The organism is Nostoc sp. ChiVER01 (assembly GCF_034531155.1).
Taxonomy (GTDB): domain Bacteria; phylum Cyanobacteriota; class Cyanobacteriia; order Cyanobacteriales; family Nostocaceae; genus Nostoc.
On sequence record NZ_JAVRBS010000032.1, the window covers coordinates 1 to 57,671 of the forward strand.

Annotated in this window: 53 protein-coding genes, 1 tRNA gene and 1 pseudogene; 28 read left to right on the top strand and 27 right to left on the bottom strand. The window is 40.7% G+C overall.

Going from position 1 to position 57,671, the window contains the following annotated elements:
• The coding region (gene psbD / locus RMY00_RS29730) for a photosystem II D2 protein (photosystem q(a) protein) (protein WP_322650972.1) at window positions 1-1,028 on the bottom strand (1,028 nt) is incomplete at its 3' end.
• A gap of 464 nt (window positions 1,029-1,492) precedes the next feature.
• Between psbD and RMY00_RS29735 the strand changes: the two genes are divergently transcribed.
• The 8 genes from RMY00_RS29735 to RMY00_RS29770 all read left to right on the top strand — a co-directional run bounded on the left by RMY00_RS29735 (window position 1,493) and on the right by RMY00_RS29770 (window position 6,990).
• Window positions 1,493-1,765, top strand: coding sequence for a hypothetical protein (locus RMY00_RS29735; RefSeq protein WP_012410874.1), 273 nt, complete (start codon window positions 1,493-1,495; stop codon window positions 1,763-1,765).
• Between the two features lie 13 nt (window positions 1,766-1,778).
• The gene (locus tag RMY00_RS29740) at window positions 1,779-2,456 is read left to right on the top strand and encodes an energy-coupling factor ABC transporter ATP-binding protein (protein ID WP_322650973.1); all 678 of its coding nucleotides are present in this window, start codon (window positions 1,779-1,781) and stop codon (window positions 2,454-2,456) included.
• Window positions 2,457-2,779: 323 nt separating this feature from the next.
• Window positions 2,780-3,331 (top strand): NYN domain-containing protein, encoded by a 552-nt coding sequence (locus RMY00_RS29745; protein ID WP_322650974.1) that lies wholly within the window; start codon window positions 2,780-2,782, stop codon window positions 3,329-3,331.
• 156 nt (window positions 3,332-3,487) lie between these two features.
• Window positions 3,488-3,559, top strand: a tRNA-Asn gene (locus RMY00_RS29750).
• A 24-nt stretch (window positions 3,560-3,583) separates the two neighbouring features.
• The gene (locus RMY00_RS29755) at window positions 3,584-4,765 is read left to right on the top strand and encodes an aminotransferase class V-fold PLP-dependent enzyme (RefSeq protein ID WP_322650975.1); all 1,182 of its coding nucleotides are present in this window, start codon (window positions 3,584-3,586) and stop codon (window positions 4,763-4,765) included.
• Between the two features lie 146 nt (window positions 4,766-4,911).
• Window positions 4,912-5,691: a hypothetical protein gene (locus RMY00_RS29760; RefSeq protein ID WP_322650976.1), complete on the top strand. Its 780-nt coding sequence runs from the start codon at window positions 4,912-4,914 to the stop codon at window positions 5,689-5,691.
• A gap of 11 nt (window positions 5,692-5,702) precedes the next feature.
• Window positions 5,703-5,921, top strand: coding sequence for a hypothetical protein (locus tag RMY00_RS29765; protein WP_322650977.1), 219 nt, complete (start codon window positions 5,703-5,705; stop codon window positions 5,919-5,921).
• 313 nt (window positions 5,922-6,234) lie between these two features.
• Complete coding sequence (locus RMY00_RS29770; RefSeq protein WP_322650978.1) at window positions 6,235-6,990, top strand: hypothetical protein; 756 nt, start codon at window positions 6,235-6,237, stop codon at window positions 6,988-6,990.
• A gap of 121 nt (window positions 6,991-7,111) precedes the next feature.
• On the opposite strand, the gene RMY00_RS29775 is transcribed toward RMY00_RS29770, so the two are convergent.
• Together RMY00_RS29775 and RMY00_RS29780 are read right to left on the bottom strand one after the other, a co-directional pair.
• Complete coding sequence (locus tag RMY00_RS29775) at window positions 7,112-7,951, bottom strand: M56 family metallopeptidase (protein ID WP_322651043.1); 840 nt, start codon at window positions 7,949-7,951, stop codon at window positions 7,112-7,114.
• Entirely contained in the window at window positions 7,951-8,370 is a 420-nt protein-coding gene (locus RMY00_RS29780) for a BlaI/MecI/CopY family transcriptional regulator (RefSeq protein WP_322650979.1), read from the bottom strand. The genes RMY00_RS29775 and RMY00_RS29780 overlap by 1 nt, the downstream gene beginning before the upstream one ends.
• A gap of 360 nt (window positions 8,371-8,730) precedes the next feature.
• Between RMY00_RS29780 and RMY00_RS29785 the strand changes: the two genes are divergently transcribed.
• Entirely contained in the window at window positions 8,731-9,471 is a 741-nt protein-coding gene (locus RMY00_RS29785) for a 2-phosphosulfolactate phosphatase family protein (protein ID WP_322650980.1), read from the top strand.
• Between the two features lie 73 nt (window positions 9,472-9,544).
• Here RMY00_RS29785 and rfbD read toward each other — a convergent pair whose 3' ends face one another.
• From rfbD to RMY00_RS29845, 12 genes and pseudogenes are all read right to left on the bottom strand, one after another.
• The gene (rfbD, locus tag RMY00_RS29790) at window positions 9,545-10,435 is read right to left on the bottom strand and encodes a dTDP-4-dehydrorhamnose reductase (RefSeq protein ID WP_322650981.1); all 891 of its coding nucleotides are present in this window, start codon (window positions 10,433-10,435) and stop codon (window positions 9,545-9,547) included.
• Window positions 10,436-10,471: 36 nt separating this feature from the next.
• Entirely contained in the window at window positions 10,472-11,017 is a 546-nt protein-coding gene (rfbC, locus tag RMY00_RS29795; RefSeq protein WP_322650982.1) for a dTDP-4-dehydrorhamnose 3,5-epimerase, read from the bottom strand.
• 116 nt (window positions 11,018-11,133) lie between these two features.
• Window positions 11,134-12,210, bottom strand: coding sequence for a glucose-1-phosphate thymidylyltransferase (locus RMY00_RS29800; protein WP_322650983.1), 1,077 nt, complete (start codon window positions 12,208-12,210; stop codon window positions 11,134-11,136).
• A gap of 80 nt (window positions 12,211-12,290) precedes the next feature.
• Window positions 12,291-13,385, bottom strand: a complete 1,095-nt coding sequence (locus RMY00_RS29805; RefSeq protein ID WP_322650984.1) for a glycosyltransferase family 1 protein — start codon at window positions 13,383-13,385, stop codon at window positions 12,291-12,293.
• On the bottom strand, window positions 13,385-14,545 hold the full coding sequence (locus RMY00_RS29810; protein WP_322650985.1) for a glycosyltransferase family 1 protein: 1,161 nt from the start codon (window positions 14,543-14,545) through the stop codon (window positions 13,385-13,387). Before RMY00_RS29810 ends, RMY00_RS29805 begins: the two co-directional genes overlap by 1 nt.
• An 8-nt stretch (window positions 14,546-14,553) precedes the next feature.
• A complete protein-coding gene (locus tag RMY00_RS29815; RefSeq protein ID WP_322650986.1) occupies window positions 14,554-15,525 on the bottom strand; it encodes a GDP-mannose 4,6-dehydratase in 972 nt (323 codons plus the stop codon).
• A gap of 369 nt (window positions 15,526-15,894) precedes the next feature.
• Window positions 15,895-17,085 carry a glycosyltransferase gene (locus RMY00_RS29820; protein WP_322650987.1) on the bottom strand — a complete coding sequence of 397 codons (1,191 nt, stop codon included), beginning with the start codon at window positions 17,083-17,085 and terminating at the stop codon, window positions 15,895-15,897.
• Between the two features lie 118 nt (window positions 17,086-17,203).
• The gene (locus RMY00_RS29825) at window positions 17,204-17,935 is read right to left on the bottom strand and encodes an ABC transporter ATP-binding protein (RefSeq protein ID WP_322650988.1); all 732 of its coding nucleotides are present in this window, start codon (window positions 17,933-17,935) and stop codon (window positions 17,204-17,206) included.
• Window positions 17,936-18,742, bottom strand: a complete 807-nt coding sequence (locus RMY00_RS29830; protein WP_322651044.1) for an ABC transporter permease — start codon at window positions 18,740-18,742, stop codon at window positions 17,936-17,938. It lies immediately after the preceding gene.
• 365 nt (window positions 18,743-19,107) lie between these two features.
• Window positions 19,108-20,175: an acyltransferase gene (locus tag RMY00_RS29835; protein ID WP_322650989.1), complete on the bottom strand. Its 1,068-nt coding sequence runs from the start codon at window positions 20,173-20,175 to the stop codon at window positions 19,108-19,110.
• A gap of 469 nt (window positions 20,176-20,644) precedes the next feature.
• Window positions 20,645-21,379: pseudogene (locus RMY00_RS29840) on the bottom strand (Uma2 family endonuclease).
• Window positions 21,380-21,444: 65 nt separating this feature from the next.
• Window positions 21,445-21,570, bottom strand: a complete 126-nt coding sequence (locus tag RMY00_RS29845) for a hypothetical protein (RefSeq protein ID WP_322650990.1) — start codon at window positions 21,568-21,570, stop codon at window positions 21,445-21,447.
• Between the two features lie 159 nt (window positions 21,571-21,729).
• On the opposite strand from RMY00_RS29845, the gene RMY00_RS29850 reads away from it, so the two are divergent.
• From RMY00_RS29850 to RMY00_RS29870, 5 genes are all read left to right on the top strand, one after another.
• Window positions 21,730-21,921, top strand: a complete 192-nt coding sequence (locus RMY00_RS29850) for a DUF2862 domain-containing protein (RefSeq protein ID WP_190731483.1) — start codon at window positions 21,730-21,732, stop codon at window positions 21,919-21,921.
• A gap of 122 nt (window positions 21,922-22,043) precedes the next feature.
• On the top strand, window positions 22,044-23,144 hold the full coding sequence (locus RMY00_RS29855) for an ArsA family ATPase (RefSeq protein WP_322650991.1): 1,101 nt from the start codon (window positions 22,044-22,046) through the stop codon (window positions 23,142-23,144).
• Window positions 23,145-23,235: 91 nt separating this feature from the next.
• On the top strand, window positions 23,236-24,282 hold the full coding sequence (chlG, locus tag RMY00_RS29860; protein ID WP_322650992.1) for a chlorophyll synthase ChlG: 1,047 nt from the start codon (window positions 23,236-23,238) through the stop codon (window positions 24,280-24,282).
• 83 nt (window positions 24,283-24,365) lie between these two features.
• On the top strand, window positions 24,366-24,653 hold the full coding sequence (locus RMY00_RS29865) for a hypothetical protein (RefSeq protein WP_100901131.1): 288 nt from the start codon (window positions 24,366-24,368) through the stop codon (window positions 24,651-24,653).
• A 7-nt stretch (window positions 24,654-24,660) separates the two neighbouring features.
• Entirely contained in the window at window positions 24,661-24,822 is a 162-nt protein-coding gene (locus RMY00_RS29870; RefSeq protein WP_322650993.1) for a hypothetical protein, read from the top strand.
• 3 nt (window positions 24,823-24,825) lie between these two features.
• Here RMY00_RS29870 and RMY00_RS29875 read toward each other — a convergent pair whose 3' ends face one another.
• The 4 genes from RMY00_RS29875 to RMY00_RS29890 form a co-directional block, all read right to left on the bottom strand.
• Window positions 24,826-25,782, bottom strand: coding sequence for an MDR/zinc-dependent alcohol dehydrogenase-like family protein (locus RMY00_RS29875; RefSeq protein ID WP_322650994.1), 957 nt, complete (start codon window positions 25,780-25,782; stop codon window positions 24,826-24,828).
• A gap of 102 nt (window positions 25,783-25,884) precedes the next feature.
• On the bottom strand, window positions 25,885-26,463 hold the full coding sequence (locus tag RMY00_RS29880) for a hypothetical protein (protein ID WP_322650995.1): 579 nt from the start codon (window positions 26,461-26,463) through the stop codon (window positions 25,885-25,887).
• 209 nt (window positions 26,464-26,672) lie between these two features.
• The gene (locus RMY00_RS29885; RefSeq protein WP_322650996.1) at window positions 26,673-27,479 is read right to left on the bottom strand and encodes an inositol monophosphatase family protein; all 807 of its coding nucleotides are present in this window, start codon (window positions 27,477-27,479) and stop codon (window positions 26,673-26,675) included.
• 42 nt (window positions 27,480-27,521) lie between these two features.
• Window positions 27,522-28,955, bottom strand: coding sequence for a BCD family MFS transporter (locus RMY00_RS29890; RefSeq protein WP_322650997.1), 1,434 nt, complete (start codon window positions 28,953-28,955; stop codon window positions 27,522-27,524).
• Between the two features lie 1,590 nt (window positions 28,956-30,545).
• On the opposite strand from RMY00_RS29890, the gene RMY00_RS29895 reads away from it, so the two are divergent.
• From RMY00_RS29895 to RMY00_RS29905, 3 genes are all read left to right on the top strand, one after another.
• Window positions 30,546-30,770, top strand: coding sequence for a hypothetical protein (locus tag RMY00_RS29895; RefSeq protein ID WP_292736759.1), 225 nt, complete (start codon window positions 30,546-30,548; stop codon window positions 30,768-30,770).
• A gap of 101 nt (window positions 30,771-30,871) precedes the next feature.
• Window positions 30,872-31,015 carry a hypothetical protein gene (locus RMY00_RS29900; protein ID WP_322650998.1) on the top strand — a complete coding sequence of 48 codons (144 nt, stop codon included), beginning with the start codon at window positions 30,872-30,874 and terminating at the stop codon, window positions 31,013-31,015.
• A gap of 20 nt (window positions 31,016-31,035) precedes the next feature.
• A complete protein-coding gene (locus tag RMY00_RS29905) occupies window positions 31,036-31,983 on the top strand; it encodes an aldo/keto reductase (protein ID WP_322650999.1) in 948 nt (315 codons plus the stop codon).
• Window positions 31,984-32,139: 156 nt separating this feature from the next.
• Here the strand turns inward: RMY00_RS29905 and RMY00_RS29910 are convergent, their stop codons facing one another.
• Entirely contained in the window at window positions 32,140-33,669 is a 1,530-nt protein-coding gene (locus RMY00_RS29910) for a DEAD/DEAH box helicase (protein ID WP_322651000.1), read from the bottom strand.
• Between the two features lie 203 nt (window positions 33,670-33,872).
• Entirely contained in the window at window positions 33,873-35,192 is a 1,320-nt protein-coding gene (rimO, locus tag RMY00_RS29915) for a 30S ribosomal protein S12 methylthiotransferase RimO (protein WP_322651001.1), read from the bottom strand.
• Window positions 35,193-35,864: 672 nt separating this feature from the next.
• On the opposite strand from rimO, the gene btpA reads away from it, so the two are divergent.
• The 4 genes from btpA to RMY00_RS29935 all read left to right on the top strand — a co-directional run bounded on the left by btpA (window position 35,865) and on the right by RMY00_RS29935 (window position 41,492).
• A complete protein-coding gene (gene btpA, locus RMY00_RS29920) occupies window positions 35,865-36,713 on the top strand; it encodes a photosystem I biogenesis protein BtpA (protein WP_322651002.1) in 849 nt (282 codons plus the stop codon).
• Window positions 36,714-36,855: 142 nt separating this feature from the next.
• A complete protein-coding gene (locus tag RMY00_RS29925) occupies window positions 36,856-37,839 on the top strand; it encodes a vitamin K epoxide reductase family protein (RefSeq protein WP_322651003.1) in 984 nt (327 codons plus the stop codon).
• Window positions 37,840-38,338: 499 nt separating this feature from the next.
• Entirely contained in the window at window positions 38,339-40,537 is a 2,199-nt protein-coding gene (locus RMY00_RS29930) for a CHASE2 domain-containing protein (protein ID WP_322651004.1), read from the top strand.
• Between the two features lie 718 nt (window positions 40,538-41,255).
• Window positions 41,256-41,492: a hypothetical protein gene (locus tag RMY00_RS29935; protein WP_322651005.1), complete on the top strand. Its 237-nt coding sequence runs from the start codon at window positions 41,256-41,258 to the stop codon at window positions 41,490-41,492.
• Window positions 41,493-41,858: 366 nt separating this feature from the next.
• Here RMY00_RS29935 and nadB read toward each other — a convergent pair whose 3' ends face one another.
• The 3 genes from nadB to RMY00_RS29950 all read right to left on the bottom strand — a co-directional run bounded on the left by nadB (window position 41,859) and on the right by RMY00_RS29950 (window position 45,471).
• On the bottom strand, window positions 41,859-43,535 hold the full coding sequence (gene nadB, locus RMY00_RS29940; RefSeq protein WP_322651006.1) for an L-aspartate oxidase: 1,677 nt from the start codon (window positions 43,533-43,535) through the stop codon (window positions 41,859-41,861).
• Between the two features lie 216 nt (window positions 43,536-43,751).
• Window positions 43,752-44,180 carry a photosystem II complex extrinsic protein PsbU gene (psbU, locus tag RMY00_RS29945; protein ID WP_100901144.1) on the bottom strand — a complete coding sequence of 143 codons (429 nt, stop codon included), beginning with the start codon at window positions 44,178-44,180 and terminating at the stop codon, window positions 43,752-43,754.
• 511 nt (window positions 44,181-44,691) lie between these two features.
• Entirely contained in the window at window positions 44,692-45,471 is a 780-nt protein-coding gene (locus RMY00_RS29950; protein WP_322651007.1) for a DUF3120 domain-containing protein, read from the bottom strand.
• A 562-nt stretch (window positions 45,472-46,033) separates the two neighbouring features.
• On the opposite strand from RMY00_RS29950, the gene RMY00_RS29955 reads away from it, so the two are divergent.
• The 7 genes from RMY00_RS29955 (at window position 46,034) to RMY00_RS29985 (ending at window position 55,802) form a co-directional block, all read left to right on the top strand.
• A complete protein-coding gene (locus RMY00_RS29955; protein WP_322651008.1) occupies window positions 46,034-46,858 on the top strand; it encodes an undecaprenyl-diphosphate phosphatase in 825 nt (274 codons plus the stop codon).
• Between the two features lie 90 nt (window positions 46,859-46,948).
• Window positions 46,949-48,283 (top strand): TIGR03279 family radical SAM protein, encoded by a 1,335-nt coding sequence (locus RMY00_RS29960; RefSeq protein ID WP_322651045.1) that lies wholly within the window; start codon window positions 46,949-46,951, stop codon window positions 48,281-48,283.
• A 217-nt stretch (window positions 48,284-48,500) separates the two neighbouring features.
• Window positions 48,501-51,188, top strand: a complete 2,688-nt coding sequence (locus RMY00_RS29965) for a family 10 glycosylhydrolase (protein WP_416212116.1) — start codon at window positions 48,501-48,503, stop codon at window positions 51,186-51,188.
• A gap of 589 nt (window positions 51,189-51,777) precedes the next feature.
• Window positions 51,778-52,437: a hypothetical protein gene (locus tag RMY00_RS29970; RefSeq protein ID WP_322651010.1), complete on the top strand. Its 660-nt coding sequence runs from the start codon at window positions 51,778-51,780 to the stop codon at window positions 52,435-52,437.
• Between the two features lie 83 nt (window positions 52,438-52,520).
• On the top strand, window positions 52,521-53,720 hold the full coding sequence (locus RMY00_RS29975) for an EAL domain-containing response regulator (protein ID WP_322651011.1): 1,200 nt from the start codon (window positions 52,521-52,523) through the stop codon (window positions 53,718-53,720).
• A gap of 156 nt (window positions 53,721-53,876) precedes the next feature.
• Entirely contained in the window at window positions 53,877-55,220 is a 1,344-nt protein-coding gene (locus RMY00_RS29980; RefSeq protein ID WP_322651012.1) for a sorbosone dehydrogenase family protein, read from the top strand.
• A gap of 174 nt (window positions 55,221-55,394) precedes the next feature.
• Window positions 55,395-55,802, top strand: coding sequence for a phosphomannose isomerase type II C-terminal cupin domain (locus RMY00_RS29985; RefSeq protein WP_322651013.1), 408 nt, complete (start codon window positions 55,395-55,397; stop codon window positions 55,800-55,802).
• A 78-nt stretch (window positions 55,803-55,880) separates the two neighbouring features.
• On the opposite strand, the gene RMY00_RS29990 is transcribed toward RMY00_RS29985, so the two are convergent.
• The 3 genes from RMY00_RS29990 to RMY00_RS30000 form a co-directional block, all read right to left on the bottom strand.
• Window positions 55,881-56,639, bottom strand: a complete 759-nt coding sequence (locus tag RMY00_RS29990; protein WP_322651014.1) for a HEAT repeat domain-containing protein — start codon at window positions 56,637-56,639, stop codon at window positions 55,881-55,883.
• Window positions 56,640-56,811: 172 nt separating this feature from the next.
• Entirely contained in the window at window positions 56,812-57,399 is a 588-nt protein-coding gene (locus tag RMY00_RS29995; protein ID WP_322651015.1) for a GNAT family N-acetyltransferase, read from the bottom strand.
• Between the two features lie 21 nt (window positions 57,400-57,420).
• A complete protein-coding gene (locus tag RMY00_RS30000) occupies window positions 57,421-57,609 on the bottom strand; it encodes a hypothetical protein (RefSeq protein WP_322651016.1) in 189 nt (62 codons plus the stop codon).
• Between the last annotated feature and the right edge of the window lie 62 nt (window positions 57,610-57,671).

Sequence of the window (57,671 nt, forward strand, 5' to 3'; positions counted from 1 at the left end):
TCCTCAGGGAATACAAATTGTTCGTGGGGTTGATCTTGAGGAGCCATCCAAGCGCGGATACCCTCGTTGAGCAAAATGTTTTTGGTATAGAAGGTTTCAAACTCTGGGTCTTCCGCCGCCCGTAATTCTTGGGAGACGAAATCATAAGCCCGCAGGTTGAGTGCCAAACCGACGATGCCGACGGCGCTCATCCACAAGCCTGTGACTGGCACGAACAACATGAAGAAGTGCAACCAGCGTTTGTTTGAGAAGGCAATACCGAAAATCTGTGACCAGAAACGGTTTGCCGTCACCATTGAGTAGGTTTCTTCTGACTGGGTTGGATTGAAGGCACGGAAGGTGTTGGCACCATCTCCGTCTTCAAACAAGGTGTTTTCGACTGTGGCACCGTGAATGGCGCACAGTAGCGCACCACCCAATACACCCGCAACACCCATCATGTGGAAGGGGTTGAGTGTCCAGTTGTGGAACCCTTGCAGGAATAGTAGGAACCGGAAAATAGCAGCTACGCCAAAGCTGGGTGCAAAGAACCACGAAGATTGTCCCAAGGGGTACATCAGAAATACACTGACGAATACTGCAATGGGAGCAGAGAAGGCGAGGGCGTTATAAGGACGGATACCTACTAGACGGGCAATTTCAAATTGGCGCAACATGAAGCCAATCAAACCAAAGGCTCCGTGCAACGCCACGAATGGCCACAAACCACCCAATTGGAACCAACGGGTGAGGTTGCCTTGAGCTTCTGGGCCCCACAACAGCAGAAGTGAGTGTCCCATGCTGTCGGCGGGGGTGGATACTGCCACTGTTAAGAAGTTACAGCCTTCTAGGTAGGAGGAGGCTAACCCGTGGGTGTACCAAGAGGTGACGAAGGTGGTACCGGTCAGCCAACCGCCTAGTGCTAGGAAGGCGCAAGGAAACAATAGTATCCCTGACCAACCTACGAATACGAAGCGATCGCGCTTGAGCCAGTCGTCTAATACGTCAAACCACCCTCTACTGGGGGCGCGTCCAACTGCGATGGTCATTAGAGCAAATCTCCAAATGTTATAAGTACAGGTTGTATCTGTATTATAGATGGCTAAATAAAAGCCTTCTATAAGCAGAAAGTTAACCGGGTTGTTAACCTAGTTTACAATTTTTTACACACCTTTAATTATATTAGGTGTAAATCGTTAATTTTTCTAGAGGTTTTGTAATAAAAATTTATTTATGATTCAGATGAGGTGTGAGTGGAAAGCAGGAGGCAGGGGAGATAGACAAGAATTGAGATTCGCTCTCACCTGTTGTTGCGTTAGCTTCTCCCTCTTTACGATAAGCACACTTATTGAAGTGGGGGATTCAGATCCATTCCCCCTTCATTTCATGACAGTTTTTGATGGAGTCATTTCTCCCTGCGCCCTGCTCTCTGCCCCTCTGCCTCTTTCCCATTTCCCTAGAATCAGTCAGCTGACGCTAAAATGAGTCCACAGTTAAATTTGATTATTGCTAAATGTTTACCATCGATTTAAGCATCAGAAACACTGCTTTCCCTATCTCTGTACAACGTAAGTCAGCAGAGGATGCTGAGGCTGTTTATCAGTTGATTTTGGCAGCAATCCGCTCTGGGAACCCTGACATTGTGGAACTCAAGTGCGAGGGCAAGACAGAGAAAAAAATTGCTGTCCGTGCTAGTGAAATTTCTGGGGTGCAGATTGTTCAGAAAGATGGTACAACCCCTGGTGGTGGTAGGCCACCTGGCTTTTTCGCTGTAGCTGCTGAGTAAGCAAGGTTGAGAAATGGCTCAAGTGGGCATTGAGGTCAAGGATTTAAATTTCAGTTGGCCTAATGGAGAGAAAGTTATCAAATCTTGCTCTTTAGAAGTACCCAAGGGCGAGTTTTGGATGCTGTTGGGTACAAATGGTAGCGGTAAATCAACGTTACTCAGACTACTGGCGGGGTTATTAGCTCCTGAGTCTGGGGAAATTCGGGTTTTGCACCCTGTTGGTTTTGTCTTCCAAAATCCAGATCATCAACTGGTGATGCCAACGGTTGGTGCTGATGTGGCTTTTGGATTAGTGGAAGAGAAATTACCACCCGCTGCGACTAGGGCTAGGGTTGAAGAGGCGCTAGGAGCAGTGAATTTGCTTTCTCTCCTACGACGCCCTATCTACGCACTCTCTGGGGGACAAAAACAGCGAGTCGCGATCGCTGGTGCGATCGCCCGTCGCTGTGAAGTCTTATTATTAGATGAACCCACTGCTTTACTAGATCCTGATAGCCAGTTGGATTTAGTGGCTGGTGTGCGCCGCCTTGTCAAAAGCCGAGGTATTACAGCTCTGTGGGTGACACATCGATTAGACGAGTTAAATTACTGTGACGGCGCTTTCTTACTAGAAAAAGGCTCTCTGGTAGATAGGGGTGAACCTCAACGCCTTAAACAACGTCTAATGGAGGTACACAGCGAAGCCTCTTAATTGAGTGCTGTTAGCGGTAGCGGGGCATTAAGCCAGTGCTGAGTAAAGTAAAAAGTACTCAGGCTTTCATAGCCAGACATGCTCCACCCTTTATAGGTGGTCTTTTTACTCACTACTCTTAGCTATCATTACTACTGAAAATGAACTGCAACGCGCCTTTGTTTAAAAGGCGCGTTTTAAGTAGGTACGTCTGTCTTAGGTTTTAAGTTTATGAGGCTGCCGTATTTTTTATTCTATGTAGCATAGTGTTACACACTATGCGTCAATTATTATAAAACTTATGAATGAATTTTGTTAACTCTAGAAAATTGTGATTAAAAACCATGCCCCGTTCCTTACTCCAAGCCGTTTTGTTAGTGGACGGCTACAATATAATAGGCGCTTGGCCTTGCCTTAAAAAAACGCGTGATAGCGTTGGACTAGAGGCCGCACGGGGCGAACTTGTGGAAGCCATGACTGGTTATAGTGCGTTTCAAGGTTACACAACTCAGATAGTTTTTGATGCCCAATATCAGAATTGCTCTAGTAATAAAGAAATTATTACTGAGCTTTTATCTGTTTATTACACTGATTTTGGACAGACCGCAGATACTTATATTGAAAAATCTTGTGCATCTATGCGGCAGCAAATAGCCCAATCTTTGATTTCTCGTGTAATTGTTGCTACATCAGATCGGGCACAGCAGTTGATGATACAAGGGTATGGGGCTGAATGGTTATCGGCACAACAACTCTGTGGGGAAGTAGAAGCTACCGTCTGCCGGATGCGACAAAAGTATCATACGCGCAAACAATCTAAGAGCAGGTTTTTAGCTAATGCCATTGATGCTAAGGCGCGGCAGCGTCTAGCTGAATTACGAATGGGATTACAGTAGATATTAGTATTTAAAAGTCTCTGCTTAAGTTCCTGAATGGGTTTTGGCTGCAAAAATTCTATAAATTAAGTATCTAAAAATAAGTATCTAAAAAAATATTGGCGAAAGTACTTGCCAAATACTATTTTTAGCCCTATGATTATAAATCGTGAGTGATCCTCAGTAGCTCAGTGGTAGAGCGATCGACTGTTAATCGATTGGTCGCTGGTTCGAATCCGGCCTGGGGAGTTTATCAATTTTGGATTTTAAATTTTGGATTCTAGATTATCCGTCAGAGGTTTATGGTCGCTTGACTCGACCGTGACGTTTCTGAATCATGGGTCTTTTGGTGCTTGTCCTAAACAAGTGCTGGAGTTTCAACAACGTTTGCAATCGCAACTCGAAGAGGAACCCCTACGCTTTTTTGGTAGGGAGTGGGAACCTTTGCTAGACGATGCCAGAAGTAAGCTGGCGGCGTTTGTGGGTGCTGATGTCCAAGATTTGGTATTTGTCCCCAATGCAACCACTGGTGTTAACTCGGTGTTAAGGTCGCTGACGTTTTCACCAGAGGATGAAATACTTACAACGAACCACGAATATAATGCTTGCCGCAATGCACTTGATTTTATTGCCAGTCGCACTAGTGCGCGGGTGGTAGTGGCAAAAATTCCTTTTCCTATTGACTCACCACAGAAAGTAATCGCAGCAGTAATTGAGCGAGTTTCACCAAAAACACGATTAGCACTTTTGGATCATGTTACCAGCCAGACAGGGTTAATTTTCCCGATTCAAGAATTGGCGAAGGAGTTGCAACAAAGAGGTGTAGATACATTGGTAGATGGTGCCCACGCACCTGGAATGATTCGCCTCGAATTGGAAGAAATTGGCGCAGCTTATTACACTGGGAATTGTCATAAATGGCTGTGTGCCCCAAAAGGAGCAGCATTTTTGTATGTGCGACGAGATAAACAGTCAGAAATTCGTCCCTTAACAATTAGCCACGGTACAAATTCGCCGCGTACTGATAAAAGCCGCTTTCAGTTGGAATTTGACTGGACAGGTACAGACGATCCTACAGCTTATATGTGTGTACCGGAAGCGATCGCTTTTATGGGTTCGTTGCTACCTGGTGGGTGGACACAATTGATGCAGCAAAATCATCAGCTAGTGTTGCAGGGAAGACAGCTACTTTGTGAAGCGCTGGGAGTGGAGCCGCCTTGTCCAGAGGAAATGATTGGTTCAATGGCAGTTGTGCCAATGCCTACGACTTTGGAAAACCGCGATTTTATGTCTATACATGATGAGTTGTTTGATAAGTTTGGTATTCAAGTGCAATTGATACCGTGGCAGGAAAAACCTCGGCTGTTGGTAAGGCTTTCGGCGCAGATTTACAATACTTTAGAGCAGTATGAGTATTTGGCAAAAGCACTTCTGAAGTTGTTGAAAAATAGATGAGCAAGTAGAAGCGATCTCCTCGCACTGATTGTTAGTTCAAAGTAATCCAAAGTTTTATCATTCTGGGGTACAGGGTATAAAAGTAGCAATACAGTTGTGCCAAAATATTCAAGGCACAGAGCAACCTGTATGGAGGCTAATTTGCCGTGAATTTACCAGAGTGGAACGAAGACCTAAATAGTCTAGAAGCTAAAACGGCTGCTAAAAAACTTAGTCCTCAACAGAAATTTATTTTGCTTGTTCTATTGGATGAGGTAAAAATTTGGTATTCAGCAGCAAAAGAATCTCACAGACCAGAATGGTTTAGACAAGCTAGTATATGGGGATTTCCTTGGAAGCCAGGAAACAATAGAGAAATTTTGATACCATTTTTTAAATTTTTTGGGCAAGGATCAGAATGGTCATCATCCAAGCGAGCTTCTTGGTCTAAATCCCTAGCAAAGTTAGAGTATCGTGGTTTGATTATTCGGAATAATTACAATTGTGAGCCTCGGCTATCTACCGATACTCCCCCACCTAAGCGCACCACAGCAATCAAACTTACTTACTTAGGTTACAGAATAGCCAACTTGGTTGATACACAAGGCTCAGTGTTTCCAGTCAAAAAATTGCCAAAAGAAAGCGAAGCTACATTGAGCATTGCTGAGATAAACAAATGCTTGGATAGTCCACAAGTTAGAAAAGGAACTCGAAAACTTAGCCGTTTACAAAAAAGAATTTTGAGCGTTTTAGAGTTTAGGATGCAAGTAGTAGAAGAAGCAGATATTAAGGTTGATAATCCTGACATTGCTCATTACATTGATGATTTGGGATTTCCGTGGTGGCTTCATCCATCAGATTTTTATGAAAAAATATTGAGAATAAAAGCTCAGGTGAATATACATCATCTGACCGTTCTGATCTGTCTCGCTCTCTCAAGAGACTAGAAAATCGGGGCTTGATTATTCGGAATAATTACAAAAATTTACCTCGAAAGTCTAATAAGATAGCGGCTCCTAAGTACAGTATCCATATAAAAATTACTGATTTGGGGCGAGATGTAGCCAAATGGCTGATGAAGGAAGACTACTACGTTGATTCTTATGGCTATACAAAATTATCTTCCAAACAACGTAAACAGCTAGTAGAGCAAATAAAAAAACGGCTAACAAAATAAGCGAAACTAACAAATGGATTTTGTTAGCTTTTTGTCAAAACGGCTAACATTAAAATTTCCAAAAGTTCTTCCAAAATGGCAGCATTGCTTTGTGCTGTCAGGAATCTGGCGTTTACTCACCTAATGTAGTGCAGGTAAACATTTCATACTTCCTCAAGTGCCGGGGTATATTTCTGTTTAACCTAAATGCTGAGTTTCCTAAAAATCTACGCATTGATGGTGAATCTCCAACTAAGAGCATCACTGTCTAAAGAAAGATCCTTTAGCTCTGATGAATCAGGGAAAGTTCATCTTTTAAACATCAAAGTTCAATATGAATTACCAACAGCACAATATATCTGGGCTTTTTCAGCCTTTATCCTCGTTTGGGCAAAAACTGGAAGAATATAAACAACTGGAGTTAAATCTTCAACGTCCCATTTTGCTTAATGGTCTATCCTTCTACCAGGATGAATTTGACGGAAAACTTCGTCCAGCTATAGGTACAGTGTTTAACACCACTTGTTCTAAGAAAATTACTACTGTTACAAAACGGTGGCAAAATCTAGATAAACGAGAATCAGATTGGATTGCCTATAAAAATCGTACTGAGGGAGCATCTTTTCATAAAATGATGGAGCAGCACTTTAATAATCAGCCTTTGGCACACTACTGCGATCGCATTAAGGCTTATCGGCGTAGCATAGAACCAGTTTTAGAAAAAATTAGTGCAGTTCACCTTGTAGAAAAGGTAGTTCCTTGGAAAGGAATTTTACCCTATGCTGCCAAGCTAGATTTTATGGGCAAATACGATGGAATACTTCATGTAATTGAGTGGACATCAAGCACGCAGCCTATTTCTGAGTTAGCATTTCTCGGTAATAAGTTAGAGCAAATAACTGCCCAGGTCAAGGCAGTTCGGAACTTTTACAATCTGGAAATTAGTCATGCACTAATTGTTGTTGCCCACCCTTACACAGATGCAACTGTTTTTACTCTTGAACTAAAAGACTTGGCTAACTGCTGGAAAAATCAGTTATTTCCTCGTCTTAAACGATTTTACGGCGACCAGATGTCACTTGCTTGTTAACTAAAAAAACCAAAAAAAGCGATCGCTTACTTTCTTGCCTAGTACTTGAGGAATAATAAGCGATCGCGTCGATATTTGCATTTTGAACAGACGCGACAGTTTATTTAGGCCAAATTACTTATTAACTATGAAATATCACAGCTACTAGAGGCAATAACGCCAAAAGAAAACCATGCCAGGACTGCAATTGAGGTTCTTGGATTGGTTTTGGTGGCGCTAATAAAGCTTCTATTCTCTGTTCTAAGCGATCTGCACCAGAGGAACCTAATGCAGCACAGCAAATTTCCGATAAAACGGGGCTGCTACTAACTACTAATAAAAGTGATTCTGCTAACACCAGAGGATCTACCTGCAATGCTGCATAACCGTCAGCACGAAGTTCGCGCAAAGCTAACAGTTCTTCCCACAAAGGCTCTGTATTCGGCAACCATGCAGTGCAGGAACGCACCCAACCCAGCCAGAAAAACCAGAATGTATCCCTATAATAGTGATGTCCTTGCTCATGGGCTAAGACGCTTTCTAAATGAGCCGATGAGAGAGTTTGCACTAATCCTTGGCTAACCACTAGTTCTGGTTGCCAAAAACCGATTTGACCTGCAAACAACGCGCCCGTTTGCAGTAACCTAGCTCGTTTATTCCCCAAATTCACCACAGGACAGTTACGAGCAGATTCTACAGATTGCAAACCCTGAAAGGCCAGTTTAATGCATGAAATGGCAAAAAATGCCAAATAAATTAATGCTAGTAAATAGCTGACTGAGCCTGTGTACATCCCACCCATTTGTCCTTGGGGGCCCATGAAGAGGACAGCGATCGCAGTCATAAAAATTAGCAAGGGCGGGAAGAGGAACAAAAATAGCGCTCGCTGCCACCGCACATTCCAATTAGCTTGGCGTTGACTCCAAGCGGATCTTAGCCACCAGGCAACTGCTAAAGCATTCAAAATCATTATTAGATGCATCATTCTTCCTCCCTGGCTTGTCGTGCTGATTGAATGCGTTTAGCGATCGCTGCTATTTGCTCACTAGCTGCTTCATCTAAGCTATCAGCAAAAGCAGCAATAACATCGGGGTTCCCCACTGCCAGAAATCGCTGTAACTGTTCGTGAGCTTTGATGACATCTGATTGCTGTTTACTCAGCATTGGCCGCCAGTAGAACGCTCGCTCTTTTTTGTCGCAGGCTAGCCAACCTTTATCAGTGAGGCGACGTAAGACAGTAGTCACAGAAGTATACGCTAATTCCCGGTTGGGGTCAGCCAGAATGCGATCGTGTACATCTTTGACTGTAACTGAACCAAGTTCCCAGATGATATTTAAGATTTCCGCTTCTAATGGACCTAAAGATAGTTGTTTAGGACGGTAGTCGGGTAAAGGTGCCATAGCAATTTCAATGGGGAGTGGGGAATAAGTGAATATCCGTCTCTTTGCGCTGTAACCTTGAAGCAGTAAGTTTTTCCCCATAAATATAAGTCTGTTCTTGTTTTAGATTATAAGATAGTGCAGCAGTCTGAAGTCTATTCAAATAAAAAATGGGCTTTTTGAGGATTTATCAGGGACTCTTAAAATTTTGTTAAAACCCCAGCAGATTTATTCCTTAGCCCCCTTTATGCATTAAATGACATAGTATTATGCTTTTGAATGGTAAAAAATCCTCTGGAAAAAATTGAGATTATAGTTAGTGACACCAACTAGGTAGAATGTAATTTGCGGTAGTAGTATTAAACTAGGTGTATCCAGCGCGTGAAGCTATTCGTATACCACACTCCTGAATTAACTCCAACGGGTAAAGCGCCAGAATGTGCGATCGCAGTTGATGTTTTGCGAGCCACTAGCACAATTGCGACAGTTTTGGCAGCTGGAGGCGAAGCTGTACAGGTATTCAGCGATTTAGATCAATTAATTGAAGTAAGCGAAAAATGGCCTTCTGAAAAACGTCTGCGAGCTGGAGAACGCGGTGGCGCGAAAGTAGCTGGCTTTGAGTTGGGTAACTCTCCCCTCGACTGCACACCAGAATTAGTCCAAGGGCGTCGCTTGTTTATTAGTACCACCAATGGCACTCGTGCCTTACAAAGGGTACAAGACTCCCCAAATCTATTAGCAGCAGCCTTGATTAACCGGGCGGCGGTGGTGCAATTCCTTTTAGAAAAGCAACCAGAGACAGTATGGATTATTGGTTCTGGTTGGGAAGGCAGTTTTTCTTTAGAAGATACAGTTTGTGCAGGTGCGATCGCTCATAGTCTTTTAGAACAAACACAGTTGTCACCAGAAGAATTAGCTGGTAATGATGAAGTAATAAGTGCGATCGCTCTTTACTCTCAATGGCAAGATAACTTATTAGGATTACTTCACCAAGCTAGTCACGGTCAACGATTGCTGCGTCTTGACTGTCACGAAGATTTAAAATATTGTTCCCAAACTGATATTTTAGATGTTTTGCCAATACAACATGAAACGGGAGTTTTGAAAAGTCAAAATAAATAGGAAATCTGTAGAGACGCGATGAATCGCGTCTATAGGGTATGGGGAAGAAATTTAATAACCAATGCCCAATGCCCTATTGCCTATTTTTAATTTTCAAATCCCTAAGCATTTGCCGGAGTCTTTGCCGCCAATGGGGCGGATATGTTTCTAAAATTGCTGAGATTTTTTCACAAGCAAGGACAGAATAGGCAGGGCGACGGGCTGGTGTGGGATATTCGGCGGTAGTAATGGGGACAATACGTTCAACTTTCAAAGGGAAGCCTAGCTGTTGTGCTTCTTCAAAAATCGCAACGGCAAAATCATACCAGCTAGCAATGCCGCTATTAGTGTAGTGATACTTACCGCTAATTTCTGGGGTTAACTGGGGAATTAGCTGGGCTATAACTGTGGCTATATCTTGCGCCCAAGTCGGGCTACCTATTTGATCGGCGACGACGCGGATTTCTTGGCGTTCTGCACCTAGTCGCAGCATGGTTTTGACAAAATTACTTTTGCCAAAGGTTCCATAAACCCAAGCAGTGCGAAGGATGAGGTGATGGGCGTAAGTTTCCTGAATTGCTTCTTCTCCAGCAAGTTTGGTTTTACCATAAATACTCAAGGGATTAGTCGCATCGGTTTCCTGGTAAGGACGATACTGATTACCATCAAAAACATAATCGGTCGAAATATGAATTAGAAAAGCTCCTAATTTTTGGCTTTCTTGAGCAATAATTAGGGGTGCGATCGCATTAATAGCGCTAGCAATTTCGGGTTCGCTTTCTGCTTTGTCCACAGCAGTATAAGCTGCGGCGTTAATAATGATTTGCGGCTGTTTTGATCTGATAACGTTACAGAGGGTATCAGGTTGGGCAAGGTCTACTGTTGGACGTTCTACTGAGATAATATCGCCATAGTAAGGGAGTATTTGTTGCAGTTCTTTACCCACTTGACCGTTGCTACCAATCAGCAAAATTAATTTACTCATCCTAATTAGTTCTTGAGCCTAACGCAATCATCAAGCTTAATCAAATACTTCAGCAGTTCTCAAAGATTTCCCAGCTTCGTCTTTAGTTGATAAAATTGGTGGCGCACTTAAAGGCCAATCTATAGCTAAATCTGCATCGTTCCATAAAATTGTGCGATCGCCTTGGGGTGCGTAGTAATCTGTAGTTTTGTAGAGAACTTCAGCTATTTCTGAAAGCACGAGAAAGCCGTGAGCAAAGCCTGGCGGTATCCACAGTAGGCGTTTGTTTTTAGCACTGAGTTCATGACCTACCCATTTCCCAAATGTAGGAGAACTTTTTCTAATGTCTACGGCTACGTCAAAGATAGTGCCAACAATAGCTCGGACAAGTTTACCTTGGGGTTGTTGGATTTGGTAGTGCAATCCACGCAGGACATTTTGTTTGGAGTAAGAGTGGTTATCTTGCACGAAATTCGTCACAATACCTGTCTCTTGAGCAAATTTTTGATGGTTGTAGGCTTCAAAAAAGAAACCGCGATCGTCTCTAAATACTTGGGGTTCAAGTTGTATAACTTCGGGAATTTTAGTATGTACAATACTCATTAATATTATTTTTAGTAATTTGTCACAGTGTTAATTGTAAGAGTAATTTAATGCTTATATTTTACAGCTGTTAAGTAAAATTTTGACCTTGATTTGTCCCATTTTTAATAAGAAAATCAGGTCAGTTCAATTTGACAGTCATCGCCAATTAAAAATCGCAAAGCTTTGGGGCGACGTGGTGCAAGAACCAATTGTGCCCGTTGTCCAATTACGCTATCAATAATACGCTGATGAATTCCAGAAATTCTAGCACTTTCTAAAATTACACTGTGTTCTAAATCGGTATCAATGAGTGTAACATTGTTAGCAATACTACTATAGGGCCCAATAAAACAGTTTTCTAAATGACAATTGCTACCAATGACTACTGGCCCCCGAATTGTACAGTTAATTACTTTAGATTTTGCACCAATTTGGACTCGTCCAATAATCTGACTTTGGCTATCAACTTCTCCAACAACTGATGCTGTTAAATAGGTGTCGAGAATCAATCGGTTGGCTTCTAATAAATCATCTTTTTTACCAGTATCAAGCCACCAACCTTGGAGATTGTAAGCTAAAATTTGCTTTTCCTGATTAATTAGGTATTGAATAGCATCAGTAATTTCTAGTTCGCCTCTGGCAGAAGGTTGAATATTGGCGATCGCATCAAAAATGAGATGAGAAAAGAAATAAACCCCTACCAATGCCAAATTTGAAGGAGGAACTTTAGGTTTTTCAATTAACTGTAATACTCTTCCTGTTTCATCAACCTCAGCCACACCAAAGGCGCTAGGGTTGTCAACCGAATGTAAGAGAATCAAAGCATCTGGCTGTTGTTGGCTAAATTGTTGTAGAAAATAACGTAACTCACCTAATTGAATCAGGTTATCGCCCAAGTACATGACAAAGGGAGAATCTTCTAAAAAGGGACGGGCGACTTGGACGGCGTGAGCAAGTCCGGCTGGCTGTTCTTGTACAATGTAGGTGATGTTCGCTCCAAAGTATTCTCCATTTCCGGTTCTTCCTTGCACTTCTGCCCCAGTTTCCGGGCTGATAATTATGCCAATATCAGTAATACCAGCAGCGACCATTTCTTCAATGCCATACCATAAAACGGGTTTATTAGCAACTGGTACAAGTTGTTTTGCCCCACTGTAGGTAAGGGGACGTAAGCGTGTACCTTTACCGCCAGAGAGAATTAGTGCTTTCATAAAGATTTAGGATTAGTTATTAGCCAAGATAATCTTAAATTTTGACAAAATCCTAAATTCTTACATCCAAAATTTATCTTTCATAAATAACGGGATAAAACTTCGCCGGTTGCTTTTCCTGTTTTTTCCCAACTGAATTGTTGAGAGTGAGCGATACCTTGGCTAGAAAGGCGCGATCGCAATAGCGAATCGTTAGCGATCGCCTGCATTGCTTCTGTAATTTCTCCGGTATTGTAGGGATTGATCAGAATCGCCGCATCGCCAGCTACTTCTGGTAAGGAGGAGAGATTTGAGGTAATGACGGGAGTACCACAAGCCATTGCTTCCAGGACTGGTAAACCAAAACCTTCCCAGAGACTGGGGAAAACCAGAGCGATCGCTTGATTGATGATTTTTGGCAATTCGCTGTAAGGAATATAGTCTAGGAACTTTACTTGATTATTTATACTTAGTTGCTCAACTTGCGCTTTTAAAATTGGGGTATAACGGCGATCGCTTGGCCCTGCTAACCAAAGTTCATAGTCTTTGTAGTTAGGTAAGGCAGCAAAAGCACTGATGAGTCGCTGGATGTTTTTGTATGGATCTTGCCGTCCAATGTAGAGAAAGTAGTTGCGGGGAGGTAGATTTAGGGGGGAGAAGTGAGTGCGATCGTGCGCCAAAGGAATCGGAGTAATTTTGCTGGCAGGAATTTTATAAAAATCGGTAATGTCTTTAGCCGTAGTCTGAGAGATGCAAATAATATGTTGTGCTTGCTTCAGAACTTGGGGAGTGTAGTAGCGGTGATAGAGCGTGAGTGGTGAGAAGCTTTTAGCAAAGCGCAACGGTATCATATCAAAAGATGTGACGATAAAACGACAGTTGCTATAAAGCGGTGCTTCCGGTATAGGGGAGAATAAAAGACTCGATTTCAGGTTTTTATATATTTGTGGTAGTTGAAATTGTGTCCAGAGTAGTCGGTTAAAATGACCTTTTGTACCGTGGTCTGGTGTTAAATTTGATGGGACTGGATAACAGTCAAAATCGGGATACTTATGTGCTGCTAATAAAGTGGGTTGTAAAGATTTTAAAGAAGGAAAAAGGTTTTGAGCATAGTTACTTATACCTGTTGGTTTAGACAAGAGAATAGATAAGTTAATAATTAATTGTTTGGCAGAGATATTATCTACTATTTTCATTAAATAATTGTTCTGTAAGCGTTTAATGTTTCTTTTGCCGTTCTTTCCCAGGAAAATAATTTTGCTCTAGCTTTCCCTTTATTAATTAATTCTTGGCGTACCTGGGAATCACTGATTACTTTCAATATGGCTTCCCCTAGCTGGATAGGGTTATTAGGGTCAACCAATATAGCGGCATCTCCTGTAACTTCTGGAATTGAGGAAGTATTGGAACTAATTACAGGAGCACCTAGAGTCATTGCTTCCAATACCGGTAAACCAAAACCTTCGTAATGAGATGGATAAACGAAGACATCAGCTTTTGAGTAAAATAACGCAACTAATTCATTAGATAGGTAATTAAGATGATGAATTTGGTTTGCCCAAGGAGAATTTTCAATAGCTGCGAATATCGGTTCGTAATTCCATCCTTTCTTACCAATCAATATTAATTGATGTTCAATTTTATATTTTTCTTTTAAAAAATTAAAGGCTGTAATTATATTATTAATATTTTTTCTTGGTTCTATTGTGCTGACAAAAAGTAGATATGGTTTAGAAAAATCATAATTAGCTTGCTTTTCTAAAGCTTGTGCAACTTTCTGAGATAAATAATTAGGATAGTAGCGACTAGCTAAAGGTGTGACATAGATTTTTTTTGGGTCTACTTCCAAATATTCAATAATATCTTTTTTAGAACTCTCTGAAATTGTTAAAACTAAATCTGTCCACTGTAAACATCGCTTTATCTTTTTTGTATAGGTTTTTACTACTGAATCTACATAGTTATGGTATTTAATAAAAGTTAAATCATATATATTCATTACCTTTAAACTATTTTGACAAGGATAAACTGAGTAATTTGTACCATGTAAGATATCTGGAAAACCAAAATATTTTTCAAAGTACGATAAACTAGGTTTGAAAGCTAAAGCTAATAATAAATTTGAAATTCTTACAGGTAAAGGTAGCAGATATTGTTGAGAATAATCTTGAAAAGATTCAGGCAAGCTAAACTCACCCCGAAGCCAATTTTTTAACCCTGGTTGATAAACTATTCCTAACTGAAAATTCTCCTCTTTTTGTAATATATCAAGAGCGCATATTAAATTAGCAACATAAAAGCCAACTCCACTGGGTTTTGAATCCACTGGAGTGGCATCAACTACAACTTTTAGCATTAGAATGTTTAAGCTCCGCCGTTGCTCAACTTTTTTAAATCATAATCAACCATTAACTCCACCAATTGCTCAAAGGAGTGCTGAGGCTGCCAACCTAACCCCGTCTTAATTTTATTTATGGAACCAACTAACTGCACTGCTTCGTCAGAGCGATAAAAAGCAGGGTCAACTGAGACATAATCTTGCCAGTTTAGACCAACGCAGTTAAAAGCACACTCAACGAGTTCTCTAACAGAGTGAGTTTCACCACTAGCGATAATATAGTCATCAGGTTGTGCTTGCTGCAACATCAGCCACATAGCGTAAACAGCATCCTTGGCATAGCACCAATCACGACGGGCATCTAGGTTGCCTAATTTTAATTCATTTGCCAAACCTAATTTAACTTGGGCAGCTGCGTGCGTGATTTTGCGAAATACAAATTCTGTCCCACGTCGAGGCGATTCGTGAGTATAAGTAATACCACAACAGTTGTAAAGGTTGTATTTCTGCCGATAGTTGACAGTCATCCAATGAGCATATGCTTTGGCAACACCGTAAGGGTTACGCGGACGAAAAGCAGTACGTTCGGTCTGAGGTGATTCATCAGGTTGACCAAAAACTTCACTACTAGATGCTTGGTAGAATCGAGCATCTGGTTTACAGCGCCGGATAGATTCTAAAAGGCGAGAAACACCAAGGGCTGTGTACTCAGCTGTGAGCGCTGGTTGTGTCCAAGAGAGAGGAACATAGCTTTGTGAAGCAAGGTTATAAATTTCGTCAGGTTGAGCTTCTGTAATTACATCCATTAATGATGATTGATCTAAAAGGTCACCAGAAAGGATTTCGATATGACTAGAAAGGTGATTGATGCGCTCAAGATTACTGGAACTTGAACGGCGGACTAAGCCGAATACATGATAGCCTTTGATTAGTAGTAGTTCAGCAAGATAAGAACCGTCTTGTCCAGTTAGTCCTGTGATTAAAGCTTTTTTCATCATAGATTTTGAATAAATCACAATAAATTATATAAAAACAGAATAAATATCATCTGTACAAAAAAACTATGGTTATACATAAATTTACTCTTATAACAATTAAATGCAACTTTTATACATAATTACTAAAATAAAGTTTTATTAACTTAAATCAAGAAGTAAAAAATAAAATATTACTAAGAATAAAGTGAATAACTAATTACGATATGCGTACCTATAAATATTAAGTTAATTAACTCTATCGATCCTTTTATAAACTATTTTAATAAATGGGTTGATAAGATTCTCTAAAAAGAGTGGGTTTTCAGATTTTAATGCTTTCCCATAAAACCTAAATTTTAATGTTATAGTATAAAATAAGAGTTAGAACAACTAAAATTTTCTTCCCTCATATATTTCTAAATGCTTTTTCGCAATATTAAGCCATTGATTAGCTTCGCAGTAAATTAAGCCATTAGCAACTAATTGTTGATTTAGCTCAGTAGATAAAGTTAAATTTTGAATTTTATAAGCTAATTCTCCAGGAGCACCTGGTGTAAACAAATGTAGACAGTTAGCTTCCTCATTCAATTCTTCAAAAGAGGCAATTTTACTAGCTATAACAGGTTTACCTGATGATAAAGCCCAAGTAAGGGCAGCTGACGACGATAATATTGTAGTAGGTTCATATGGAGCCAAACAAAAATCAGTTATATCATAATAACTACGCAAATCTTCAAATTCTAAATATCCTGTTAACTTTATACGACTTCCAAGGTTTTTGTGTTTTTGGTATTTATTAATAAATTGAACTATTTCATCCAGAGCATTATCAGTAGAATTAGGGTGAGAAGTTCCTGTAATCACCAAGTAATAATTTTCTGGTAAACTTTTTAGTGCATTTAATGCTGTTTTATAACCTTTATAGGTAGATATAAATCCAAACATCGAAAGAATAATAGCTTCATCAGGAAAGCCTAATTTCTTTTTTAAAGCAATTTTCTCAGCACCGTTTATTTTATTTATATTATGTGTATGTGAAAATGTAACTCCCTGCTTAATAATGTGAACGGAGTTGTCTGCAAAGCCACTATCTAAAAAAATTCGACGCGTTTTTTTAGTGTGAACAATAGCATTTAATTGATTTTTAAAATTAAATAAAGAAGACATGTAATATTCCCACTGTAATTTTCTAACAATTTTCTTGCCAAAACCAGTTAAACCATAAGAAGGTTCTAGTAAAAAAGATGGTTCTGTATGAAAAGTAACAAATACTTTTTTATTTAGATTTAGTATTCCTTTTAAAAAGCTATTGAAATTTGTAATTGAGCCGTTCAATCCATAAGAACCAGCAAAAAAACTAAATTCATGTTGAATATGAATTATGTCATAGTCAATTAATTGTCTACTATAAGAGTTAAAATATTCTTTAATTTCACCTCTAGTCATATACTTCAGCTTTTGCTCTTCAATTGGTACTACTGTACAAGTAATACCATGCTGTAAAATTCCATTAACTAATCCTTTAGTATACCCAGCAATACCACAAGCAACATCCCAAGTGCTAATTTGAGCAATTCTCATTTACTTATCTCCTTTAATTTTAATATGTATGATAATTTTTATAAAATCTCCATATATTAGCATATCTTAACATTATTTATTATCAATATTAAATTATTTAACTGAGATTTTATTCACACTAGTTCATATTCAAATAAAGTTTGATAGCATCATCTCCATTTCCCATAAATTTAATTATCCCTTTATCTAACCAAATAACTTTTTTACAACCCTGCTCTATAAAATTTAAATCATGGGATACTACCAATACAGTCGCATTTGCATTCCAAAGGTTTTCTATTCTTCGCTTACATTTATTCTTAAAACTTTCATCTCCAACTGATAGTACTTCATCTAAAATCAAAATGTCTGGCTGTACATCAGTAGCAATAGCAAAACCTAATCGTGCTACCATACCTGAAGATAGACCCTTAACTGGAACTAATGCATAATCATGGAGATCTGCAAATTCTAAAATAGAATAAGCTCTCTCTCTCATTTCTGCCCTAGAAAATCCCAGCAGTACTCCATAAAGCATAATATTGTCCATTACAGAAATTTCTGGATCAAATCCTGCTCCTAGCTCAATTAATGGTGCTATTTTGCCGCGAACTCGTGCTAATCCTGTAGTTGGTCGAAGAATCCCTGAAATTATTTTCAGTAACGTTGATTTTCCAGATCCATTGGCTCCAATAATACCTATTTTTTCTCCTTTTTCGACTACCAAATCAATATTATTTAGTACTATTTTCTTTACAGGTTTGCGATATTTACCTTCTAAGACAGATAGCACTGTTTTTTTGAGGTCATAAGAAAACTCTTCTTGAGTTCGTCGCCACAGCGAAACTTTTTCCAGACGAATTACTTCCATTTACAGTAAATCCATAAATTGATGCCGCCACAAGTGAAAACAAGTCCATCCGATTGACAAAATAATGATGCCACTAAGCAAAGCACCCCAAACTAAACTCCAGTCAGGTGGCGCTCCTGATAATGTAATCTGACGCAGACTTTCAATAATAGGTGCTAATGGGTTTAATCTTAAAAACGGCTTTACCTGGGGTGGAACAATAGCAGATGGATAAAATACAGGACTACTAATCCAAATCATAAAGGAAATTAACTCATAGAAATAAGGTAAATCTCTAAAAAATACATATAAAGCGCTCATTATAAATCCGACTCCCATAGAAACTAAAACTAATGACAGGAAGGGAAAAAATAGCCCTACTAAATTTACTAAACTCTTAGTATTGATCAAAGTCATTACCACCAGTAATGGTAATGTTCCAACAGCAAACTGAAATACATTTGCTGCAATCATTGATACTGGAAAAACACTTACTGGCAAACGAATTTTGTTTAACAGTGAGCCATTTGCCACTACACTACTTAAAGCTTGGGAAGTAGAAGCTGAGAAAAAATTGATTACTACCAGTCCCGTTAACGCTGCCAACATATAATTAAGTATGGAATTTTTGTAATATGATGCAAAGGTAGCCCCAAAAATCGCGGTATACAGACCTGTCATGATCAATGGGTTTAACAGTGACCAATATACACCTAAAAACGATCCGCGATAACGTACTTTAAGATTTCGCGATACCAGAACGTGTAGCAACTCCGAATAACGGTGTGCCTGCAACCAAGTTAAATTACTTTTAAGCGAAAGTATCATTTTCAAAAACCACAACAGGCAAGTTATTCGCGCATTTTATACCATTGGAGCGCACTTTGACATATTAGCTTACCACTAAAGGCTGATTTTAAATCGATAAGGAGCGCCATAATTACTTTAGGTTTATATCTACAGAGAAATGTTTTGACTGCCATTGCCCATTCGACTTCACGCTTGTCTTAGCTATTTATTTTCGATAGATAAATTTTTCTAGTAGTACCTTACTCTACAAGACGTTGCACGAACGGTAAGCTTCTTCAATGTATTCAGACTACCATATCTTATTCTTAGTCGTTAAAAATACTTTAAACTTTGATAATTTAAGTATTATTACGGTCTGTACATAAATTATAGATTTTTGATCGTTATGCAGTAAGCTTTTTTGCATATTGTATAAACCTTATTTCAATTAGAACATGTATAAAATGTGAAAGAAGCAAGCATAAGCACAATGCTATGCAAATAGCACTTGTTGGATAGTTGGGAATGTAATTAATGGTAAAAGATAACACATATTTACCCAAAGTCAAATGGATAATATAAAGAGAATAACTAATATCTCCAAGCCACTTAAAAAAAGATAAATAAGGTATTTTTTCTCGAAGGAAATAAGAAAAATTGAAGATACAAAATGCCCAGATAAAGCTATTTAAATGAACAAACACAACCTCAGAAGGTTTATACTTAAGATACAACCTGAAAAATGCAAAGAAAATTGCACAAATAGTTATTAAAGAAACAATAGCTGCTGTCTTTCTACACCATAGTTCTAAATACCCTTTCGCCAATACGGTTCCAAGTAAAATAATCAATAAATGCGGAGACTGATCAGTTAAAATATTGCATAAAACTGCTAATACATGAATTTTGGTATCTATATACTGAATTAAGTTGAGAGGAATTATACACCATGAAAAAACAAAAATAGAACAAGCAAAGTAACTAAACAAGCTGCTGTACTGTGTCTTAATTGATAGATTCAAAACAGGTACTAGAAAATAAAATTTCCATTCAATTAAAAGAGTCCAAACAACAGGAATAATAGCCTTAGAATCTAGTAAATCTTGTAAAAATAAGAGATTTAAAATAAATTGTCTAGTACCAATAAAAGGTTCTATTAAAAATAAATTATTAACTAATCTTGTTACAATCAATGCAAAAACGTATGAAGGATAAATTCTAAAAATACGTTTTATAAAAAAGTTTTGAATGGAACCATCATTTTCGTATGATTTTGGAACGACAAAACCTGAAATTAAAAAAAATACATGTACAGCAATAAATGGATAAAAATCTTTAAAAGTATACAAAATACTATGATAATTAATATTTGGGGATTTAGTTTCTACAACAGAATAAAAATGCCCTAAAACAACAGCCACAGAACCTATACCACGCAAATAATCTAAAACAATAATTCTTTTTTTTTGCATAAAAGTTACAAAAGTAAAATAATCCTTAATAAGCCTAATGAAACTGTAGTAATTATTACTAAAAAATTCTTGGGCTAAAATAACTAATATTTTAAAATCCTTAATTGTTCATAAATATATTTATTTTGCTTTTGGTCTTATTTTTGAGTTACTTGAGAAGTTATTTCAGATACCACCTGAGCAACTTGTCCTTATTTCCAAACTATATAACTATCCCGAACCGCAAGCAGTACATCAAAAATTATCATCATATCTGATGCAACTCTTAATTTAGGAAAACCTTGAACATAATAAAAAATTGGTCTGCTAAAACTGTAGTTTGTTTGCCTGCTAGGTATTGTTTAATAACTTATAGTGTGGTGATAATCGCGTAAAGATACAGGTAGAATTCTGCCAAGATAACGTCTCAACAGAGATATTCGATGTTAGTATTTACTATTTTGAGGGTTGTAGTTATGGCGGTCTTTTACTACGGTAGGTTGTTTGGATCAATTCCCTGCGATCGCAAATACTCCGCCAATCGTTCTGCTCGTTGATATTCTTGTTCAGCTTTTTCTCCTCGCGTTGGTACCTAACCTGCTGCATTATACCAACGCAACCACAAACCTGTTGTCTCCTGATAAGAACCTTGCCAAAGGCCCAATCCTAGCTCTAACTCTTCCAGCCATAAGCGGTTCTCTGGTAAAGATATTGCCTCGTAGCGAGTGCCTATAAGTTGAAAGGCACGCAAACGATTTTCATAGCAATCGTAGACAACATAGTAGGGAACCCGCAAAATGCGTTCATATACTTCCCACTTTGTTGGGGGTCGGTTGACTTCTCGCAGTGTTTTTCCTAAGTCTTCTTGTTCTGTACCTGGTGAAAGTAATTCAACTACTAAAAACGGATCAATCCCCTCTTGCCAAATGACGTAACTTAAACGTAGGTCTTGCTGTTAACTAGCACTAGGTACTCCTAAAACCATATAACAATCAGGACGCTTGTACCACAAAGTATGGCGGGGGTCGTAGTAAAGATTCAAGTCGCTAGCAAGTAAAATTTCCTCAGATGGATAAGTCAGAGGCTGACAAGTCTCACTGAGCAAATCCGCTTGAATGCGGTGAAATTCATCTGGCAAACCTGATTCCCCTACTAATTCACTGGGTAAATCATACATTGTAGGCATAGTTTCTTGTGGCGGACGGGGTGGATCTGTTTGATACATGACTGCTACCTTTGTTGCTTAACTCAAGCTATCTGGGTTAACTCCTAATGATCGCAAATGTTCCACTAACTGTTGTCAAAGTAGCTGTTCTTGTTCCAATACAACGAAGTTTCCATCTCTGGCTCATCACTTAATAACCGAGTTGCATCGGGCATCTGCTGTTCTGCCTGTTGCGCTGTGACAAACATCATCGTTGTACCTGTTTGATTGTTGATTTAATTTTAAGCTGTTAGGTCAGGAGTTAGAAATTAGAAATTTGGAATTTTCTTCCCCATCTCTACTGAATTTGTGAGAGCAGAGTCACGGATTCCGCTACACTGAGACTTGGTTTATCTGAATTGTAATTAGGCATGGAAATCGGACAAAAGGTTAAAGTCTTTCGCTTGCGCGATCGCGTTTCTGCCCCTGTTGTTAAAAAACTCGGGCAAGTGGGTATTATCCAAGGCTACAAAGTCACTGATGGTCGTGGAATTGGTGTAGTAGTGATGTTCGACGATAATACTTCTACTTGGTTTTTTGAAGATGAAATTAAACCTGTGTAACTACTGTAGAGGAATTAGAACCTGGTTTTCTAGGAATCTGAAACTTAAAGCACAGGCTGAGATTCTTTGTTGAATGCTAAGTTGGAGTTGAAAAGATCGGCGGTGAAAATAGGAATCAAGTAATGGCTCTAATATTGACATTTTTGGGTAAAGGCGGCACCGCTCGTACCAAAATTGCGATCGCCGCCGCCAAATTATTGGCAAGTCAAGGCAAGCGCGTACTTCTAGCAGGACAAGCAGAACCAACATTGTCAATTCTGCTTGGTAGTTCCATTGCTGCTGATCCCCAGGAAATCGCTCCCAATTTACAAGTAGTCCAGTTTCAAGCATCTGTACTACTAGAACGCAACTGGGACGAAGTGAAGAAACTTGAAGCGCAATATCTTCGCACGCCCATATTCAAAGACGTTTTTGGTCAAGAACTGGTAGCATTGCCGGGAATGGACAATGCCCTCGCCTTGAATGCTATCCGCGAATATGATGCCAGTGGCAAATATGATGCGCTCGTCTACGATGGCACGGGCGACTCTTTAACGTTACGAATGTTGGGTTTGCCAGAATCTCTCAGTTGGTATATCCGGCGATTTAGGCAATTGTTTGTCAACTCCGATTTGGGGAAAACAATTACTGAATCGCCCTTGATTCAGCCGCTCATTAGCAGCTTTTTCAATATCAATTGGACAGCAGATAACTTTGCAGCACCCACTAACCAAGTCAATAATTTCTTGGAAAAGGGGAGAGCCGCTCTTGCTGATCCCAAGCGTCTCGCTGCTTTCTTAGTTACCACAGGAGATCCCATTGAGGTAGCAAATGCTCGTTATCTATGGGGTAGTGCTCAACAAATTGGTTTAACTGTTGGTGGTGTTCTGCTTGTGTCTACTGAGGCAAGTACCAACCTATCGGAGGAATTTATCCCTCTACCTGTAAGTGTCGTTCCTGACTCGCCCACAGGTGACTGGCAACCACTAATAGACGCTTTACCCAACTTTGAAGCACAAGCTCTACAGGCTCCCAAACCAATTGAAATAGACATCCACAATCGTCAAGTACGTTTATTCTTGCCAGGGTTTGACAAAAAGCAAGTAAAACTCACCCAATATGGGCCAGAAGTCACAGTAGAAGCAGGAGATCAGCGACGAAATATTCCCTTACCTCCGGCTCTCAGTGGCAGACCTGTTGCTGGAGCAAAGTTTCAAAATAATTATTTGATAATTTCGTTTTAATTTAGTTAGGAGTTAGGAGTGAGGAGTTAAGAATAAAACAATAATTCATAACTTTTAACTCCTAACTCCTCACTCTAAAAAAATACGCTTTATGTCAGAATCAACTCCCATTACCCCAGACCCTAACCCAGCTGAGGCATTAGACTCAGTGGTAAATGATTCCAATGAGCAAGCAAACGCATCTGCCGATCGCAGCGCGAAAACTAGGCAACTGTTGGGGATGAAAGGTGCAGCTTCAGGGGAAACTTCAATTTGGAAAATTCGTTTGCAGCTAATGAAGCCGATTACCTGGATTCCCCTAATTTGGGGTGTTGTCTGTGGTGCGGCTTCTTCTGGTAACTATACTTGGACACTGGAAAATGTGTTGAAGGTAGCAACCTGTATGCTGCTAGCTGGGCCATTAATGACAGGTTACACCCAAATCCTCAATGATTACTACGATCGTGAAATCGATGCCATCAATGAACCCTATCGTCCGATTCCTTCTGGGGCAATTCCCTTAACCCAAGTAATTATTCAGATTTGGGTACTACTAATTGCTGGTATTGCTTTGGCATTTGCGCTTGATGTGTGGTCTGGTCATGAATTCCCGACAATTACAGCAATCGCAATTATCGGTTCTTTCATCGCCTACATTTATTCTGCACCTCCTCTGAAACTCAAGCAAAACGGCTGGCTAGGTAGCTACGCCTTGGGTGCAAGTTATATCACCCTACCTTGGTCTACAGGACACGCTTTGTTTGGCGATCTCAATTCCACAATCGTAATTTTGACGATGTTCTACAGCTTGGCTGGATTAGGCATTGCTATCGTCAATGATTTTAAGAGTGTAGAAGGCGATCGCCAGCTAGGATTAAATTCACTACCTGTAATGTTTGGCATCACCACTGCGGCATGGATTTGTGTAGTCACTATTGATGTATTTCAAGGATTGATAGCTGCTTATCTCGTCAGCATCCATGAGAATTTGTATGCAACAATACTAATACTCTTAATCATTCCGCAAATAACATTACAGGATATGTATTTCCTGCGTGACCCCGTGAAAAATGATGTTAAGTACCAAGCCAGCGCCCAACCCTTCCTTGTTCTAGGAATGCTCGTCACTGGTTTAGCGCTGGGTCATGCTGGCATTTAAATGATACTTCCAAAGTAAGAAGTTAGGAAGTAGGAGTTAGGAGTTAATATACTTCTAGCTCTTAATCTGTATCAAAACATATTGTGTTGCAACTGATATCTTTCCTCATTCATGGGATTCAACCTTTTTTAGTCCCCATTTGCTTTGTCGTTGCTTGGACTGTAACAATTCTCGCTGTTTTGAGTCTTTGGACGGCGGCGCGAGATAGTGTAACTACAGCCAAACAAATGCATCAAATCCCCTGTAGTGGTTGCCAATTTTTTACCGACAATTACCGTCTTAAGTGTACTGTACGCCCATCTATTGCCAATACAGAAGAAGCAATCCATTGTTTGGACTATCAACCGAAGACAAATCCTTATTTATATTAGTTGGGGAATGGGGAGTAGGGAATGGGGAGATGAGGGAGATGGGGAGATGAGGGGACAAGGTGACTTAAGTGATAACTTGCAACAAGTCTTTCCCCTTGTCCCTAATTCTCCTTGTCCCCAAGTCCTCTTCACCATGCCCAATGCCCAATGCCTAATGCCCAATATCTAATCACTATTGACCAATCTCTAACAATATCTTTAAAACACCGCGACTTTGAGCGTGTTCAAAAGCCGCAAGCCCTTCAATGAGGGGGTAACTAGCATGAATGAGAGGTTGCACATCAACTTGGCCTGTAGCTAGTAGCTGGAGAGCTGGGGAAAAGGGGCCACAACGGGAGCCGATGAGGGTAATTTCATCCACTACTAAGGAGGAAACATCCAGGCTGAGGTTTCCTGCATAAGTACTTTTAAGCACTAATGTACCACGGGGACGTAGGGCGCGACGGGCGATCGCAAATCCTTCTGGGTTGCCAGTACATTCTACTGAGATATCAAAATATCCATCTGTAACAGTATCGGCTAGACTCGTTTTAATCTTTCGTGCCTCTAAATTAGCCAGTTTGTCTCGATGACGCCCCACAGCTAAAATTTCACAGCCAGTTAAGGCAATTGTCTGGGCTACTAACTGCCCTAGTTTGCCATCTCCAACCACTAGCACCCGATCATTTGGATGCAATGCTACTTGCTGCTGAATTTCCAAAGCTGCTGCTATGGGTTCAGTAAATGTTGCTACTTCTGTTGGCACATTATCAGGTACTAAATGTAAGTTCTCTATCGGCAAACAGAGATATTCACTAAAGGCTCCATTCCGGTTGACAATACCAAGAACTGTACGATTTTCGCAGTGAGTTGGTTGTCCACTACGACAAAATCGACAATGCCCACAAACAGCGTTGATTTCTCCAACTACACGTTGGTTAACTAAGTGTTCTGGCCCTTGTTCAACAACACCGACAAATTCATGCCCTAAAATACCAGTGTAGGGATAGTAGCCTTTAAGTAGTTCTAGATCGGTGTTACAGATGCCCGCACGCAAGACGCGCACTAAAGCTTCCCCTTGTGGTGGTTCAGGAATGGGAATATCAGTGCGTAACTGCAATTGGTTGTTTTCGAGCCAAAGTCCTTTCATTTCTCTTCATGTCCTTTGCCGAATTACGTTGTCATACCACTTTCAAAATCTTTACAAATCAATGAGTTCTATCCATGTACAAATCTATGCCTTTACTCATGCCTATGTCTCTGTAGTAGGTATTTCTTTAATAATATTGATTGCATCAACTTTGCTTAACCAAGTAACCAGATCGTCTGAGTCAAGCGCTATCTCACTTCCTAAAGTTTTGATATAAAGAAGTCCGTCGCTAATAATTAAATCTCTAATTGGATACCATGAATCTCGTTTTCTAACCAGAAGTTCCAACGGAATCCCTAGTCTTGAAGTAGACTTGCGATATTTCCACCAAGCTCGCCATAGAAGCACAGATTTAGTACAGTGCATCTTATATCCTTTGGGAACTTCGCAGTATTGATACTGATAAAAACCTCGACTATCAACTTCTCCTTTGAGGAGATAACTAGATTCTGCTAATGCCTGATTTATCAATTCCCACTGGGATGATTTTGGAGAAATTGAGAATTCAGATAGTGTCTTAGATAGTAGCTGGACAGTGGCAATCACACCTTCGGCTTTTGCTATTAGTTGGTTTGTGTTATAAACTGTTTGGGCTGTCAAAGCAGGATTTGACAACAAAACTTCTTTTTTATGAATAGAGTTTTGCACAAACTCTCGAATTAAATCTAGATTAGACAACATAAAATTATTTATACTAAGTTAAGCAGTGTGATGGAAGCACAACTGTACTTAAATTAGTTGCTACATTGTTATTGCACTAAAACCAGGATTATTACCAGCTTTACTTCTCTGTGTTACTAAGACTTTGTTTACTTCAATTTCGGTTATGTCGCCGTTCGCTAGGCTGGTTAACAAAATTAGTCTGTTTAGATACACAATAAATTATTATATTAAATTTTTACGCTTTCGAGAAAAGGTTGAAATACCGGAATTAATTCGGGGCGACTAACTACAAGGGTGGGAAAAGAGCGATCGCTATAATCTTCTCCCGGTAATAATGGAAATGGTTCTGATTTAAGCGATGACCAGACCCCACCAGCAGCTTGGATAATTACCCAAGCCCCTGCTAAGTCCCAAACCTTTGGTGTCGCCTCAATTCCACCCAAAGTAGCCCCAGTAGCAACCGTCAAAAAGTTATAGCTAGCCACACCCAACATCCGAATTTTGCAGGGAAAGCCGTTTTTGATAGCTGCGGTGCTACGGGAACAGAGGTTAAAAAAGTGATTATTGCTGGGACTATCTATGCTGGTGTGGATGGGGTGGTTGTTGAGAAATGCTCCTATTGGAGGTGTTAACCCAGATGAACCTGCCCAAAACCCATGAAAAGCTTGATTCAACGTTGGTGCGTAAATATAACCGAAAATTGGTGTACCTCGATACAGTAAGCCCAAAGATATTGTCCAGATGGGAATGCCGCGTGTGAAGTTCGTTGTACCATCTAGAGGGTCAATTACCCAACACCACTCAGTACCGGGAAATAACTTATCGCTCTCTTCGCTCAAAATGCCGTAACCAGAAAAATTAGAAGCGATCGCATCTCGAATTTCCTGATCTGCCCATTTATCTGCTTGCGTCACCAAACTACCATCAGCTTTTTGAGAAGCCTGTACTTTCCCAAAATCTTGCATTAACTGTTTGCCCACTCTGGTAGTGGTAGTTTGGGCAAAATCAAGAATTGTTGTCCAAAAATCATTCATTAGTTATTAGTCATTTGTCATTTGTCCTATGCCCCATACAGTTTAATCTAAATCGCTTTCTAAAACCGAAGCGATCGCTTGCTTTGTACTTGTTTGAAATTCTGTGATGTTCACCCGATTTAGAAACCAAATCGATAGCACCATTCCTACAGCTTCTAGAACGAATACCAGTCCATAAGCTAACTCTAGGTTTGGTGAAAACTTGCGTCCAATATCTAAAACTGTACCTCCAATGACTACCGCCACACCTCTAGAAAGAGACTGCGCTAATCCCCATGCCCCAATAAACGTACCTGCGGCTTCTGCTGCGGTAAGATCCAACATCAAACTAATTGCTGCTGTAGTTAAGAAACCTGCGGCTAAACCGAAAAAGAACAAACCTAGTTTGAGAACTGCTGCATTAGCTGTAAATCCTGATATACCCAGCAATATTGTACAGAATGCTACCAACATACAGCCTAGACGTGCAGTTCTGCGCTTACCCAAACGTGGGACAATGTAAAACCCTGTAACACCGTAGGCAATTAGTAGGCCCGTTCCATAAAAAATATTTAATTTGGTACTTTCCGCTAGGGGCATTTTAAACACTTGACCCGCATAAGGTTCCAAAATCGGGTCTTGCATAAACAAACTGATAGTCATCACCAGTAAAAAGGTGAAAAATATACCTGTCTGTGAGCTAGCTGTCAATATTTTCCAAGCATTGCCTAGAGTAATACTGTCTTCTCGATTTACCAGAGTGGAACGAGTTAAGTATTGAGAGTACTTTTTTTCTACACCGAATGTGGCTACGATCGCTAAACCAAATACAATTGCTGGGACGATAAAAAACAATCTGTTGACTGCTGGTCGTAAGGTTTCTATGGTTGCTTCTGGCGTTAACTGTTTCAGCAAGCTGGCACTAATAATTGCCCCAACAATAATCCCCACCATTAGCATCGACCAAACCACACCGACTACTTTAGAACGGTTATCTTCTTCAGATATATCTACTAACAAAGCAGCAAAGGCAGTACCGCTAGCACAAATTCCTAGACCGTATACAGCGAAAACTAAAGCCAAAAGTGCTGTCCAGCCGATTGTTTGGGTTGTCCATACCCAAGCACCTGCACTATTTCCAGCAACATTCATCTGCCACATTACTTGTACAGCTAAAAATGCTGCGATCGCAAATATTGCCGCGCCCACCCAAACATAAGCTGTGCGGTGGGAACCCCATAACGGTTTGGCATCGGAAATCTGTCCGAACCAGACACGGGAAGGAGCAACAAATAAAGGCAGTGCTAGAACTACTGAAACCAGCGTCGCCGGAATTGCTATTTCTTGAATCATGACTCTGTTGAGTACCCCCAGAGTCAAAATAGACATCATGCTCAACCCCATCTGAAATAAACCCAACCGGAACATAGTTAGCAGGTTTACCCTTGGCACAGATAGGGATTTTGTTTTGGTATCAAATACTTCACCGCTTGCCATAGCTACTTCTTCGTATAGTTTATGGGATTTAATCTCTCTCTCTTTAAATAAAGATAAACCCTACCTGCTCCAAATCAGCGAACGAAAAGTGAAAGTTGCGATTTGGCAAGCGATTATACACCTCAATTAGGGTATGCTCCAGCCAAGTTAGGATTAATTTCTTGGCTTGGTTGTAATACGCGATGTCTACGATGGGCTACGCCTAAGGATAACGAGAGAATTTTAGGATGAAGTAGTGAAACGAGACTGCATTTACTATCAAATTTTTAAGCGCTTTCCCGGGTTACTCTTTGAACAGATTGCCGCACAGTCAAGCAGATAGATATAGACATTTCATGTCTGTTGTCATATTTTTGCAAAATGAGGAGAGCTTGATTAAAATCCTCAATTGCCTTTTTATGGTATCTAAAGGGATCGGGTCAAAATATGACAGATTAAGTTGTTCAGAACTTCATCGGAGTTGGAACTTGGTAGGATGGGACTCAAGTCTCTAAAGTTTACATAGTACTTCTACACTCACTACCTTGAAAAATTGTTATCCTGCGTCCTGGAAAACTAAATTTTCGCTTGAGTTGGGGAATACTAAAACTATGTATTATTTCATCAATGTATTGTTCTACGTCGGCTTATATCTGTCACTTGATAGCAATCCTAAAAATTGTCCGTCAGCAAAAAACCATAACTGAGCTATGCTATTAGCAGCAGCAAGAAATTGTGGAATAGACATAATTTTTTGTGATCCAAGCTTCAAACACTTCTCTAGCTTCACTAACTATTACTACTAACCGCATCAGTAGCAATAATGATATTTATTCAAAATATTGTGAAGGAAGAAGTGCGACACTCTAAAACATCTTATCAAGTAGCTGTGTAATCTGTCGCTGTGTTTATAACGTAAATCATTAGTAGTATTGAGCTTTGGAGAAACTCTGATTATAAGTGCAGATCGTCCAGGGTTAACCCCTTAATAAATCACGCTATTCAATCCCCATTTCTTAACTCAATACGGTTCAGTTAAGAATTTCTTTCTTCTCTCTGCGTCCTTGGCGTTCTTGGCGATTCGTTAAAAAAATTCACTTCAATAAGCAGTTTTAGCCTTAACTGAACCGTATTGCATTTCTTAACTAGATACCAATACGCTTGGGTTAGCGCCAAAAACCTTGAAATGTGGAGGTTGGGTTGAGGAATGAAACCCAATATTTCGGGGCTTTGTTGGGTTGCGGTTTGCTTAACCCAACCTACAATTTTCCACAAAGCCAAACATATTGAACTAGATACAACAGCTTAAGAGCATTGCCACTGGGACACTTCTGATCAATTTCCCACTTTTGAACTGTTGATAGACTTGTATTGAAAATAGCAGTAAATACTGCCTGACTGATAAAAGATTTTGAAGTAAACCTAATCGTAACTTTTATTAAATTTCTGGTATTGTGCTGTAACTTTATCGGACACAATCAAGCCAGATAAAAATATCAATGTGAAAATGTGGTTTTAACTACGCTATTCCATCAAATTAGTAAGATAAACTTGCCGTATGTATGTCATCAAAGTACTTAGCTTAATCTAGTAATCAAAAAGGCATAGGCAATGAGTAAAGAACCAGTCAAAGTAATATTATGGGAAGAAAATCAAAAAGATTTTCTCAAAAAATTCTACGATCTTCAATTTACTCCCAGAGTAGGAGAGGAAGTTTACCTAAAAAAGGAAAGATGGAAAGTAACTAGAGTTGAGCATGACGTAGAAATCAGTGAGATTAATGTCTACATGGAATTAATCAAAAAAGCCAAGCAGGATAAATCATCTAATTCATAAATACAAGTAAATACACTCAACTATAGCAATCCTATTTGATTTCTGAGAATTGCAGCCCGCAGATACCCGACTTCGTAAAAGTTGTCGGGGATCTTGTTTATGTGCGTTTGATTCAGGTTTTAAATCTTTATGCACGCGATGTCTACGACGGGCATAGCTGCGGCACCACAATATTTGCAGCTAAGTGGTGGCGATCGCACCCAATCTTGTCTATGACGATACACTATAAAAGTAAAGAAATGTAAATAAATCAAATTTTGCAACTGTGGAAAACATCACATTGGGGCAAAATGGCCCATCTGTTACGCCCTTGTGCATAGGCACTTGGGCTTGGGGTGATAAACTGTTTTGGAATTATGGCGATCGCTATGGCCCAGAACAGTTACAAGAAGCCTTTATAGCAGCCTTAGAAGCTGGTGTTACCTTCTTTGATACTGCCGAAATCTACGGAATGGGAAAGAGCGAGAAATTTTTAGGGCAATTTCTGCAACAGACACAACAACCTGTGCAAATAGCCACAAAATTTGGCCCTGTACCGTGGCGATTTACAGCCCAATCCGTCTCTGATGCTTTAACAGAAAGTCTCAAACGGCTACAACTTGAACAAATTGCCCTGTATCAAGTGCATTGGCCTTTTGCCTTCTTTTTAAGTCAAGAAACTTTGATGAATGCTCTAGCGGATGAAGTGAAGCGAGGCAGAATTGCCGCAGTCGGTGTGAGCAATTACTCAGCAGAGCAAATGCGGGACGCCCATCAAATATTGGCGGCCCGAGGAGTGCCTTTGGCTGTGAACCAAGTCCGCTATTCTTTACTGACTCGTCAAGTTGAAAGCAAAGGTATTATCGCAACAGCCCGTGAGTTGGGTGTGACTATTTTAGCTTATAGCCCTCTAGCACAGGGATTACTCACAGGCAAGTATAGTATTGATAGTACTGAAACTCTTACTGGTGCGAGGAAAGTAGACCCGCGATTTAAGAAAGAAGGTTTGCAAAAAATTTCCCCAGTTATATCTTTGCTACGCAAGTTCGGAGAAAAATATGATCGCACTCCTGCCCAAGTTGCTCTCAACTGGTTAATTGCTCAGGGAAACGTTATTCCCATTGCTGGGGTGAAGACAGCTGAACAAGTACGGCAGAATGCTGGTGCTTTGGGCTGGAGATTGAGCGACGATGAAATTGGAGAATTAGAACAAGTTAGTCGTCCTTGGCTGTAGTATTTTTGAATCGTCTAAAAAAGCCAAAAAGTCAAGAGTCTAAAGTCAAAATCTTAACTCTTGACTCTTAACTCTCAACTCTCAACTTTACTAACTTTTAAATTTGGATTTTGGATTAAAGGAAAAATCTAAAATCCAAAATTAATTAACTCTAGACTAAGAAGCTGACTCTCTAGCTGTAGGTGAACCTATCTTTTTACTAGGAGATGCAGAAGAATCCTGTCCACTTGTCCGTAGTTTGGGCTTGGGAGAAGAATGTCTTTCTTCACCATTACTGCTATCTGATTTCCACGCAGTACGGGGGCGATCGCTAGAAGATTCACGACGCTTACCAAGTCTTGGTTTGGGAGCGGAGGACTCCTCTTGGGGAATTTCCACGTCTGAACTCAACCAAGCGGGACGAGTTTGATCATAAGCAATTTGCAGTGCAGCTGCGGCAATCGCTTGAGCATCGTACTCTTCAATCAGTTCGCTGACAATCGGCAAGAATGAAGCTAAACGCTCTCCTGTCAAAGCTTCTCGCACCTGTTCTTGCAATTTCATAATATGTCTTGCTTCAATCTGGGCGCGTGTGGGAATTGATAGCAATTGCCAACTTTGGCGGTTATGACGTTCAAATGTCTGCTGCTTGCGCCGCTCAAATGGTTGTACTAAAGAAATTGCTGTTCCTTCTTTACCAGCACGACCAGTACGACCAATGCGATGGACGTAGGTTTCTACGCTATCGGGTAAGTCGTAGTTGATCACATGGGAGAGTTGATCGACATCTAAGCCTCGTGCGGCAATATCAGTTGCTACCACCCAGCGAACTTGACGGTTACGGAATCGGCTCAATAACCGTTCCCGCGCTTGTTGTGACAAGTCACCGTGGTATTCATCGACACTATGACCAGCCCCTTGTAATTGACTGGTAAGTTCTGCGGCTGTGCGTCTGGTGCGAACAAAGATTAGAGCTGTTTCTGGATCTTCCATTTCCAGAATTGGCTGTAAAGCTTTGGCTTTTGTCCAATGGCGGGGAATCAAGTAAGCTACTTGATTGATTTTGTTGGGAGCAGCTTTCGGTTGCTCAACGGTGACAGTTGCAGGCGATCGCAAGAACTTGTTTACCAACATCCGAATTGATGGTGGCATTGTTGCCGAGAATAAAGCTGTTTGGCGATCTACGGGCGCTTGAGAGAGGATTTTTATGACATCATCAATAAAGCCCATGCTCAACATTTCATCGGCTTCATCCAACACAAACCATTTCACTTGATCCAGCTTTAAACAGCCTCGATCGAGCAAATCGATCACCCGTCCTGGAGTGCCCACAACCATGTGAACGCCACGTTTGAGTTGTAACATTTGGCGGTCAATTGATTGACCACCGTAGATTGCTAACACCCGCAATCCTTCATTACCGATGAATTGCGTGATCGCATCGTGAACTTGCATCGCTAATTCACGAGTTGGTGTTAAAACTATGGCTTGCACAGCTTTTTGATTAACATCCAGCCGCTCTAGAATTGGCAATGAAAATGCTGCCGTTTTACCTGTTCCAGTTTGAGATTGACCTACTACATCACGACCTGCAAGCAATTGGGGAATTGCTTGCACTTGAATGTTGGTTGGTTCGGTAAAACCAATTTTTTCTAGTTGTTCGACACGTTCTTGGGAAATGCCTAATTCTTGAAATGAAAGAGTCATTAATTCGTCCTAAATTTTATGTAAGGATTTTGGATTAGTCATTAGTCATTAGTCATTGGCTATTAGAGTGAGCCAAGGGCGGGCTAAGTCCGCCAAAGTTTCAGGTAAACCCTCATGAAAACTGCTATTAATGCAGCATTGACCTTAATATAAGGATGAATTTGTAAGGGTCATTTAACAAAGCACAAAGGACAAATGACGATTTAGTTATTGACTACTTGACCATAGAGGTCGTATGTATCAGCGTGGTGAATCGCTATTGGCACGATGGTTCCTAATTTTGCCTGGCCTTTGACATACACCAGACCATCAACCTCTGGGGAAAATCTACCTGAACGACCGATTAATTCACCACTTTCAGGATTTTCTTGCTCAATCAGGACATCGACGATTTTGCCTACTTCCTGTTGATTTTTCTTTTGAGAAATCGGTTGCTGGAGTTCCATCAGTTGGTATCGGCGATCATCCATCACTTCTTGAGGCAACTGATTTGGCAACTTGTAAGCTGGAGTTCCTTCCTCAGAGGAAAAGGTAAAGACACCAACATGATCGAATTCATGGCGTTGAACGAACTCTAGTAGATGCTCAAAATGCTCGCTTGTTTCTCCTGGGAAACCAACAATAAATGTTGTCCGCAGTACGGCTGTTGGTAGCGCCGTTTTGATGCGATCTATAATCCCATCATTTACTCGTCCTTGCCAAGGACGGTTCATGGCGCGGAGAATATCTGGATGAGAATGTTGCAAAGGCAAATCCAGATAAGGCAATACGTTTGGCGTTTCTTGGATGGCCGCTATCACATCTGGGGTCAGTCCTGTGGGATAAGCATAGTGCATTCTAATCCACGGTATATCTACTTTCCCCAAAGCGCGAAGTAATTCGGCTAATTTTGGCTTACCGTAAATATCTAGACCGTAATTAGTGGTGATTTGGGAAATTAAAATAATTTCCTTTACCCCTTGACTAACTAACTGTTCGGCTTCGGCGACTATTGATTCAATAGTACGCGATCGCTGGTTCCCTCGAAGATGAGGAATGATACAAAATGCACAGCGATAATCACATCCTTCCGCAACGCGTAGATAAGCTACGCCCTCGGTTGTAGTGCGATAGCGCGGTGTAGTTTCGTCAGCGATGTAGGTTGGTTCGATACTAACCTGTTTAACCCGTTCGCCAAGTTCAACACGCTCAATTACATTTACAATTTTGTGATAATCACCTGTACCAACCACCGCTACTGCTTCCGGCAACTCTTCCAAAAGTTGTTCTTGGAAATGTTGCGCCATACAACCAGTGATTACGATTTTTTTGTTTGCCTCTGCCAGTTCTACCAAAGTTCTGACAGATTCTTGCCGGGCTGCTTCAATAAAACTACAAGTATTAACAATAACGTAATCGGCTAATTCTTCATTTGTATCTACACCGTAGCCTGCTTCTACGAGCATTCCTAGCATGTGTTCTGTATCAATTCGGTTTTTCTCACAGCCCAGGTGAGAAATGGCAATTGTTGGCTTGTCACCCATATTTTGAAAAAATCTTCATTTTTTTTCTTCCTGTAATCAAACACTTTGGCGCAAATTAAGCTTTTTTGCTATCAGCATCCTTGTGAAAACAGCGCAGTGGCAAATATCCACTGTCAATAACTGTTCGTGTCACAACCCTATTAATAAATAAAAATAGAGGTCATGTTATGATATTTCTATCAATCTGTTCCCCAGGGTAAATTGAAGTGTCTTTGGGTACATTTGACACTTGTAATCTTTTTTAACAATTCGCCTATTGGTATTTTACATTACCACAGCGTGTGCGTTGTTAATCTACCCATCGGGAAGCCGCCCAAGGGGCTTGTTGTGAGAAGTCGCTACCCTCCGGGAAATCGACGAAAGCGACTACGCTTATAAAGCAGTAATGCTAGCCTGGCGATTGGCAAGTCCTACGACTGGGCGCGGACAAGACGCCTAAACCACGGAAAGCTGCCTTGCGTCTAATGAGTGGCAAACTCCTCTTGTAGCCAAGTTTTATCTTAACATATCTTATGGGAGGTTGGAGGCCAATTTCCATCTTAGGAAGGAGGCAATAAACCGACTATCATAAAACACATTTGACTAGTTAATGAAAAGTCAAGAGTCAAGGGTCATACAGTCAATAGTCAAACTAAATTCTAGACTCTGGACTCCGCGAGGCGGATTAAAGACGTGGACTTATATCAATTATTTAAAACTCGCTCACCGATTATTGGCGTGGTTCACCTGCTACCACTGCCAGCCTCACCTCGTTGGGGAGGTAGCCTAAAAGCAGTGATTGACCGTGCCGAACAAGAAGCTGTGGCCCTAGCAAGTGGAGGGGTTGACGGGCTGATTGTGGAGAATTTTTTCGACGCGCCGTTTACCAAAAACCAAGTCGATCCGGTGGTTGTAAGTGCCATGACTATTGTGGTGCAACGGATACAAAATTTGGTGACTTTGCCTGTAGGCTTAAATGTTTTGCGAAACGACGCCAAAAGTGCAATGGCGATCGCTAGCTGTGTACAGGCGCAATTCATCCGCGTCAACGTTCTCACGGGAGTGATGGCAACCGATCAAGGATTAATTGAGGGAGAAGCCCATCAATTACTCCGGTATCGACGGGAGTTAGGCTGTGATGTTAAAATCCTGGCCGATGTGTTGGTGAAACACGCCCGTCCTTTGAGTTCTCCAAATCTCACAGTCGCCGTGAAAGACACCATCGAAAGGGGTTTAGCAGACGGAGTGATTTTATCTGGTTGGGCCACTGGTAGTCCACCTAACTTAGAAGATTTGGAACTAGCTTGTGGTGCAGCAGCTGGCACACCAGTGTTTATCGGTAGTGGAGCGAATTGGGAAAATATTGATACATTGATGCAAGCAGCAGATGGTGTCATAGTTTCCAGTTCTTTAAAACGTCACGGACGTATAGAGCAACCAATTGACCCAATTCGTGTCAGTCAATTTGTTGAAGCTGCACGTCGCAATTGGAACTCCAAAAATGAAAGCAAATCAACAGAGCAAGTAAAGTTACATTCTTAGGGAGTGGGGAGTAGGGAGTAAGGGGAGCAAGCGAATAATTAATTATTATTCCCCATTCTCCATTACCCCTTATCCCCATTCCCCATTCCCCATTACCCCTTATCCCCAGAGGGGACCCCACCATCCCCATTCCCCAATATTTATGATTCGCCGTCGTTCTACTCCTTGGATTCATAAATGGTCACGTCCATTGATTGCCGCGATCGCTGGATGTGGTGCTTTGATAACTGGTTATCTGACCATAGAAAAGTTAACAGGAGGTAGTGCAGCTTGTGTGGCACAGGCTGGTGTCAAGGGCTGTAATGATGTACTTTCCAGCCCTTGGGCAACGGTTTTTGGTCAGCCATTAGCTTTGTTTGGGTTTTTGGCATACATCAGTATGATGATATTTGCTTTGGCTCCCTTGGCATTCAACTCAGGAGAAAAGAATAGCCGCAAACAATTGGAAAATTGGACATGGTTGCTGCTGCTAGCGGGTGCGATCGCAATGTCTGTCTTTAGCGGCTACTTAATGTACGTGTTAGCATCTCAAATCAAAGCCATTTGTCCTTACTGTATCGGTTCAGCTTTGTTCTCTGTGAGTCTTTTGGTACTAACGATTATCGGTCGAACTTGGGAAGATATTGGACAAATCTTCTTTACTGCCCTGATTGTGGGGATGGTGACGCTGATTGGCACTTTAGGCGTTTATTCTGGCGTGAATAAATCAGATGTTACACCTGAAATTCCAGGACAACCGACAAAAATTATCTTTAATTCCAAAGGAGATCCTAACCCAGCGTTTGGTTGGGAAGTTACTACTACCTCTGGTGAGGCAGAAATAGCCTTAGCACAGCACCTGGCGAAGGTAGGCGCGAAGGAATACACTGCTTACTGGTGTCCTCACTGCCATGAACAAAAGCTGCTTTTTGGTAAACAAGCCGAGGAAGTAATCAACAAGGATGTTAAGGTAGAGTGCGATCCTGGTGGACTTAAAGCTCAAACAGAACTGTGTAAAGCCGCAAAAATTGAAGGCTTCCCCACTTGGATTATCAATGGCAAAAGCTATAGCGGAGTCCAAAACTTAGAGGAACTAGCGAAAGTTTCTGGTTACACAGGCCCTCGTAACTTTAAATATTTTAAGTAATCGACCTAGTGTTACGGTGTAGTTCACACCCAGTCAACTGGATGAATACAGCAAAGTCTGTTTCCAGTTGGCTTTTTTGTTTTTGGTAATAGATAATAGGTGTTGTCCAATATCCATTGGTGTCAACTTAAGCTAGAAATAGCTAGGGACTTCAGATAAAAAATATCCGATCATTTATTGTAGAGTCGACGTCTCGCGCACCCAGTAACCAAAGACAGGTAAAAATTCAGCGCGATCGCTCAGTCAAACACTGCCCACCCCACAACTGAACTCATTTTCAACAATATTTATATTTAATTTGTGCTGATAGCCACAAAAGTCCCAGTTGCTGTTTGGTCAAATAATTAGCCAGTACATTATAACTACCACGATATCTTGAACAACTTTACTCCATTAGAAAATCTTAGAAACTTTTTTTAGCTCTTCCTTGAATTATATTAATCCAATAGTTAATAACTATAGCAAATAGAGAATATTTCTCCCCAGTAGTGTAATGGGAATGAATCAGCAGCTAGGCAAGCATTTTGTAAAGTTAATATTTAAACTGAAACAATCGCTTAGTAGAGAACACAGAGAATTGATTACTGCCGCCATTGTTGCATTTTGCGTCCTGCTTTTGCATTCCATTGGATTATTACAATCTTTGGAGTTTGCAGCTTTGGATCAATTTTTTCGCTTACGTCCAAATGAACCGCCAGAACAGCGTATTACCATCGTAGCAATTGATGAAGCCTATTTAAAGGAAGTAGGTTCCTGGCCGATTCCAGATGCGAATATTGCCCAGTTGTTAAAAAAATTGAACGTCCACAAGCCCCGTGCTATTGGCTTAGATATCTACCGAGATTTGCTAGTAGAACCTGGTAATCAAGAACTTCGTAATGCTTATAAGTTAATGCCCAATTTAATTGGTATTCAGTTACTGGCAAACGACAAAAACGTTAATGTTTTACCTCCACTGGGGCTAAATAAGGATCAAGTGGGCTTTAACAATGTGCTATATGATCTCGATGGTAAAGTACGTCGCAGTTTATTGTATTGGCACGTTAATAATCAGGTACACGAAAGTTTTGCTCTGAAGTTAGCTTTATTGTATTTAAAGTCAGAAAATATTACTCCCACCAAAGCAAAAAACAACCCTGAGTATTTGCAATTGGGCAAAGCAATATTTACTCGTTTTCAGGCTAATGATGGTGCCTATGTAGGAGCTGATGCTAGAGGCTACCAAATTTTGACTAATTTTCCCAAACCCAAATGTCAAAGTTCATCTGGAGAATGGTGTAGTTTTCGTCAGGTATCGATAAGAGATGTACTGGCAGATAAAGTTAAAGAAAACTTCATTAAAGATCGGATTATACTTATTGGCTCCACTGCACCCAGTCTCCAGGATTTTGTATTTATCCCCTATTCCAGCAGTTTAATGGGTACGGCAAAGCCTTTACCTGGTATTCAACTGCAAGCTTATTTTATTAGTGAGTTAATCTCAGCTGCTCTGCAAGGACGACCCTTACTTAAGGTCTGGCCAGACTTATTGGAAAACTTGTGGATTTTTATCTGGTCTTATCTGGGAACTGTTACGGCATGGCGGATACGACACGCAACTAAGAACCTCCTTAGCATCTTACTTTCTTGCTTGGTATTGACCGTGAGTGCGTACCTTGCTTTCTTATATGGTTGGTGGATACCGCTCATTCCCTCACTGTTAAGCTTTGGTAGTTCAGCTATGTGGATTACCAGTAATATTGCCCACATGCAAGAAGAGGGGAAACGTTCTAAAGAATTTTTGCATAATGTAATCAACACGATTCCCGATCCGATTTTTGTAAAAAATGAACAACACCAGTGGATTGTTTTAAATGAAGCGTATTGTCGATTTATCGGTTATCCGAATAAGTTGTTAATTGAAAAGTCAGATTATGACTTTTTCCCTAAACATGAAGCCGATGTGTTTCGACAGCAAGATGAGCTTGTGTTCAGGACTCAAAAACCCCAGGAACATGAAGAAGAATTTACTAATGCAGATGGCCAGACTCATAAAATTGCCACTAAGCGATCGCTCCATAAAGACTCAGCTGGCAATTTCTTTTTAGTTGGGGTCATCCGAGATATTACTCAGCGCAAGCTCATGGAAGAACAGCTAAAACTCACTGCTGCTGAACTATCTCGCTCTAACAAGGAACTAAAACTCAAAGAAGACCATTTGCGTCATTTAGCTTATCACGACCCGCTCACAGGTCTATCTAATCGCAAATTTTTTGCCGAACAACTTTGCGAATCGTTATGTTGGGCGCAACACAACAATTTGGTGTTAGGGCTGCTGTTTGTTGATTTAGATGGCTTTAAGCAGATCAATGATACTCTGGGGCACGAGGCGGGCGATCGCTTGCTAATGACTATCGCAGGGCGACTCAGCAACTCTTTACGTGCTAGTGATACAGTTTCTCGTTTGGGTGGCGATGAATTTACTGTGATTTTACGCGCAATTCCTAATGTTCAAATAGCTGCTAAAATCGCCACAAAAATTTTAACTAGTATTAGCAAGCCAATTATCTTGGACGGCTATCCAATCCGAGTCTCTGCCAGTATTGGTATTAGTATTTATCCATACAATAGTCAAGATAGTGAAACTTTAATGAAACAAGCAGATGCAGCAATGTATCGTGCCAAGCACCAGGGTAAAAATCGCTACGAATTTGCTTAATTACTCAATAGTCAGGTCTCCAGTTTTTTTCGTTTTAGTCACAATTTTTACCTTGAAATTAGGAATGACAAGTGGAGATACGTTTAAAGGACTATCTTGAAAAAGTATAGTGTATGTTCTGCAAAATGGTTTTTTCCTTAAAGACTCAACCTAAGAATATAGGTAAGACAGGGATCAATTATCAGATGTAATTAGCCAATTAATTTTGTAGCCATTTTTATAAAACTAAAAGATACTGTACTTATTCGGTTTATTACAATATTTCATAGTTGATAGTTTTGAAAATCCTTATATTACAGTAATTGCGTTACAATAGCTTTATATATATTTAATATAATTAAATTTTAAATATACACGTTCCTCAGTAATACTGAATATATTTCGGAAGCCTCAGTCAATAAAAACAGTATTTATACTTAAAAAAATTAAAATATTATTAATATATACTGTTTTAGACAAAAAGCTTACAGCAATTTATTAACATATCTAACTTTTGGCTGATGTGAAAATAGCATTTTTAAGAATATCACTTAAGTAGATAAACTATTTAATAACAGCAAATAAAGCTTAATTTACAAGCGTTGCTCATAGTTACTTGTATACCGCCAACAATAATTGAATTAATTTTATAAAGTTATTTTTTCACGAAACCCAGTAGATATACGGTAGAAAAGAAAAAACATTTTTGATTTAAAAAATAGTAAATTTACTGAAAGCCATGAAGACTAACTTCCGAATCAAAAAGTTTCTGATATTGTGTATAGGTGCTTACATTCTAATACCGAAAATTGCAGCCTTTACAGGTATGTTCAGTACTGCAAGCGCTAATACTTTTGAGGCTACTAGCAATAACATCTTAATTGCCCGCAAAGTCAATTCTGAAAACTTACAAGACACGTACATTCCACCAAATTATGGTGGCCCCGACAGTCAGCATGGTAGCGGCACTCGCTAATATGAATTTAATAATTTTGGATTTTAGATTGACCAGAAGAGGCAGGGGAACAAGCTCCGGTTTTCCCTGCGTGGAGTGAAAAACCGAACATGCACAAGCTCCGTCATGAAGGACGCTTATAAAAAGCATCCAAACTCTGTCCCGGTCTCCCCTTCTGAAAGAACTGCTCCTTTTCCTCTTGTTGACTCCATACCTGAGCTATTGTCATTAAGTTATGAGCTAAGAGCTACTTTCCACTCAAGTAGACTGAATTTCCCCTTTCAACAGCTAGTGATAATGACTTAAGAGCGTCACCCGTCCAAGCTGTTGCTGCTACAAAAAACGGGATTAAAAGCCTTTGCTAGAAAGCTGTTCGGGAAACTTCAATCAGGATAATAGTGGAGATTTCCACCAATGCTCTGTTTGTACAAGTGCGTGAACTTGCCAATTTGGGTCTGGCTGAGGATAATCTAAACGGTAGTGTCCACCTCGGCTTTCGGTTCTAAAAGCAGCACTTTTAAGAATTAAATCAGCTACATCTAATAAATTGCGGGTTTCTGCCCAAAGTCTCAATTGCCGTTCAACATCTGGGATGTCAAAACTAGCTGATTCTGTGGGACGTAAAGCAAGCAAGAATTGACTTAAAGGCAGGATTGCGAAATCTTGCTGCCAAGATTCAATAGTAGCGATCGCACTTTCTAACTTTGATTGCTCCCGACAAATACCAGCACTTTCCCAAACTAAACGTGGTAACTTCTCCCTGAGTGCTTCTAGCTGTGCTTGCTGGATATGCCACTCATTAGCATCAGCACTAAATTTCTGTAATGGTAATACTGGTGTTTCTGACGGTAGCCCAATATTTTCCAACTCAATTTTGTCCATTTGGGCCCCAAACACAATACATTCCAGTAGGGAATTACTGGCAAGGCGGTTTGCCCCATGCACCCCGGTACTAGCGGTTTCACCCACCGCATACAAACCGGGAACATTTGTGCGATTCATCAAATCCGCGACAATACCACCCATCCAGTAATGGGCAGCAGGGGCCACAGGAATTGGTTCATGGAAGACATCAACTCCCCAATGCTGACAAACTTTGATGATGTTGGGAAAGCGGTAACGAATCTTGTCGGCAGGTATGGGGCGCATATCCAACCAGACATGGGCAGTAGCTAAATCAACGGCAGTACGTTGTAAATGGCTGAAAATGGCTCTACTGACCACATCTCGAGGTGCGAGTTCACCCGCCGGGTGGTAGTCAAAGGCAAAACGCCGCCCTTCGTTATCGACAAGGTGTGCGCCCTCGCCGCGTACAGCTTCGCTAATGAGAAAGCGATCGGCACCAGGTTTAGTTAGGGCTGTGGGATGAAATTGTACAAATTCCAAATCGCGGAGGATCGCCCCAGCCCGATATGCGATCGCTACTCCATCACCTGTACTTACAGCCGGGTTAGTGGTTTGGGCAAATACCTGACCGCCACCACCAGTTGCCAATACTACAGCACTAGCCTTTACCCATGTGATTTTTCCTTGATAAAACAGACTGATTCCTTGAGTGCGACCAGTTTCCGGTTCAATCCACAAACTTAAAGCCAAAGCTTGCTGAATGATTTGAATATTTTGGCGACGTAATACTTGCGCCGCAAGGGTGGTAGTAACTTCCCTCCCTGTGGTGTCTGCGGCATGGAGAACGCGGTTGCGAGAATGGGCAGCTTCTAAAGTTAAAGCCAAGGCTTGACCATGACGGTCAAAAGCAACTCCCAAGTCAACTAGGGATTGAATACATTTAGGTGCAAGTTGGGCGAGAAATTCTACAGCAGTGCGATCGCATAGACCTGCACCCGCCCGGATCGTATCTTCAATGTGTAGCGTGGGAGAATCTTCCGGGGCAACTGCTGCGGCAATACCGCCTTGCGCCCAATCACTGGCGGATAAAGCAATAGTTTCTTTGGTAATCAAGCCGACTCGCAAGGAATTTGGTAGACACAACGCTGTGTATAGTCCAGCAGCACCAGCGCCGACTACTAAGACATCAAATTGGCTAGGAATATCTATCTGAGACAAGGTATGGGGGCTGGGGGTAGAGGGCAGGGGGACTCGGGACCCCCACGGAGTGTGGATTGGGGGAGAGGGGGCAGGGGGAGGCAAGGAAAAATTTTATTTTGTCTTCCTTGTACCCCTTGCCTTCCTTGTGCCCCCTTTATATGTAATAGAAGATTCCCACTCTCTAGAATTAGGAGTGGGATGCTATTTTGCTAGATTAACTGCTGCAAATTGCAGTTATCTGTAGATGCCGTTGTTAAAGCGATCGTCTCCCTCGTTAAAGGCAGGTTCTAGTTCTGTCACGGTGAACTTATCCAAGTTGGCTTGCAGGGTTTGTTTCTGGCGATCGCTCAATCCTGGAAGATCCAATACATCCTCTACATTTTTGTAGGGAGCATTTGTGATGATTTTCTTAGCCAAGGTGGGATAAAGCCCTGGATACTGTTGAAAAGCTCGGACGTTGGTATTGTTCAAATCAATTTTTTTACCAAATTCCGTTCCTAGCTTCGCATCTGCCCGATTCTGCCGCTCAATTGCCAGAATTGGGACTTGAGGAAATGCAAAACTGTTGAAACTAGCAGCTTGGGCTATCTGAGTTGTTCCCAGCCATCCCCAGCAACTAAGTAACAAGCTAAACACTGTTAATAAACGCGCCAATCCTTTCACGATTTTCTACCTCTTTCCATCAAACAGAAATAAAAGTTTTAAGCTAGCAGCAGTCATGAGTCATGAGTCATGAGTCATTAGCCAGAGTGCCAAGGACAAAAGACAAAGGACAAAGGACAAAACCTGATAGCTTAATCAACACAGCAGTCATCAGAAACTAATATACAGCGTATTAATATCCACAATATTTACCGTTACTGGGTTTGACTGTACTTTTGCCAAAAATTTTTATTGTGGTAACAGTGATTGATAGCTGCAATACAGTTCTATCCATGATCCTGAGCATTCCCAAATAGACGAAATCTTTTCGGGGTGGCTGATTTTAGCTTCCAACTATACATGAGATCGTTCGATGCCTAATACCGAAAACCCTAGCAGGATGAGTTGATAGCAATGAACTGTGATGTAATATTTCTTAACCTACTAATCATCTACAGCATCATTCTTGATGTACCGTAGACTGGACTGGAAAAAGTCTCGGATTTGATACTACACAATTTTTTAATATTTTCTAGGCTGCGATCGCAGCTAATAAAAATAGACTGTCTACCAAAATCGTGCTTAAAACTGCGCCGCTAAAGGCATACCAGTGTTTTTGCTTTCGGACTAAAGGCAAAACCCCGACTGTCAACAGGACTAAGGCCAAAACTATGGCCCAACTTTGTCCCCAAGGTGTTTGTACTCGTATCAGAGCATTTTGTAATATTTGCGGTACTACATCTGCATCTACTATCATAATTTGCCGCCAATAGGGCATCAAGTCTGCTATATAGAAATATACGTCGGTTAAAACTGTACCTAGTAAAGAACCTAAATAAAACCAGTTACCTACCTTGCCCCAATTCTTTGCCAAACACCAACAAGCAAAGGGTAATCCTATAGACTCTACTGGCAGATGCCATGCAGGTTCCCAACGTAACCAACCCCAGTAAATCGCTCCTGCTAACCAACTCCAGCTAAACCCTAAAAGCAAATCTCCCCATACATAAGTTGCAGGACGTGACATTAAGGTAAAACTTAGCCAAACCCAAAATGCTGTCAGGGCTAAACTTAGACTTGGTAGCGATCGCACTATTGGCGCTTCTACAAATACTGGTACTGTTACCAAAAACACCGCCGCCGCAAACACTAACCAAGTTTGTCGGGCAGAGATAGATAAGGGAAGAGAAGGAGAAAAGGAAAGTGTAGATTCCAATTCCCTGATACCCTTGTGCCCAGTAACAGTTAAATCTAACTCTGTATCAATAGAAGGGGTAGAAGCAGTGTAGGAGGACAATGTATTATTAATCAAAGTTTTTAATATTTGTTACTAAACTTTATTTTATTTAAGATATCACATTTTAAAATCCCCCCCTGGGGGATTGCCTGGGGCATTGTAATTATACTGAAATTTCGGGGAGCGCAGCCGCAAACCAAACAAAACATTCATTCTGCGCCAGACTAATTCACTCAAGTTACCTGATGTACAGAACATCTCTGTAGTTAGCATTTACAAAAAACTACACAGAGGCAGGAAGAGCAAATCAAAAAGGGATTCAACCCTCAATACTGTTCAGTTAAGCTTTTTTCTCTCCTCTTGCTTCCCATGCCTCGTCTACTCCCCTTATCTTACTCGGCTCATGTAATGGGTAAAAAGTCAATAGCATCAGTCCGCTAAATATTAAAGTTTGATGAATTGCCAAAATTTCGTTGACTTATTGATGTGGGTGTAAGAACATGGCCAGCGTCTTAGATGATGTTATTGATTTAGTAAAGTGGAATTTTCTCCAATATCAGGTGCAGTAAAAAGTATAGAAAATAACATCGCTATTAGCTAAGTAATGATGTCTAGAACAGGAAAAAGGTATTAATTGATGGAGTTTATTCAAGCTTTTATTTTGGGTATTGTTCAGGGTATTACAGAGTTTTTGCCAATCAGTAGCACTGCACATCTTCTGATTGTGACAAAAATATTTGGTTGGAAAGAACTAGGTTCTAAAGATTTTGTCGATGCAATTCAGTTTGGCAGCGTTATAGCAATTGTGGGCTATTTTTGGTCGCTGATTTATAGTATTGTCAAAGGTGGAATCGAAGCGCTAAAAGATAAAGACTGGCAACGTGAGGAGTGGAAAATTCTTGTCGGTATTGTAGTAGGAACAATGCCTGCCTTAATTTTCGGCTTTCTTTTGAAAGACATTCTGCCGGAAAGTGCATTAATTATTGCCATCATGTCAATCATCATGGCACTTTTATTAGCTTTGGCAGAGAAAATTGGCACTCGCAAGCGAGATTTTAATTCATTGCAGATTCGGGATGGTATTTTAGTTGGATTAGGACAAACACTTGCTTTGATCCCTGGTGTTTCTCGTTCTGGCTCAACGTTGACAACTGCTTTATTTTTAGGATTAGAACGCGATACAGCAGCGAAATTCTCATTTTTATTAGGATTTCCAACTCTTACCATTGCAACGCTGTATAAGAGTCTGAAAATATTCAAGTTATTTGAAGCTCATCAGTTGCCAGATAATATTGTTGGACTGTTGATTGTAGGGATTATTTCAACCTTGATTTTTTCCTACCTATCAATTGCATTTTTGATCAAATACTTAGCGACCAAAAACACTTTAGTTTTCGTTTGGTATAGATTGGCATTCGGCAGTGCTATTTTAGCTGCGATCGCAGCAGGATGGAAAGGATAATTCATAATAGTCATTAGTCGTTGGTCATTAGTCATTAGTTTAAAGCAAATGACTAATGTCCAATGCCCCATGATCAATGCCATATACCCAATGAGTACCATTAATCCTGCTCGAATTACCAAAGTTCTTCCAGACTCAATAGCCGCAGAGATTGGCTTTGAAGCTGGGGATGCGATCGTTGCTATCAATGGTACGCGTCCCCGCGATTTAATTGATTATCAGTTTTTGTGTGCTGATGAAGTTTTGGAACTAGAAGTTTTAGACGCTGCTGGTAAAACTCATAGCCTGGAAATAGAAAAAGATTACGATCAAGACTTAGGGCTAGAATTTGAAACTGCCCTATTTGATGGCTTAATTCAATGCAATAATCGCTGTCCGTTTTGCTTTATCGACCAACAGCCACCAGGTAAACGTACTAGCTTGTATCTAAAAGATGACGATTACCGTCTGAGCTTTTTGTACGGTTCTTATCTTACCCTAACTAATTTGCCAGAAAGAGAATGGCAACGGATTGAGCAAATGCGCTTGTCTCCGTTGTATGTTTCTGTTCATGCTAGCGAGCCGGAAGTTAGAATTAGACTGCTAAAAAATCCGCGTGCAGGACAAATCTTGCAACAACTTAAGTGGTTTCAAGAAAGGCGACTACAAATTCATGCTCAAGTAGTTGTTTGTCCTGGTATAAATGATGGCAAACATCTAGAACAAACTCTCAAAGATTTAGCGTCTTTTCATACTGGTGAAGTAGCTGCGGTGGCATCGGTGGCAGTTGTACCAGTTGGGTTGACACGGTTTCGGCCTCCAGAAGACGAACTCATACCTGTAACTAGGGAAAAAGCAAAAGAAGTGATTTCCCAAGTGCGAATGCTCTCGCGGCAATTTCGCCAAAAACTCGGTTCTAGCGTTGTTTGGTTGGCCGATGAGTGGTTTTTGATAGCAGGTGAGGAATTACCCAGCGAATCTGAATATGAAGAATATCCCCAAATTGATAATGGAGTTGGTTCAATTCAATTATTTATCAAGCAATTTGCCACCGTTGCAGCAGAATTACTACCGCCAAAAGTATATCCTCAAAGAAAATTAACTTGGATAGTAGGCAACGCCGTAGAAAAAGCATTTCAACCCATTTTGAAACGCTTAAATTCTATTGAGGGTTTAGAAGTGAATATGCGTGCTTTATGTAGTGATTATTGGGGACAAGCTATCAGTGTAACCGGATTATTAACTGGTCATGATTTGCTTTTAAATCTAAAAGGGCAAGATTTAGGTGATGGTATTTTGCTACCGAATGTCATGTTAAAAAATGGGGAGCTAGTGTTTTTAGATGATATGAGTGTTGAAGAATTAACTGAGAAACTAAATACAAAAATTTTTCCAGTAGCAGGAGTTGAAGATTTAATCAAAACATGCATTTTCGATATTGCTTAAGTTTAGTTGTCAAAGATCAGTCGTTTTTCGGAGGTAATTTATTGTCAAGCTAGATGATAAAGAAGAAGTAATGCCTTATAACTAATTCGTTTAGGAGCCAATAGTGAAGAATCAGGAAAAATATCATAAAAAGGCAAACTCACAAATACAAAAAGCCGGATTCTTCATTTTAAGTTTTAATTTTTTAATTTTTAATAGTTTTAATTCTTTGCCAGTAATGGCGGCAACTGAAGAACCTGTATTGAGCGTAGTGCATAGCCAAGAAAATGCAAATCAATGGAGAGGCATAACTGACCGCTTACAGACAATAGGGGTGAAATATTGTGTAATTCCTTTAGCTGATGTCAGGAGTGGGGCAGATTGGGGCGATCGCCGGGTATTATTTTTGCCGAATGTCGAGACATTAACACCAACCCAAGCGATCGCTCTCGAAGAATGGATGAGTAAGGGAGGGCGTTTGATTGCCAGTGGCCCTGTAGGTAGTCTGTCAGCGCCGGGAGTGCGCCAATTATTGCGATCGCTGTTGGGAGGTTATTGGGGATTCAGCCTCAGTGACACAGAACAGATCAAACCCACAAAAACCAATATTTCAAAATGGGCAAATCAAACTGAACTCTTTGGCAAAGTGCATGGCGGCGTTGTGATTCCTAATGATATGAGCAGTGAATCTCCTGCTGTTTGGAATTCCAAAGATAATCCAGCCGCAGTAGTAACAACTGAGCGTTCCACCTTTATGGGCTGGCGCTGGGGAACAGACACAGCAACAGATGCGACGTTAGATAATGCCTGGTTGAAAGCTACTCTCAATCGCTATTTGACAGCGCCACCGCCATCGAATCGCATGAAAAAAGTAGCAGGAGGTTCCCCAAACTGCAGGGCAACAGTGGCGGCTGTGACGAGGGTGCAGGGCGAAACAATTCAAAATTCAAAATTCAAAATTCAAAATTACTCCCCCTCATCCCCCTCATTCCCTCCTCCTAAAATTGCCACTGCTCCCATACCTAAACCGCTTCCTACAGTCAAACCCCCAAGTTCTCAAGAGGCTATTGACCAATTAGAACAAGCGGTGCGTCTGGATGTTGCACCCAACTCCAATGATCCGATTGACAACAACCAAGCGATCGCTCTCCAGCAAGAGCTAGAAAATCTGATCGGTCGGGTGGAAAGCGCTAATTTAGCAGTGTCAGCCGATGCGGCTAATGTTGGTGAAGTTACATCTGAAGCTAAACAGTCCTCTAGGCATCTGGACACCTACAGTTCCCAATCTCTCAAAGAGCAACCTACGCAATTGGCCTCAACTAAACTGGGGGCGCTAGGCATGAGTAAAGAGCAAGCCTTGGCACAGGTAAAGGTCATTGCCAAAAACTTACCCCTATTGATTGCCCAAAAAAACTATGCTCTAGCTCGTCAGCAGTGGCTGAAAGCTAAAACGACTTTGTGGCAGCAGTTTCCTGTTGACCAAAGAGTAGCTCAACCAGAAATTCGGGCAGTTTGGTTAGATCGGGGGACAATTGTTCGTGCTGGTAGCAAGGCGGGACTAGTCCAGATTTTTGATCGCCTAGCTCAAGCTGGGATTAATACTGTCTTTTTTGAAACTGTTAATGCTGGCTACACCATTTATCCGAGCCAAGTTGCAAAAGAGCAAAACCCACTAATTCGTGGGTGGAACCCACTGGAAGATGCAGTGAAATTAGCCCATGAGCGAGACATGGAATTACATGCTTGGGTTTGGACTTTTGCTGCCGGTAACCAACGTCACAATGAAATTCTCAACCTTAATCGTGATTATCCAGGGCCAGTGCTGGCGGCTCATCCCGATTGGGCAAACTACGATAATCTTGGCAACATGATTCCCGTTGGTCAAACTAAGCCATTCTTCGATCCAGCTAACCCCGAAGTGCGTAAGTATTTGCTCAAGCTATATGAGGAAATTGTCACTCGCTATAACGTAGATGGTCTACAGCTAGACTACATTCGCTATCCTTTCCAAGACCCATCAGCAGGTCGAACCTATGGCTATGGCAAAGCTGCAAGAGCGCAATTTCAGCAACTTACTAGTGTAGATCCAATAAATATTTCCCCTAGTCAACCAGACTTATGGCAAAAGTGGACGACATTTCGCACCCAGCAGGTTGATAGCTTTGTTGCTCAATTATCACAGCAGTTGAGACAAAAACGACCGAATTTGATTTTATCGGTTGCAGTATTTCCTTTGCCAGAACTAGAGCGGATTCAAAAAATTCAACAAAACTGGGAAACTTGGGCAAGGCAGGGGGATGTAGACTTAATTGTTCCCATGACTTATGCTCTGGATACTCCTCGCTTCCAACGACTGGCCCAACCCTGGATCGCCTCTAAACAATTGGGATCTACCTTGTTAGTACCGGGAATTCGCTTACTTTCTTTGCCAACAATTGGGGCATTCGATCAACTCCAGTTGGTAAGGGACTTGCCAGTTAGTGGTTATGCCCTCTTTGCCGCAGAGAATTTTAATAACGATCTCCAAAAACTCTTTAGTAGCACCCAAGGTAGGGTTCAATCTACAACAAATGAACCCATTCCTCACCGCCAGCCTTTTCAAACTGCCGCCATTCGTTACACCGCACTGCAACGAGAATGGAAATTTGTTTTCCAAAATGACCAACTACAAAGACCGGCTCAGACAATATCAGATTTTAACAACCAGGCAGAAGTTCTACGCAGTGCTTTAAATCAGCTTGCCGCTTCCCCAAATCCTAGCAAGTTACTAGTGGCGAAAGCCTCTCTAACTCGGTTTCAATCTCAATTTCGGGTATTGATGAGCCAAGAGCTTAAGTCAAATTCCTATCAAGTCAAAGTTTGGGAAAATCGGCTTGTAACTATAGAAAGGCTATTACGTTACGGCGAACGGCGCTTGCGTCTTTAGTCAAGGGGGAAGGTGGCAGGGAGCAGGGGAGAAGAGTTTTCCCCTCTGCCCAATACCAATACTCAATTTCCAACTAGCTAGATATTAGCTACTTTGTAATTCTTAACACACTTTTTGTAGTATCTATAACCTAAATATTATTATTTGTTTGGTGTCAAAATATTGGAAAATACTTAATTAAGAAGTTTTAAATAACTATTTTTTTATAATAGCTATTATATAAATATATACAAGCGTTATCTCAGCTTCTAAGGCTAGTAAGCTTAGAGACAATAATTGACCCTTCGCTATAGATGCTTGTGCCTTAAATAGCAGGATTAGATGCGATCGCACTGATGGAAACATAGGGCAAGAATATTTAAGCTATTCAGCTATGCAGATAGCAAAGCGCTCTACAAAAGATGATATGGTAATGATTGTAGCTTCAGAAACTAGCTTGAAAACAGCCACTTTTTTTGATGTTATGTATACCTTGATATAACCTTAAATATGTAATATTTTTTAACAGAAATCAGTGTTAATACTAATAGTATAGTAGTTGGATCTATTGCCAGTTGTAAATAACCAAGGTCACATTATCATTTTCATCATGGCTGAAAGTCTCTGTCAAGAACTAGCAGAAAAAACAGAGAAAACTAGAGCTAACACTAGTATTGGTTCCTTTAAGGTAGAAAGTCAAATTCTCGTTGACAGCCAAGTACTGAAGTACAAATGGTTACTAGTAAGCGTTATAGTACTTAAACATACAACAGGCGAACCTGCTCGCCTCATTGGAGTTTCTGTGGATATTACCTCCTGTGTACAGGCAGAAATCTCATTTCGTGAGAGTGAAAGACAATTTTGCCCCATCTTCAACAGTTTCTTCCAATTTATCGGGTTGCTGATAATAAAGGATATGGTGCTTGAAGTTAAGCAGACAGCGCTCCACTTGGGAGAACTACAGCCACAAGATGTAGTTGAGTGTCCATATTGGGAGATATGGTGGACGCTACTTGTCAACCAAGAACATCTGCAATATTTACTCTCCTCCAGCCCAGCAGTAATTTACACCTGCAAGATTTATGCAGTTGGTAGCACATTTATTAGGGAAAATATTGTCGCTAGGAGCTATCAAGTGCGGGAAATGCTCAAAAAACCTAACTTTTGGGCTAGTAAACTTCATTCGTTGTTAGATTTTTTTCTTGCACCATTAATATTAGGTATCAGATTAGAAATAAAGTTTTTAAAAATGGGATATATACCTATTTAGGTTAAATTGCGATAAATATATGGATAGCAGTACAGTTTTTTGTCATTTTTGCATAACAAATAAAATATAAATTGAGGTAATTTATGCCCAAAATTTTAATAATAGAAGATGAAGAAGCTGTTCGTGAAAACATTTTGGATTTGTTAAAAGCTGAAAATTTTGAAACTATTGCTGCGGCTAATGGCAGAATCGGATTACATTTGGCTATCTCCGAAGTTCCCGATTTAATTCTCTGTGATATGATGATGCCACAACTTGACGGTTATGGTGTACTAACAGCGTTACGTCAAGATCCATCAACGGTAACAATTCCCTTCATTTTTCTCACTGCAAAATCTGCAAAATCTGACTTCCGCCAAGGTATGAATATGGGCGCTGATGACTATATAACTAAACCTTTTACTCGGGCTGAGTTATTAAGTGCCATTATGAACAGATTGGAAAAGCATGCTACTTTAAAAAGGTATTTATCTCCTAAAGCTGTAATTAATAACTTGTCTCCAAAGATGCAGCTATTAGAAATAAGTTTACACCGCGCTATCAAACAACATAATTTTGAAGAGTTTGAAATTCATTATCAACCAATAGTCGATATCGCTTCTGGAAAAATAGTAGCAGCTGAAAGTTTGTTGCGCTGGCAAAGTCCGGAGGTGGGACTGATTTACCCGACAGAATTTATTCCGTTAGCAGAGTCTACAGGCTTAATTGTTCCACTTGGAAAATGGGTATTAGAAAAGGTCTGTCAACAAATAAAAATATGGCGTGATTTTGGAATATATCCCTTAGTCCTTGCTGTAAATTTATCAGTAATTGAATTCAATCAGCCAGGTTTTATTGAGAAAATAGTCAAATTTATAGATGTTAATGGTTTAAAACCACATTATTTAGAACTAGAACTTACTGAAAGTATGATTATGCAAGATGTAAATAGTGCGATCGCAACTATGAGCAAATTGCAATCGTTGGGTGTAAAAATTGCGATCGATGATTTTGGTACAGGCTACTCTTCTTTAATTTATCTAAAAAACTTACCAATTAATACATTAAAAATAGACCGTTATTTTATTCATAATGTTGCAAATGATCCACAGAAATCAGCTATTACTAAAGCATTAATTCAAATGGCTCACAATCTCAATCTAGATGTAGTTGCTGAAGGTGTAGAAACAGAAGCAGAACTGGCTTTTTTACGTCAACACAATTGTGATTCTATGCAAGGCTTTCTATTTAGTCGTCCATTGCCAGCTCCAGAATTTGAAAAAATTTTATTGGCTAATAAATGATTATATATATAGATGAATATTGGGAACTAGAAATGGTAAAGTAAATGATTTTCTCATTACCCAGTAACTGAATTTAGAAAAATCGGACTTTAGACTGGCGACAATTATTAAGTCTCAAGTCTAAAGTAAAAAAATTGTGTCATAGTCTCTACCATCATGAAAGTCCCTGCGCGTTTGTTGCTGCCAGTTTTTTTGCTGACCTTAGTAGCAGCCTGTAACCAGACTCGCGCTTCCTCAGACAATTCCATACCACAAACATCTGTACCTTCTGCTCAACTGACACAGAATTCTACACAATCAAAAGATATCGTTCGAACTGAAACACTTTCACCCACACGCATCCGCATAAATCTGAAGAATTTACCAGCACCCTTCGCAACAGAAAGTGCCTCTAAGCGACCTGAAGTTGTGCCCATTCCGGAAAACCCAGTGCTGCGCGTACCACCAGGCTTCACAGTTAACGTCTTTGCAGAAGGTTTAGATGCCCCACGCTGGCTAGCTTTAACTCCCAGTGGTGATGTCCTGGTGACTGAAACCGGGCAAAACCGCATTCGTCTGTTAAGTGACAGCAATGGTGATGGCGTAGCTGATGTTCGAGAAACCTTTGCTAGTAGGGACAACGGACTTAATAGACCTTTTGGTATGGCTTTTGCAGGTAATTCCTTTTTTCTGGGGAACACAGATGCTGTACTACGTTTTCCTTATAAGAAAGGTCAAAATAAAATTACAGACAAGGGAGAAAAGATTGCCGACTTGCCTTCTCAAGGTTATAACAACCATTGGACGCGCAATGTTGTTGTCTCGCCCGATGGCAATAAATTATATGTTTCAGTTGGTTCAGGAACCAATGTCGATGAAGAACGCTTACCACGGGCTTCAGTACAGGTGATGAATTTGGATGGTTTGCAGCAGCAAACTTTTGCTTCCGGCTTACGTAATCCTGTTGGTTTAGACTTTCATCCTGTAACTAAGGAACTTTATGCCACTGTCAACGAACGCGATGGAATCGGTGATGATTTGGTTCCAGATTATCTGACACGCGTTAAACAGGGAGCATTTTACGGCTGGCCTTATGCTTATCTGACACCAAATAACCTAGATCCGCGCCAAAAGACGGATGACAAAAGTAAACGTCCCGACTTAGCAGCCCGTACCCAAACGCCAGATGTCCTGTTTCAGGCACACTCAGCAGCATTGGGTTTGCAGTTTTATGATGGTAAAACGTTTCCAGAAAAATACCGGAACGGTGCTTTTGTAGCTTTTCGTGGTTCTTGGAACCGCGATCACGGTACTGGTTATAAAATTGTGTTTGTTCCCTTCGATGCTAAAGGGCGATCGCTTGGCTACTACGAAGACTTTCTTACAGGATTTTTGCTAAATCCTTCTGTACCAACCACTTGGGGAAGACCTGTAGGTTTACTCGTGTTACCAGATGGTAGTTTACTACTAACAGAAGAAGCTAATAATCGAATTTATCGGATTCAGTATAAAGGGGGTTAGGCAATTCACGCATTTAAACATTTAAAAATTCACGGATAGGATCTGTTGCCTAGAGTAAAGTTAGAGCAGTTGTCATTAATAAAAATGTTGTGGCTGCATCCCTCTATCGAGGTTTATCCTATTTAGGGTAAATTACTAAAAAATACTAATACTCATCTGGTTGAGAAATTAATTATGACTCCTAATGAAAATAATACTCAGTCAAATATCAACGAATTGTCTCCACATTCAGGTACACGATACTGGGGTGAAGTAGAAGTGATTGAGGAGGGAGAAACTTATAGAATTAGTCGTCTTGAAATTAAGCCCAGACACGGAATTAAACCACAAATTCATTATCATCGTAATGAACATTGGGTTGTAGTCTCTGGTGTAGCAAAGGTGACTTGTGGAGAAAAAGAAATATTACTGAATCGAAACGAATCAACTTATGTTCCCGCAGCTACCCTACATAAGGTTGAAAATCCTGGACAGATTCCGCTAGTTCTTTTGGAAATTCAAAATGGTGAATATTTGGGCGAAGATGATACGGAACGCCCTTATGATTTAAATTTGATTAAACCTGTAGCTGATAGTCAGTAAGGGCTGGAGATGAGGGGAGGAAGAATTTGAAATTTTGGATTTTGGATTAAATCTCAATCTCAAATCCAAAATCTAAAATCAAAACCATCCTTCTTGTTCCAGGGTTTCAATCAGCTGTAAACCACGGGGATCACCCACTCCTAACAATGAGGCTTTAGCATCTGCCCGAACTCCTAAATCTTGGTCTTCGGCAAAGGCTTGAATTAAAGCGTCGATGGCTGTAGCATAGACTACATTAGAAGGCAGTTCGCGGCACAGTTGACCAATTGCCCATGCACTATTACTCCGCACTGCTTCCACAGGATCTTTGACTAAGGCTTCAATTAATGGTGGTATTGCCCCTATAACAGCTTCATAACCCACATCTGCCATTTGTGCTAGGGCGCTAGCAGCCCACAAACGGACTGCGGAAATGTCAGTTCTGAGGGCATCTGCTAGGGGCGGTAAACAACGGCGATCGCGACAGTTTCCTAAAGCCCAAACAACACCTTTACGCACATAGCCGTTCCAATCACTGTTTAATTGAGCAATTAACGGACTCACTGCCTCTGAACTAGGATTGCGTCCAAGGCCATAGGCTGCACTCACCCGCACTAAGGGACAGGTATCGCTTAATAGGCGAATCAAATGAGGGGTAGCACGCGCATCTTCTATATCACAAAAAGCACGCGCTGCTAACATTCTTTGCTGTGGCTGGGGATTTTCCAGCAGTGCTAGCATCACTTCTGGATCTGGTTTTGCCACAACTGATTCGTCAGTTAGCGGCTCTATTTTATCTAGGGGGCTTTCTAGCTCCTCCTCAATATCGAGTAGGCTGAGATCGTCTTCGTCATACATAATTTCATTTCAATCCCTTTTCGGGATTAACACAAATCCCCCGCGCCAATAAGTTAAAGCTTTATAAGTATTAGTTGCGTAATTATACACTTTCCTTTCTCCTCGTCGAGTTTTATCCAAACGAGTAACGCCCTAACTCAGACGCTTAAGTATTTTACTGCGATCCTATAATTTATTTTTCTGCACTCAGGAATTTTACCATCCACAGGGATTGGGTTTGATAACCTAACTGATTGTAAAGATTTAATGCGGGTTTGTTCGATTGAAAAACTTGCAATCCAATCTGGCGATCGCCTCTTTGAATAGCCCAATTTTCCACATATCGCATCAACGCTCTACCAATACCCCGTCGCCGATGTTCTGGTACAACGTAGAGGATAAAGATATGAGCATGACGCTTCCCATTTACTTGATCTATGGAATTGCCCACCCAGAGGCAGGCTATAGGTGGATGGGCATTGCTCATTGGGAATGGGGCATTGAAAAGAGGCAGAGGGGCAGGGTGCGGGGGGCAGAGGGGAAAATTCTCTCTTGCTCCCTGCTCCCTCATCTCCCCCTGCTCCTCCTGCTTCCCCTCCTGTTCTACCCACCACAAGGGCGTGTCGCTAGAAAAGTATTGGTTAACGGTTTGCTCTAGGTGGGAGAAGTCTTCATTGGAAAAGAGATCCTGGTAAGTTCGCTGCATGAATTTAAGCAGCAGCGCCCGATCCAAAGTGGAACCACGGCGAATAATATACCCAGGTAGTAGTTGCTCAGACACTTCTGATGTTTATTGACTTAGCTAGCTCACGTTATATACTGCTGGTGGAAAATCAGTTGGAGTGGGTTGATAACTCACTCCCACCTGTTCAATTGGTGCGGGTGCTGCCATATCGGAGGGTAAAAATATTCGGGCGCTGACTGCCACTAAGGCAAATAAAAATACTAATACTGCAAGCAGTGGGGCGATGTATTGACGAAAAATAGCCATATTTTAATTGCAAGAAGCTAGGAACTTTTATGAGAACCTAGCTGAAGATTTGTGAAGTATTC

Bases quoted from the DNA above. Each gene is read 5' to 3' on its own strand.
- RMY00_RS29735 (WP_012410874.1), top strand. From the start codon at position 1,493: ATGTTTACCATCGATTTAAGCATCAGAAACACTGCTTTCCCTATCTCT.
- RMY00_RS29740 (WP_322650973.1), top strand. From the start codon at position 1,779: ATGGCTCAAGTGGGCATTGAGGTCAAGGATTTAAATTTCAGTTGGCCT.
- RMY00_RS29745 (WP_322650974.1), top strand. From the start codon at position 2,780: ATGCCCCGTTCCTTACTCCAAGCCGTTTTGTTAGTGGACGGCTACAAT.
- RMY00_RS29770 (WP_322650978.1), top strand. From the start codon at position 6,235: ATGAATTACCAACAGCACAATATATCTGGGCTTTTTCAGCCTTTATCC.
- RMY00_RS29775 (WP_322651043.1), bottom strand. From the start codon at position 7,951: ATGCATCTAATAATGATTTTGAATGCTTTAGCAGTTGCCTGGTGGCTA.
- RMY00_RS29780 (WP_322650979.1), bottom strand. From the start codon at position 8,370: ATGGCACCTTTACCCGACTACCGTCCTAAACAACTATCTTTAGGTCCA.
- rfbD (WP_322650981.1), bottom strand. From the start codon at position 10,435: ATGAGTAAATTAATTTTGCTGATTGGTAGCAACGGTCAAGTGGGTAAA.
- rfbC (WP_322650982.1), bottom strand. From the start codon at position 11,017: ATGAGTATTGTACATACTAAAATTCCCGAAGTTATACAACTTGAACCC.
- RMY00_RS29800 (WP_322650983.1), bottom strand. From the start codon at position 12,210: ATGAAAGCACTAATTCTCTCTGGCGGTAAAGGTACACGCTTACGTCCC.
- RMY00_RS29805 (WP_322650984.1), bottom strand. From the start codon at position 13,385: ATGAAAATAGTAGATAATATCTCTGCCAAACAATTAATTATTAACTTA.
- RMY00_RS29810 (WP_322650985.1), bottom strand. From the start codon at position 14,545: ATGCTAAAAGTTGTAGTTGATGCCACTCCAGTGGATTCAAAACCCAGT.
- RMY00_RS29815 (WP_322650986.1), bottom strand. From the start codon at position 15,525: ATGATGAAAAAAGCTTTAATCACAGGACTAACTGGACAAGACGGTTCT.
- RMY00_RS29820 (WP_322650987.1), bottom strand. From the start codon at position 17,085: ATGAGAATTGCTCAAATTAGCACTTGGGATGTTGCTTGTGGTATTGCT.
- RMY00_RS29825 (WP_322650988.1), bottom strand. From the start codon at position 17,935: ATGGAAGTAATTCGTCTGGAAAAAGTTTCGCTGTGGCGACGAACTCAA.
- RMY00_RS29830 (WP_322651044.1), bottom strand. From the start codon at position 18,742: ATGATACTTTCGCTTAAAAGTAATTTAACTTGGTTGCAGGCACACCGT.
- RMY00_RS29835 (WP_322650989.1), bottom strand. From the start codon at position 20,175: ATGCAAAAAAAAAGAATTATTGTTTTAGATTATTTGCGTGGTATAGGT.
- RMY00_RS29845 (WP_322650990.1), bottom strand. From the start codon at position 21,570: ATGATGTTTGTCACAGCGCAACAGGCAGAACAGCAGATGCCCGATGCA.
- RMY00_RS29850 (WP_190731483.1), top strand. From the start codon at position 21,730: ATGGAAATCGGACAAAAGGTTAAAGTCTTTCGCTTGCGCGATCGCGTT.
- RMY00_RS29855 (WP_322650991.1), top strand. From the start codon at position 22,044: ATGGCTCTAATATTGACATTTTTGGGTAAAGGCGGCACCGCTCGTACC.
- chlG (WP_322650992.1), top strand. From the start codon at position 23,236: ATGTCAGAATCAACTCCCATTACCCCAGACCCTAACCCAGCTGAGGCA.
- RMY00_RS29870 (WP_322650993.1), top strand. From the start codon at position 24,661: ATGGGGAGTAGGGAATGGGGAGATGAGGGAGATGGGGAGATGAGGGGA.
- RMY00_RS29875 (WP_322650994.1), bottom strand. From the start codon at position 25,782: ATGAAAGGACTTTGGCTCGAAAACAACCAATTGCAGTTACGCACTGAT.
- RMY00_RS29880 (WP_322650995.1), bottom strand. From the start codon at position 26,463: ATGTTGTCTAATCTAGATTTAATTCGAGAGTTTGTGCAAAACTCTATT.
- RMY00_RS29885 (WP_322650996.1), bottom strand. From the start codon at position 27,479: ATGAATGATTTTTGGACAACAATTCTTGATTTTGCCCAAACTACCACT.
- RMY00_RS29890 (WP_322650997.1), bottom strand. From the start codon at position 28,955: ATGGCAAGCGGTGAAGTATTTGATACCAAAACAAAATCCCTATCTGTG.
- RMY00_RS29895 (WP_292736759.1), top strand. From the start codon at position 30,546: ATGAGTAAAGAACCAGTCAAAGTAATATTATGGGAAGAAAATCAAAAA.
- RMY00_RS29910 (WP_322651000.1), bottom strand. From the start codon at position 33,669: ATGACTCTTTCATTTCAAGAATTAGGCATTTCCCAAGAACGTGTCGAA.
- rimO (WP_322651001.1), bottom strand. From the start codon at position 35,192: ATGGGTGACAAGCCAACAATTGCCATTTCTCACCTGGGCTGTGAGAAA.
- RMY00_RS29925 (WP_322651003.1), top strand. From the start codon at position 36,856: ATGATTCGCCGTCGTTCTACTCCTTGGATTCATAAATGGTCACGTCCA.
- RMY00_RS29930 (WP_322651004.1), top strand. From the start codon at position 38,339: ATGAATCAGCAGCTAGGCAAGCATTTTGTAAAGTTAATATTTAAACTG.
- RMY00_RS29935 (WP_322651005.1), top strand. From the start codon at position 41,256: ATGAAGACTAACTTCCGAATCAAAAAGTTTCTGATATTGTGTATAGGT.
- RMY00_RS29955 (WP_322651008.1), top strand. From the start codon at position 46,034: ATGGAGTTTATTCAAGCTTTTATTTTGGGTATTGTTCAGGGTATTACA.
- RMY00_RS29960 (WP_322651045.1), top strand. From the start codon at position 46,949: ATGAGTACCATTAATCCTGCTCGAATTACCAAAGTTCTTCCAGACTCA.
- RMY00_RS29965 (WP_416212116.1), top strand. From the start codon at position 48,501: ATGGCGGCAACTGAAGAACCTGTATTGAGCGTAGTGCATAGCCAAGAA.
- RMY00_RS29970 (WP_322651010.1), top strand. From the start codon at position 51,778: ATGGCTGAAAGTCTCTGTCAAGAACTAGCAGAAAAAACAGAGAAAACT.
- RMY00_RS29975 (WP_322651011.1), top strand. From the start codon at position 52,521: ATGCCCAAAATTTTAATAATAGAAGATGAAGAAGCTGTTCGTGAAAAC.
- RMY00_RS29980 (WP_322651012.1), top strand. From the start codon at position 53,877: ATGAAAGTCCCTGCGCGTTTGTTGCTGCCAGTTTTTTTGCTGACCTTA.
- RMY00_RS29985 (WP_322651013.1), top strand. From the start codon at position 55,395: ATGACTCCTAATGAAAATAATACTCAGTCAAATATCAACGAATTGTCT.
- RMY00_RS29990 (WP_322651014.1), bottom strand. From the start codon at position 56,639: ATGTATGACGAAGACGATCTCAGCCTACTCGATATTGAGGAGGAGCTA.
- RMY00_RS30000 (WP_322651016.1), bottom strand. From the start codon at position 57,609: ATGGCTATTTTTCGTCAATACATCGCCCCACTGCTTGCAGTATTAGTA.